This window comes from Terribacillus saccharophilus (genome assembly GCF_002272075.1).
GTDB classification, from domain to species: domain Bacteria; phylum Bacillota; class Bacilli; order Bacillales; family Amphibacillaceae; genus Terribacillus; species Terribacillus saccharophilus_A.
The window spans coordinates 172,354-213,637 of sequence record NZ_NPBJ01000022.1 but is presented as its reverse complement, the minus strand read 5'-3'; the positions used below and the strand labels follow the sequence as shown (position 1 = coordinate 213,637).

39 protein-coding genes (1 of these 39 cut by a window edge) are annotated in these 41,284 nt (G+C 44.1%); 20 read left to right on the top strand and 19 right to left on the bottom strand.

The window, feature by feature from the left end:
- Nucleotides 1–222 precede the first annotated feature (222 nt).
- Nucleotides 223–1,404 (bottom strand): MFS transporter, encoded by a 1,182-nt coding sequence (locus CHH48_RS12205; RefSeq protein ID WP_245840354.1) that lies wholly within the window; start codon nt 1,402–1,404, stop codon nt 223–225.
- A gap of 126 nt (nt 1,405–1,530) precedes the next feature.
- Here CHH48_RS12205 and CHH48_RS12200 point away from each other — a divergent pair, with 126 nt between their 5' ends.
- Entirely contained in the window at nt 1,531–2,454 is a 924-nt protein-coding gene (locus tag CHH48_RS12200) for an alpha/beta hydrolase (protein WP_095219073.1), read from the top strand.
- A gap of 252 nt (nt 2,455–2,706) precedes the next feature.
- On the opposite strand, the gene CHH48_RS12195 is transcribed toward CHH48_RS12200, so the two are convergent.
- Nucleotides 2,707–4,119, bottom strand: coding sequence for a hypothetical protein (locus CHH48_RS12195; RefSeq protein ID WP_245840355.1), 1,413 nt, complete (start codon nt 4,117–4,119; stop codon nt 2,707–2,709).
- A 405-nt stretch (nt 4,120–4,524) separates the two neighbouring features.
- Between CHH48_RS12195 and CHH48_RS12190 the strand changes: the two genes are divergently transcribed.
- Both CHH48_RS12190 and CHH48_RS12185 read left to right on the top strand, forming a co-directional pair.
- Nucleotides 4,525–6,423: a beta-glucoside-specific PTS transporter subunit IIABC gene (locus CHH48_RS12190; protein ID WP_095219074.1), complete on the top strand. Its 1,899-nt coding sequence runs from the start codon at nt 4,525–4,527 to the stop codon at nt 6,421–6,423.
- Nucleotides 6,424–6,445: 22 nt separating this feature from the next.
- Nucleotides 6,446–7,885, top strand: coding sequence for a glycoside hydrolase family 1 protein (locus CHH48_RS12185; RefSeq protein WP_095219075.1), 1,440 nt, complete (start codon nt 6,446–6,448; stop codon nt 7,883–7,885).
- 94 nt (nt 7,886–7,979) lie between these two features.
- Here the strand turns inward: CHH48_RS12185 and CHH48_RS12180 are convergent, their stop codons facing one another.
- The 4 genes from CHH48_RS12180 to CHH48_RS12165 are packed head-to-tail and all read right to left on the bottom strand — an operon-like array spanning nt 7,980 to nt 11,739.
- Nucleotides 7,980–9,047, bottom strand: a complete 1,068-nt coding sequence (locus CHH48_RS12180) for an ABC transporter substrate-binding protein (protein ID WP_095219076.1) — start codon at nt 9,045–9,047, stop codon at nt 7,980–7,982.
- Nucleotides 9,044–9,850, bottom strand: coding sequence for an ABC transporter permease (locus tag CHH48_RS12175; RefSeq protein ID WP_095219077.1), 807 nt, complete (start codon nt 9,848–9,850; stop codon nt 9,044–9,046). The genes CHH48_RS12180 and CHH48_RS12175 overlap by 4 nt, the downstream gene beginning before the upstream one ends.
- Complete coding sequence (locus tag CHH48_RS12170) at nt 9,843–10,652, bottom strand: ABC transporter permease (RefSeq protein WP_095219078.1); 810 nt, start codon at nt 10,650–10,652, stop codon at nt 9,843–9,845. The genes CHH48_RS12175 and CHH48_RS12170 overlap by 8 nt, the downstream gene beginning before the upstream one ends.
- On the bottom strand, nt 10,642–11,739 hold the full coding sequence (locus CHH48_RS12165) for an ABC transporter ATP-binding protein (RefSeq protein WP_095219079.1): 1,098 nt from the start codon (nt 11,737–11,739) through the stop codon (nt 10,642–10,644). The genes CHH48_RS12170 and CHH48_RS12165 overlap by 11 nt, the downstream gene beginning before the upstream one ends.
- Before the next feature lie 165 nt (nt 11,740–11,904).
- Here CHH48_RS12165 and CHH48_RS12160 point away from each other — a divergent pair, with 165 nt between their 5' ends.
- Nucleotides 11,905–12,204 (top strand): hypothetical protein, encoded by a 300-nt coding sequence (locus tag CHH48_RS12160; RefSeq protein ID WP_095219080.1) that lies wholly within the window; start codon nt 11,905–11,907, stop codon nt 12,202–12,204.
- Nucleotides 12,205–12,256: 52 nt separating this feature from the next.
- On the opposite strand, the gene CHH48_RS12155 is transcribed toward CHH48_RS12160, so the two are convergent.
- The 5 genes from CHH48_RS12155 to CHH48_RS12135 all read right to left on the bottom strand — a co-directional run bounded on the left by CHH48_RS12155 (nt 12,257) and on the right by CHH48_RS12135 (nt 15,700).
- Complete coding sequence (locus CHH48_RS12155) at nt 12,257–12,583, bottom strand: four-helix bundle copper-binding protein (protein WP_095219081.1); 327 nt, start codon at nt 12,581–12,583, stop codon at nt 12,257–12,259.
- Nucleotides 12,584–12,782: 199 nt separating this feature from the next.
- A complete protein-coding gene (locus CHH48_RS12150; protein WP_095219082.1) occupies nt 12,783–12,974 on the bottom strand; it encodes a hypothetical protein in 192 nt (63 codons plus the stop codon).
- Nucleotides 12,975–13,071: 97 nt separating this feature from the next.
- The gene (locus CHH48_RS12145) at nt 13,072–13,503 is read right to left on the bottom strand and encodes a hypothetical protein (protein WP_095219083.1); all 432 of its coding nucleotides are present in this window, start codon (nt 13,501–13,503) and stop codon (nt 13,072–13,074) included.
- A gap of 97 nt (nt 13,504–13,600) precedes the next feature.
- Nucleotides 13,601–14,803, bottom strand: a complete 1,203-nt coding sequence (locus tag CHH48_RS12140) for a glycosyltransferase family 4 protein (RefSeq protein ID WP_255212172.1) — start codon at nt 14,801–14,803, stop codon at nt 13,601–13,603.
- 165 nt (nt 14,804–14,968) lie between these two features.
- On the bottom strand, nt 14,969–15,700 hold the full coding sequence (locus CHH48_RS12135) for a glycosyltransferase (protein ID WP_095219085.1): 732 nt from the start codon (nt 15,698–15,700) through the stop codon (nt 14,969–14,971).
- A 90-nt stretch (nt 15,701–15,790) separates the two neighbouring features.
- Here CHH48_RS12135 and CHH48_RS12130 point away from each other — a divergent pair, with 90 nt between their 5' ends.
- Complete coding sequence (locus CHH48_RS12130; protein WP_095219086.1) at nt 15,791–16,879, top strand: glycosyltransferase family 4 protein; 1,089 nt, start codon at nt 15,791–15,793, stop codon at nt 16,877–16,879.
- Here CHH48_RS12130 and CHH48_RS12125 read toward each other — a convergent pair.
- Genes CHH48_RS12125 through wecB form a run of 3 tightly spaced genes read right to left on the bottom strand, consistent with a single transcriptional unit; the run spans nt 16,858 to nt 19,761 of the window.
- Nucleotides 16,858–17,691 (bottom strand): dTDP-4-dehydrorhamnose reductase family protein, encoded by an 834-nt coding sequence (locus CHH48_RS12125; protein WP_095219087.1) that lies wholly within the window; start codon nt 17,689–17,691, stop codon nt 16,858–16,860. The genes CHH48_RS12130 and CHH48_RS12125 overlap by 22 nt on opposite strands.
- The gene (locus CHH48_RS12120; protein ID WP_095219088.1) at nt 17,691–18,677 is read right to left on the bottom strand and encodes a polysaccharide biosynthesis protein; all 987 of its coding nucleotides are present in this window, start codon (nt 18,675–18,677) and stop codon (nt 17,691–17,693) included. The genes CHH48_RS12125 and CHH48_RS12120 overlap by 1 nt, the downstream gene beginning before the upstream one ends.
- Nucleotides 18,670–19,761, bottom strand: coding sequence for a non-hydrolyzing UDP-N-acetylglucosamine 2-epimerase (gene wecB, locus CHH48_RS12115; RefSeq protein ID WP_095219089.1), 1,092 nt, complete (start codon nt 19,759–19,761; stop codon nt 18,670–18,672). Before wecB ends, CHH48_RS12120 begins: the two co-directional genes overlap by 8 nt.
- 170 nt (nt 19,762–19,931) lie before the next feature.
- On the opposite strand from wecB, the gene CHH48_RS12110 reads away from it, so the two are divergent.
- The 6 genes from CHH48_RS12110 to CHH48_RS12085 all read left to right on the top strand — a co-directional run bounded on the left by CHH48_RS12110 (nt 19,932) and on the right by CHH48_RS12085 (nt 24,720).
- Nucleotides 19,932–20,429, top strand: coding sequence for a hypothetical protein (locus tag CHH48_RS12110; protein ID WP_141230068.1), 498 nt, complete (start codon nt 19,932–19,934; stop codon nt 20,427–20,429).
- A gap of 116 nt (nt 20,430–20,545) precedes the next feature.
- The gene (locus CHH48_RS12105; RefSeq protein ID WP_095219091.1) at nt 20,546–21,754 is read left to right on the top strand and encodes a glycosyltransferase family 4 protein; all 1,209 of its coding nucleotides are present in this window, start codon (nt 20,546–20,548) and stop codon (nt 21,752–21,754) included.
- 15 nt (nt 21,755–21,769) lie between these two features.
- Nucleotides 21,770–22,672, top strand: coding sequence for an NAD-dependent epimerase/dehydratase family protein (locus tag CHH48_RS12100; protein WP_095219092.1), 903 nt, complete (start codon nt 21,770–21,772; stop codon nt 22,670–22,672).
- A gap of 88 nt (nt 22,673–22,760) precedes the next feature.
- The gene (locus tag CHH48_RS12095; protein WP_095219093.1) at nt 22,761–23,384 is read left to right on the top strand and encodes a DUF1796 family putative cysteine peptidase; all 624 of its coding nucleotides are present in this window, start codon (nt 22,761–22,763) and stop codon (nt 23,382–23,384) included.
- A gap of 12 nt (nt 23,385–23,396) precedes the next feature.
- A complete protein-coding gene (locus CHH48_RS12090) occupies nt 23,397–24,290 on the top strand; it encodes an NAD-dependent epimerase/dehydratase family protein (protein ID WP_095219094.1) in 894 nt (297 codons plus the stop codon).
- A gap of 91 nt (nt 24,291–24,381) precedes the next feature.
- Nucleotides 24,382–24,720: a hypothetical protein gene (locus tag CHH48_RS12085; protein WP_095219095.1), complete on the top strand. Its 339-nt coding sequence runs from the start codon at nt 24,382–24,384 to the stop codon at nt 24,718–24,720.
- A gap of 30 nt (nt 24,721–24,750) precedes the next feature.
- Here CHH48_RS12085 and hisA read toward each other — a convergent pair whose 3' ends face one another.
- Together hisA and CHH48_RS12075 are read right to left on the bottom strand one after the other, a co-directional pair.
- The gene (gene hisA / locus CHH48_RS12080; protein WP_095219096.1) at nt 24,751–25,506 is read right to left on the bottom strand and encodes a phosphoribosylformimino-5-aminoimidazole carboxamide ribotide isomerase; all 756 of its coding nucleotides are present in this window, start codon (nt 25,504–25,506) and stop codon (nt 24,751–24,753) included.
- A gap of 76 nt (nt 25,507–25,582) precedes the next feature.
- Nucleotides 25,583–27,100 carry a glycosyltransferase family 2 protein gene (locus tag CHH48_RS12075; protein WP_245840356.1) on the bottom strand — a complete coding sequence of 506 codons (1,518 nt, stop codon included), beginning with the start codon at nt 27,098–27,100 and terminating at the stop codon, nt 25,583–25,585.
- Between the two features lie 258 nt (nt 27,101–27,358).
- On the opposite strand from CHH48_RS12075, the gene msrA reads away from it, so the two are divergent.
- The 9 genes from msrA (at nt 27,359) to CHH48_RS12030 (ending at nt 38,215) form a co-directional block, all read left to right on the top strand.
- Nucleotides 27,359–28,027, top strand: a complete 669-nt coding sequence (msrA, locus tag CHH48_RS12070; protein ID WP_245840357.1) for a peptide-methionine (S)-S-oxide reductase MsrA — start codon at nt 27,359–27,361, stop codon at nt 28,025–28,027.
- Nucleotides 28,021–28,752 carry a GNAT family N-acetyltransferase gene (locus tag CHH48_RS12065; protein ID WP_095219097.1) on the top strand — a complete coding sequence of 244 codons (732 nt, stop codon included), beginning with the start codon at nt 28,021–28,023 and terminating at the stop codon, nt 28,750–28,752. Before msrA ends, CHH48_RS12065 begins: the two co-directional genes overlap by 7 nt.
- Nucleotides 28,753–28,818: 66 nt before the next feature.
- The gene (gene yidA, locus CHH48_RS12060; protein WP_095219098.1) at nt 28,819–29,640 is read left to right on the top strand and encodes a sugar-phosphatase; all 822 of its coding nucleotides are present in this window, start codon (nt 28,819–28,821) and stop codon (nt 29,638–29,640) included.
- Nucleotides 29,637–30,515: an aldose 1-epimerase family protein gene (locus CHH48_RS12055; RefSeq protein WP_095219099.1), complete on the top strand. Its 879-nt coding sequence runs from the start codon at nt 29,637–29,639 to the stop codon at nt 30,513–30,515. The genes yidA and CHH48_RS12055 overlap by 4 nt, the downstream gene beginning before the upstream one ends.
- Before the next feature lie 104 nt (nt 30,516–30,619).
- Nucleotides 30,620–32,695: a Na+/H+ antiporter gene (locus CHH48_RS12050; RefSeq protein ID WP_095219100.1), complete on the top strand. Its 2,076-nt coding sequence runs from the start codon at nt 30,620–30,622 to the stop codon at nt 32,693–32,695.
- Between the two features lie 197 nt (nt 32,696–32,892).
- Nucleotides 32,893–34,077: a NupC/NupG family nucleoside CNT transporter gene (locus tag CHH48_RS12045; RefSeq protein ID WP_095219101.1), complete on the top strand. Its 1,185-nt coding sequence runs from the start codon at nt 32,893–32,895 to the stop codon at nt 34,075–34,077.
- A gap of 108 nt (nt 34,078–34,185) precedes the next feature.
- The gene (locus CHH48_RS12040; RefSeq protein WP_095219102.1) at nt 34,186–35,040 is read left to right on the top strand and encodes a VOC family protein; all 855 of its coding nucleotides are present in this window, start codon (nt 34,186–34,188) and stop codon (nt 35,038–35,040) included.
- Nucleotides 35,041–35,127: 87 nt separating this feature from the next.
- Nucleotides 35,128–36,318 (top strand): hypothetical protein, encoded by a 1,191-nt coding sequence (locus CHH48_RS12035; protein ID WP_095219103.1) that lies wholly within the window; start codon nt 35,128–35,130, stop codon nt 36,316–36,318.
- 106 nt (nt 36,319–36,424) lie between these two features.
- Nucleotides 36,425–38,215 (top strand): solute:sodium symporter family transporter, encoded by a 1,791-nt coding sequence (locus tag CHH48_RS12030; protein ID WP_095219104.1) that lies wholly within the window; start codon nt 36,425–36,427, stop codon nt 38,213–38,215.
- Nucleotides 38,216–38,354: 139 nt separating this feature from the next.
- Here CHH48_RS12030 and CHH48_RS12025 read toward each other — a convergent pair whose 3' ends face one another.
- The 3 genes from CHH48_RS12025 to CHH48_RS12015 form a co-directional block, all read right to left on the bottom strand.
- Nucleotides 38,355–39,347 carry a glycosyltransferase family 2 protein gene (locus CHH48_RS12025; protein ID WP_245840358.1) on the bottom strand — a complete coding sequence of 331 codons (993 nt, stop codon included), beginning with the start codon at nt 39,345–39,347 and terminating at the stop codon, nt 38,355–38,357.
- A 13-nt stretch (nt 39,348–39,360) separates the two neighbouring features.
- The gene (locus CHH48_RS12020) at nt 39,361–41,055 is read right to left on the bottom strand and encodes a DUF6044 family protein (RefSeq protein WP_428848883.1); all 1,695 of its coding nucleotides are present in this window, start codon (nt 41,053–41,055) and stop codon (nt 39,361–39,363) included.
- Nucleotides 41,056–41,123: 68 nt separating this feature from the next.
- Nucleotides 41,124–41,284, bottom strand: the 3' portion of a protein-coding gene (locus tag CHH48_RS12015) for a putative bifunctional diguanylate cyclase/phosphodiesterase (protein ID WP_176466416.1). It continues 2,197 nt past the right edge of the window; only the last 161 of its 2,358 coding nucleotides appear in the window; its start codon lies off the right edge, out of view; its stop codon occupies nt 41,124–41,126.

Below are 41,284 nucleotides of genomic sequence, written 5' to 3'. Positions count from 1 at the left end.
GTTCCACAGCCGCTGCTTCTTTTTTATTTTATTCGTTATCGGATTCTTCTTCATTCAATTCAAACAGATGGTCTAAGTATGGCTCTAACTCGAATGTATTTTCCTCGGCATATGTGGTGAAAACGTCTTTTGTTAATGAACTCATGATTGGAATCCTCCTTGTGATTGGGTTTGTAGTAATAAGATACCCAATCTAGCAAACTGCTAATCATCCAATTTTAGTCAGGAGGCTACTTTTTCTTGTTTGAAGTTCCGTTTGACGGAGAGAAACTGCATCACGATCATTAATAGGTTCACAGCTATCAATACAAAGATGGAATAAGAGAAGCTTCCGGTCATATCGTTGACAGTCCCTAGAATAATAGGGCCGAATGATCCGATGATGTAACCGACTGCCTGCACCATGGCCGACCAGGAGGCAGCTTCCTGATGGGTAGTAGTTACATCAATCGGAAGCAGCAGATTCATTGCAAACAAACCGCCAGCACCGAGACCGATGAAGCAAGCTGCCAGCCAAGGAAGGAAGGATAAAGAAATCATCGCAAAGCCGATCAATTCGAATATGGCGGCCGTCACAAGCCAGAACAGACGACTGGGAATTTTCTTTAGCAGATAAGGTATTGCTAAGTTAGCTGGTACTTGCAGAAGCATGAATATGACGAGCAAGTTGGCTGCATAGATTTTGCTGTACCCCATATTTTCTACAATAGGGGGGAGCCAAGCAGTCAACGAATAGAAAATAAACGACATACCGCCGAAGGAAAAGGTAAGCAGCCAGGCATTCCACTGGTTCCAAGGCAGTTTCGCTGCGCCGCCGAATGTTTGAATTGCCCTGTCTTTCTTTTTCTGAGGCAATACGACGAGTATCCATATTATGATTGCTATCAGTGCTAATAATGACCAGGCAGCCAAAGCGATTTGCCAGGAATCAACTAGATGCTGAATTGGCGCTACACCCCCGGAGGCCATGCCAGCACCAACAGCTAAGGCAGCAGTATAGATGCTGATCATGAACGCACTACTATTAGGGAAGTATTTTTTTATGAAACCGGAAAGCAGGGGGCTCGCAGCTGCAATACCGATACCTGCCAAGAAAGCTGTAATCAGAAGAAAGATGGAAGTATGAGTGAACAGGCGAATGATAGTACCGATGCCAATGACGGCTAAGGACCAGCCGATCACATATTCAAGCGAGAAGCGATTGGCCAACTTAGCGGCAACCGGCGAGAAGATCCCCATACATAAAACGGGTATGGAGGTGAGCAGGCTTGCACTGGATGCATTCATATGTAATTCAGATTGTATGATTTCAATAAGCGGAGAAATGGAATTGATTGCAGGACGTAAGTTAAGTGCTGCTACGAATAAAGCGATGCCTAACCAGATATACGTTGATTTCTTCACATGCTGTACCCCCATCAGTATCGAATTATCTTATTGTAAACCTTGTGGTAGGCAGCTGCAATGCACCGATGTTTAAATTGCAGTTATATTGTGGAAAATGAATAGGTATAAAAAGGGGGAAGTACTATGGGATTGAATCCAAAAATACAGGCATTTTTGAAAGAAGTAAATGCCCATCCGATACCGCTTGAATCGGTCTCACCTGAGCAATTTCGCGATCAAGCTAGAATGCAGGAAGATGGACCGAAACAAGAAGTGGCTAAAGTAGAAGACAGCCAAATTGAATTAAATGGTCGGACGCTGCCGATCCGTATCTATCGTTCTGATAATAAGACGCAGCCTGCACTTGTCTTTTATCATGGCGGCGGTTGGGTTGTTGGCAGCATTGAATCGCACGATGCTACTTGCCGCGAGATTGCCAATTTGGCAGATTGCACAGTAATCTCTGTAGAATACAGGCTGGCACCAGAAAATAAATTCCCGACAGCAGTGGAAGATGCTTATGATTCCTTTCAATGGATAGCCGCCAATGCAGATCGATTGGGAATCGAACAAGACAAGATCGCTGTTGGAGGAGATAGTGCAGGGGGGAATCTCGCAACAGTAGTATGTCTGCTGGCAGAAGAAAAAAACGGCCAAAAACCTGTATTTCAATTACTTTTATACCCATCGACAGGTTATATCGGAGACGAACCTGCTTCTTTACAGGAGAATGCAGAAGGATATTTATTGACCAAACGTTTGATGAACTGGTTCCGAAGCCATTATTACAGGTCGGAAGCGGATCGATCTCATCCATATGCATCGCCAATTCGTTCTGAGCTGCTCCATGCATTGCCGCCTGCGGCTATTTTGACAGCTCAATATGACCCGCTGCGAGACGAAGCACAGGCGTATGCTGAACGTTTAAAACAGGTGGGTGTAGATGTTTTTGTGAAGAATTACGAAGGGTTGATTCATGGCTTTGCTGGTTTTACAGCTGAAGTAGAAGAAGCGTATCAAGCTGTGGCAGAAGGAGCTGCTCAGCTGAGACAAGCTTTGTATAAATGACCGTGATGCACCGTTACCCTTCCCGGTAGATGCTGGGAGAAATCTAGAAAAACATTGGTCTTCTGGTTCTGCATTATTTCTTATCGGTCCACCAGCATTTGAATACACTCTAAACGCAGATAGGCCATTCTTAGGTTGTTGGTTAAAAGGTCGGATCTCATAATAGAAAAACTGTACTTAAATCTTCACAAAGAAGATTTAAGTACAGTTTTCGATTTGGCTAAAACACTTATGTCCAAGACTCTGTATCTCTTACAGTAACCAAATTCCGATGGTGGTAGAAAGTAAAAGTCCGATAACGACTGGGATAAAACATTGCCGCACTAATTCCATCACCGGCACTCGTGCAAATCCAGCGATTGCTACAATAGAGGACCAGGCAATCAGTGTGCCGCCGCCAACCCAAACCGCTCCCATTTGCCCAATTGCAGCAAGCGTGGAGGCATCCATGCCGACAGCGGGTGCCAGGGCACCTGAAAGGGCCCCGACGAGAGGGAGTCCGGAAAAGCCTGAACCGTCCAGCCCAGTTACCATGCCGACTATCAGCAAACCGAATCCTGCGAAAATAGGATTCTCTGGAATATAGTGCTGACCAGCCTCCACTAAATCAAAAAGAAAGGAAGGAGCCTGTGCCGCATCTTCCAGACCGAATATCCTGGCAGATATTTCTCCGCTTCCTAAAAAGAAAAAACCTGCAATCGGAATAACCGGTCCCATTGCCCGAAAAGCAAAGGTAAAGCCATCTACCAAGTGGTCACTTACATTATGCAAGGACTGTTTCCAATTGTAAGCGATCGCTGCTGCAATCATGAGCAGGATAGCAGCACCTCCGATTAAAGCAGCCCCAGCTCCGCCCTCAAGAGAAGCGGTATTGCTGAAGGCCGTATAGGCCATGTAGATAACGACAACAAGAAAGGCTGCGGGCACTAAAATCGCAAACAAGATACTGAACCTCGGTTTTTTACTTGAATGAGCTTCACTAGGCGCATCGTTCCCGTTCCATCTTTCCAGGTGCACTATGGAAGGAGAAGAGATTTTTTTTCGAATCCGGAAGTATGCCAGCAGCAAGGCTGTGATACCGGTAATAAGCGATAAAATAAGCGCTTTGTCTGCCACCGCAGCAGTATCTACACCAGCTGCAGATGCACTCAGCATCGGTGCAATTTTAATAATATAGTCGGCAGAAAGCGCCATACCCTGACCGGAAATCGCCATTGCCACACCGGTTGATAGTGGAGGCAGACCAGCCTTGATAGCAACAGGGAGCAGAATTGCACCTACGAGCGGCACTGCAGGTGTAGGCCAAAAAAATAGGGAAATACAGTACGTAATGAATGCCAGTACCCAAAAGGAAGTATGGCCGTTAGTCATAATATAACCAAAAGGACGAATCATCCGCTCATCAGCCCGCAATGCTTTTAAAGACTGCAGCAGAGCAGTCATAATGGTAATAATCAAGAAGATATTAAATAGCTCTGAGGCAGCTGTGAGACTTGCACTGAAGGTTGCCTGCAGGCCCTCTACAAGCGTCCCCGAGTACATCCAACCTACTAAGAAGGTCATCAATAATGATGGAACCAGCACATTCTGCCGAAAAAGCATCGTTAAAATAATCAAAAGTGTTCCTGCCAAATACATCCAGTGGGCCGTCGTCAAGTCTGTCAAGCGGGTTCCTCCTTCATCTCATCATGTGCCATAGCCTATGTATGACAGAAGAAACCGGTGACTATTGCTTAATTGGATCGTTTAATGAATTCTGTTTTCTATATACGCCACCACAAATGATATCCGTAAATAATGAATAAAAAACATAGATTGAAAGCGTTGACAATAATCCGCTTACATGATAAATTGAGTGTGTAATACAAGACAACCGCATACAACTATCCTTTAGGATTGTTACTGATAAGCAGGCAAAACCTAAATTATGTTCCGAAAACAGAGGCGACTCTGTGCACGGGGTGTAGTTTGGGTTTTTTTGTGTACCAAACCTGACCTTATCAAAGAAAAAAGGATAAAGGTGGCACCCTTTATCCTCATCACATAATATCCCCGAATGGAGGGTCTATCATGAACCATCGTAAAACAGCAGAAGAAATTTTGCAATTAGTAGGCGGAGAATCAAACGTACAAAATGTCATCCATTGTATGACACGCCTTCGCTTCAACTTGTACGATAACAGTAAAGCAGATCGCCAAGCACTGGAGCAGGTAGATGGTGTTCTAGGTTCCAATATCAGCGGCAGTCAGTTTCAGCTGATCATCGGCAATGAAGTGCCAAAGGTTTATAAGGAAATTATAGCAAATAGCAATTTAAGTGAGTCAAAGAGTACAGAAGGCGAATCGAAACAAAAGAAAAATGTAATCAGCTCTATCTTCGACGTTATTTCCGGTGTATTCACACCGATTCTGCCAGCTATCGCTGGTGCCGGTATGATCAAGGGTATTGCGGCGTTGCTGGTGACATTTGGCTGGCTGCAAGAAGCCTCCCAAACATATCAAATTCTGACTGTAATCGGAGATGGTGCATTCTACTTCCTGCCGATACTTCTGGCAATCAGTGCAGCACGTAAATTCGGGTCTAATCCCTATGTGGCAGCTGCGATAGGAGCAGCCATCCTGCATCCGACGCTGACAGCCATGTTCGCAGAAGGAGGATCCATCAGCTTTATCGGATTGCCAGTAACAATTGCGACCTATTCATCTACGGTTATACCAATCTTGCTGGCTATCTGGATTGCGTCTTATGTAGAAAAATGGGTTGACCGTATAACACACGCTTCCTTGAAGCTAATCGTTGTCCCATCCGTAACATTATTAGTCGTAGTGCCAGTTACTTTGATTACAGTAGGGCCACTTGGAGCTATCGCAGGTAACTATCTTTCTACGGGAACAAACTTCTTGTTCCAAAACGCTGGAATTATTGCCATGATCCTGCTTGCAGGTACGTTCTCGCTTATCATTATAACTGGTATGCATTACGCGCTTGTTCCGATCATGCTGAATAATATTGCAGTAAATGGCTATGATTACATGATGCCAGCCATGTTCCTTGCCAACTTTGGGCAAGCTGGTGCTGCTTTCGCGGTTGCAATGCGATCCAAAAACAAAAAATTCAAGTCGTTGTCCTTCACGACCGCTTTGACAGCAACAATGGGTGTTACAGAGCCTGCTATGTACGGGGTTAATATGCGATTGAAGAAGCCATTCGTTGCAGCTTTGATCGGTGCTGCTGCTGGTGGAGTACTATATGCACTTACAGATGTAAAAGCTTACATCGTTGCTGGAATGGCAGGACTTCCAGGTCTTCCGACTTTCGTAGGACCAGAGTTCATCTTTGCTGTTCTTGGCCTTGTCCTAGCATTTGTTGCAGCAGCTGTGGTGACATGGATCATCGGCTTTGAAGATGTCCTTGCACCTGCTGAAGAAACAACAACGACAGAAGAAAAAGCAGTAGATACAGCAGAAGAAACAGATTCAGAGAAAGTATCTGAAGTCATCGCTAGTCCACTGACAGGAGAGGTTCGCCCGCTTGCAGAAGTAAGTGATCCGACATTTGCACAGGAAATCATGGGCAAAGGGATAGCAATCTTCCCATCAAAAGGTGAAGTTGTATCTCCGATAGATGGTGAAGTAGTTACATTATTTGCAACAAAGCATGCTATTGGCTTAAGAAGTACAGATGGCGCAGAAGTGCTGATTCATGTCGGTATTGATACGGTGAAATTGAATGGGGAGCATTTCACAGCTCATATCGTATCAGGCGATAAAGTCCAAAAAGGACAGAAGCTGGTATCCTTCGATATAGAAGCCATTCAAGCAGCAGGATATGACGTAATTACACCGGTTATCATCACAAATACAGCTGAATATGAAGATATTACAGCACTTACAGAAGGCACGGTTAACGGTGGTGAAGCAATACTGGATTTAGCAGTTCCGGCAACTACATCAAAAGAAGCATCATAAATCATAAAAGGAGAGATAGACTATGACAAATCAAACAGCATTTCCAAAAGGATTCCTATGGGGCGGCGCAACAGCTGCTAACCAAATGGAAGGAGGCTTCCATGAAGGCAATAAGGGCCTGAATATCGCGGATGTACTTCCAGGCGGAAAAGAGCGTCTGCGCATCTTGGCAGAGCCAGGATTTGATTTCGAAATCGATACGGATAAATACACGTACCCGAACCACGAGGCAATCGACTTCTATCATCGTTATAAAGAAGATATTGCACTATTTGCTGAAATGGGCTTCAAAGTGTTCCGTATGTCCATTGCTTGGACTCGTATCTTCCCGAAAGGCGATGAACTTGAGCCGAATGAGGAAGGACTTGCATTCTATGATCGTGTGTTCGATGAGTTGCTTCAACACGGTATTGAGCCGGTTGTTACAATCTCTCACTATGAGATGCCTGTTAACCTAGTGAAAGAATATGGCGGCTGGAAGAGCCGTGAGGTTATCACTTTCTTCGAGCGCTATGCAAAAGCTGTTCTGGATCGTTATAAAGATAAAGTGAAATATTGGATGACATTCAATGAAATCAATAGCGGACTTATCATGCCGATCATGAGTCTTGGTTTCTCCATCCAACCGGGTGAACATAAGTATCAATCCGTTGTCCAAGGGCTGCACCATCAGTTTATTGCCAGTGCGAAAGCTGTTCAATACTGTCACGAAATAAGTCCAGAAGCGCAAATTGGCTGCATGATCATTTATGCACCGGTATATGCGTACGACAGTAAGCCGGAAAATATCTTCTACGCAGATCAGGAAGCTCGCATGTTCAACAACTATTGCGGCGATGTAATGGTGCGCGGTGCTTATCCAGCTTTCGCTAAACGTTTCTTCAAGGAACAAGGTGTAGAGCTGAAAATAGAAGAAGGTGACTTGGAAACAATTCAAGCGGGAACAGTTGATTACATCGGCTTCAGCTATTACATGTCCCGTACAGAGAAAGCGGAAAAGAGTGAAGAAGAGCTTTCACAGGGCAATATCATGTCTGGTGTGAAGAACCCATTCTTAAAAGCGAGTGACTGGGGCTGGGAAATCGATCCGTTGGGCCTGCGCATTGCATTGAATGATATGTATGATCGCTATCAAGTGCCGTTGTTCATCGTGGAAAACGGACTGGGAGCATATGATAAAGTCGAGGCGGATGGAAGCATCAACGATGATTACCGCATCGAATACCTTCGTGATCATATTGTGGCGATGGGGGAAGCAATTGAGGATGGCGTGGACTTGATGGGCTATACAAGCTGGGGCTGCATCGACTTGGTAAGTGCTTCTACAGGAGAGTACTCTAAGCGTTATGGTTTCATCTATGTCGATAAGCATGATGATGGGAGCGGTACATTGGAACGGAGCCGGAAAAAATCGTTCCATTGGTATAAGAATGTGATTGAAACGAATGGTGCACAACTTTAAGTTGATGAAAACCTTATCTAGATTTTCTGGATAAGGTTTTCTTGTTTAGTATACATAGAAATAAAAAGGCATGCGCCGTAACGCATGCCTTTGCTTATTCCATCTTGAATTTCAGGAATAATTCATTATACTTTGCAAGGTTTTCCTTGCCGAGGTTCTCATATACTTCGAGACGATCTGTCAATTCTGGCGGCGGGTAGAAGCGTTCATCATTGACCATTTCCTCCGGCATATATTGCAATGCTTCCTTATTCGGAGTGGAGTAACTTACATACTCGGTATTTTGGGCAGCAATTTTTGGATCGAGCATGAAGTTGATGAATTCATGCGCAGCGTCGATATTTTTGGCTGTCTTCGGAATGACCATATTATCGAACCATAGATTGGAGCCTTCTTCTGGTACAACATAGTCAAGATCCTCATTTTCTGCCATGATTTCGGAAGCATCCCCAGACCATGTTATACCGATGGACACCTCTCCGGATGCCATCAGCAGCTTGTTTTCGTCCCCAAGCAGTGCTCTGACGTTCGGTTTTAAGCTGACAAGTTTGTCATATGCTTCTTGTAAACGTTCTGGATCTGTATCGTTAAGGGAGTAATGAAGGCTGTTCAACCCCATTCCCACGATTTCACGCGCGCCATCGATCAACACAATTTCATTTTTCAAGGCAGGATTCCAAAGATCTTCCCAGCTGTTGAACTCGATGCCGTCAATTTGCTTCGTGTTATACACAATACCAACGGTTCCCCAGAAATACGGTACAGAATATTCGTTGCCAGGATCAAACGCCAGATCCATGAACCTGGAATCGATATTTTTCAGGTTTGGTACCTTGCTGTGATCAATCGGCAGCAGCAAATCCTCTTCCTTCATTTTTTCAATCGTATACTCGGAAGGAACCGCGACATCATAGCTTGTACCACCCTGCTGAATTTTTGTCATCATTGCTTCATTCGAATCGAATGTTTCATAGACGACGGTAATACCTGTTTGTTTTTCGAATTCGTCGATTACTGCCGGATCAATATAGTCGCCCCAGTTATAAACGGTAAGCGTATTGCCGCCAGAGTAGCCTTGTGACGCATTTAAGCGCGAAATCGTAACGAGCAAAATAGCGCTCACAGCAATAATCACAACAGCTAAACGTATCAGCTGCTTCATTTGAGCACCTCCAGATCAGGCGATTTCTTGCCACGTCGGGTAAGGAAATAATAAATAACGACTATCAGCATCGTAACAATGAAAATTATTGCTGAAAGTGCATTGATAGACAAGGAAATACCTTGTCTCGCTAGGGAATAAATCTCGACGGACAATGTTGTGAAACCATTCCCTGTTACAAAGAACGTAACAGCAAAGTCGTCAAGTGAGTAGGTAAGCGCCATGAAAAAGCCGGCGAAAATACCTGGCGTGATATAAGGAATCACTACTTTTGTGATGACTTCCCAGCGTGATGCTCCAAGATCTCTTGCTGCATCAAGCAGAGAAGGGCTCATCTCGGACAACTTCGGCAATACCATTAAGACAACAATCGGAATACTGAACGCGATATGCGATAGCAGCACCGAATAGAAGCCAAGCTGAATACCTGCAATCGTGAATAGAATCAAGAACGAGGCACCAATGATGACATCCGGGCTGACAATCAAGATATTGTTCAATGACAGCAGGGCATTCTTTGTCCTGCTAGAACGTATTTTATAGATCATCATCGCCCCAAGCACACCGATTACCGTTGAGATCAAAGCGGATAGAAGGGCAATGACGATGGTATTCAAAACGATAATCAAAAGCCGAGTATCTTGGAACAGCTCTTTGTACCAATCAAAAGTAAAGTTCTCAAAGTCATACATATTGCCACCGCTGTTAAACGAATAGAAAATCAAGTAAAAGATAGGCAAGTACAATAGAGCGAACATAACGATCAGAAAAATCCGTGACAGGGGAGAAATTCTCTTATCCACGTGCTCTCCTCCTTTTCGTTCCGGTTGCAAACATGATGATGAACATGAAAATGATCAGGAAGACAGCAATAGTCGATCCCATGCCCCAGTTCTGTGTAACTAGGAATTGCTGCTCTATTGCCGTACCAAGGGTAATAACTTGGCTGCCGGCGATAAGACGAGTAAGCATGAACAATGACAGAGCTGGAATAAACGTAATCTGACAGCCTGCTTTTACACCATCAATCGTTAATGGGAAGACAACCCGGCGGAACGTTGTCCAGCGCGATGCTCCCAGATCATTCGCTGCATCTAGATAAGTTGGATTCAATTTATCCAAAGCATTGAAGATAGGCAGAATCATGAACGGAATGAATATATAGACGGAAACAAATACAAAGCTGAAATCGGTGAACAAAAGCTGCTTCGATCCAATCCCGATTGTTTCCAAGAATTTATTCGCCATTCCATATGTGCCAAAGATGCCGAGGAAAGCATAAGCTTTCAATAGCAAGTTAATCCAGCTGGGCACTATGATTAATAAGAGCCACAGCTGCTTATGCTTCAATTTTGTCAGTAAATAAGCTATCGGGTAAGCAAACAGCAGTGTAATTAGTGTAATCAGGAAAGCATACCAGAAGGAGCTTAATGTCATCTCCAAATAGATAGGTGTAAAGAAGTTACGATAGTTGGTTAAGGAAAAATTACCTTCCAGATCCTGAAAAGAGTAGTACAGCACTAATAATATCGGTGCGATGACAAAGAAAGCGACCCAAATAACATAAGGGATCGTATACAGGTTGCGAGTCGTCTTATTCTCCATCGTCGTACGCCTCAAGTCGTTTATCGAATTCTTCCTCCGTCTCATTCAGACGCATGACATGAATAGCTTCTGGCTCGAAGGCAAGTCCGATTTCCTCTCCTACAACAGCTTTCTTCGTAGAGTGAACCAGCCATTCGTTACCAGCATCATCGTAGCTGGAGATTTCGTAATGGACCCCGCGGAATAGCTGGGAATCCACCTTTACGCGCAGGTTTCCGGCTTCTGCGCTTGTTATATGCAAATCCTCGGGGCGGATGACAATTTCAATGGGCTCATTCGGCTGAAGACCTTGGTCAACACAAGCGAAACGTTTGCCGGTGAACTCCACTTCGTAATCCCGAATCATCCGGCCATCAACAATGTTGGATTCTCCGATAAAGTCAGCCACAAAACGGTTGATTGGCTCATCGTATATATCAGTTGGTGTGCCGCTTTGTTCAATTTTTCCATTATTTAGGACAAATATCTCATCCGAGAGAGCGAGGGCCTCTTCCTGGTCATGCGTTACGAAGATGAATGTGATGCCCAGACGCTGCTGCATCTCACGTAATTCGTATTGCATTTCTGTACGTAATTTCAGGTCTAGAGCGGATAATGGTTCATCCAGTAAAATTACTTCGGGTTCGTTCACGACAGCACGTGCAATGGCAACACGCTGACGCTGTCCGCCGGACATTTCACTGATTTCCCGCTTTTCATAACCAGCCAGGTTAACAAAACGCAAGGATTCCTTCACCTTTTCGTCGATTTGCTTCTGAGGCATCTTTTTGATGCGCAAGCCAAAGGCGACGTTTTCATATACATTTAGATGAGGGAATAGAGCATAATCCTGAAATACTGTGTTCACAGATCTTTTATTGGCAGGGATCTTATTCAAAGGTTTCCCATCGAATAGCATCTCTCCGGAAGTTAATTCTGTGAACCCTGCAATCAGACGCAAAATCGTCGTTTTTCCGCACCCGGAAGGTCCCAGTAGGGTATAGAATTTACCACGCTCGATTTCAAAGCTGACATTGTCCAAAACGGTGGTATCTTTATCGTACTGCTTCATTACATTGTTGAATTGAATGATCGGTTTCTTTGTCATTGTCATCTCCCTTGTTTCTTTTCCGTATTTTGATTCTAAAAATCTTGACGTTCCATTATACGACAAAAAAAGACACGTTGAATAGAACTTTTTTCAGATGAAACATTTTCCGATATGATACGTATATGTAGGAAACCGCGTACGTATAGAAAGGGCGAACATATTATGTCTACAACAAGAACCATGAAGCTGATTACGGGAATCCTAGAAGCTATTTTGGCAATTCCTTTTCTTGGCGCTCTTATTATTTTATCAAACAGCTGGATGCCGTTAATCATCATGCTTGTGCTGCATATCATTACGCTGGCGCTTGCAGTCCGGGTTAAAGGACCTCTTGCCGGAAGCGTTGTCGGAATCGTCGCATCCTGTCTTGGCTGGATACCTTTCGTCGGCTGGATGCTGCATGCAGCCGCAGCAATTGTATTGCTGATTGAGGTTTACTCCAGACGACTGCAGCGCAGATAATAATAGCATGCCCAAAGAACGAAAAAGACTGCCGTATCAAGGCAGTCTTTTCTTATGCAGCCATAGATCGGCATGCGTCAGCGCAGGCAAAGCATGCATCCGCGCAATCCTGACAATGTTTCACTTCATGCTGTCTGCAGATTTCGCCGCAGGCTTGGCATACTTCTGCACATAGTGTACAAATCTGTTCGGCAAATGGACTGTTCCGCTGCATCGCCTGGATAGCAAATGCACACATATCTGCACATTCCCGGTCCATCCGGATGCAATCGGCCATCATCTTTACGTTATCTTCCAAAAGACACGCATCATAGCATGAATTGCATGCTTGCATACATTCTAAACAAGCCTGAATACATTTCTCGTAATCTGGATTCATCCACTTTACCTCCCGTAAAATTATCAATTGTTGTTTACCCTGAATTCAAGTTTTATAACATAACGTGATGGATGAAGGTGCAAAGATGCTTAAAGAAAATGCACCTTTTTGAAGCCGGCTGGCAATTGGCTAAGATATTTGATATTGCTGCAGTAAATTGAAAAAAGCGACATACCGATTGGGTATGTCGCTTTAATACTTATAAATATGGAGGGAATGGAGGATCTTGAGGGGAAAGGAATGATCCTCCCCATCGTGTACCGCCTACACAACAGAGTTGGCAATCATTGTTTTTGTCTTTGTCGGAGTTATTATCATTACTATCATTTTCTCTATTTGATTGAGCTACACCCATATAGCTTCCTTCTTCGTATTTGTATTTTTTCGCCATATGCTCACCACCTTCCTGGAATATTGTATGAACGAGGTATTGGTACAGGCACGGCGAATGTAGGAGGATGAGGAATATTTAGTGATTCTCCTTTTGTTTAGCCGGTGAAGGCGATGCCGTAAAAACTTTCGGGTCCTACTCGAACAGTTCCGAGCAAGTTAGACGAAATGAACGCAGTGTACGTCAGCTGACCGCCGGCTGGAGGTGGTACGTTGAAATCGGCGGCAATAAAGGTGAAGGCCTGCGGACCGAGAATTTCAAGATCCAAGTTGGATGAAGCAGAAAAGACGACTGGATCTGTCGGTGCCGTTCCCCGTACAACTGTGATTGTTACAGATGTAAGCGCTGGAAGAAGCGGAAGCTGTAAGGATATGATTCCGCTCATCTGAACACGAATAGGTGTCGTTGCGCCCGTAGTGATGAGCCCGATTTGACCAAACAGCTGCGGGGTGCCGGCTGTGACTGGGATGGAAATGGAACCTGAAGTGCTTGCATTCTGTGATGTTCTTGCATCAAGTACGGTTACCATGAATGTGTCCTCCTTTCAAAAAAGAAGATACTATAAGATATGAATGGTAATTTTTATTGTAAAGGACAGCCACCCTGATGCAAATTCATCGATTCTGTCAGTTTGAGACGGGAATTGCCTTCTTATATAAATCTTCCGTGTTTTTGCCCATGTTCACGAGCGACCATTGCTGATTCGCCCATGCTTGCGCCTGACTAGCTATTTGCTTGCTCAGGTTGGCATCCTCGAGGAGACGTGCCAGCTGATTAGCAAGACTTGCAGGGTTGCCTGCTTCAGATACAAGTCCTGTTACGCCTTCTTGGACCATCTCGGGTAACCCTCCAGCATTGCTTACGACGACAGGGATCCCGGAAAGCTGAGCTTCCATGACGGAATGGGGTTGGGTATCCTGCAGGCTTGGAAGAACGAAAATATCCGCTGTTTCCAGGAAATCTTTCACATTGGTTACCGATCCAAGCAAGCGAATGTCTGACAGCAATCCTCTGTCTTCCATCAAATCGGTGAATCGTTTAATTGCTTCTTCGTATCCGTCACCAAGAACCCAGCATTCCCAGTCTGTTGTATGGCTTTTTAACTGGTATAAGGCTTCAATCAGGGTGTGGACTCCTTTTAGCTGGACGAGCCTGCCTACAAATAAGATGATAGGCTTGGTTTTAACAGGTATATTGTCTAGTTGAGGCTGCGTACTGCGAAAAGATGTTATATCCATCCCATAAGGAAACTGGACAAAACGGTTTTCCGGAATTCGGTGCTGTTCGATTAAGCTGATTTTCGTTATATCAGCTTGTGTATGGATGAATTCACTGACGTGGCAGCCTATATGTTCAATGTGCTCATGATATTGATATTCAAAGCTGCTATATAGTTCCTCGGCTGATTTATTTGGATAAATACCTTGAAGGGCTAAGAAGATCTCCTTTGTCAAATAACCATGGACGCTTGTGACTAGAGGGATGTGTGTCGGTTTTACACGTTCTATAGAGCTAGCGGCTATTACATCCTGCGCGTGAATGACGTCGTATTGATCTAGTCCAGTAGCGAGTGCTGTCAGTTCAAGGCTGTAACGGAGGACTTCTGTTGTATGAATCCAAGAACCAGATTCGAGATTAGGGTAAGCTGCTGCGATTTCTCCTTCGATATAGGGACGGACATCGGCTATTTTGAAGGGTGCTTCCTGACCGAGAATACGGTATTCCGTCAGTGATTCTGTCTGTGCTAGAACATCGACTTCATGGCCGAGCCTCGTCAGTTCATTCTGAAGGTTATTCACTACTGTCCACAACCCACCTACATGGGGCATGGGATAATAAGAAACGAGCAGGATTCTCAAGTTCACCATTCCCTTTATAGTGATTTACGATGTTGTTTCATAAGTTCTACCAAACGGGGATCCGGGATGCTATAGCCGTCAGGTGCCCGTTTTATAAACGAGATTATCTGTTTTTTCTGCATGGCTGAGCCTCCTTTAATGGAAGGATGCATACTTCTCCAGGTATTCGTCAAGGATCGGTCGATAATATTCTTCAATCGTCTTAATTTCATGACGGATTCGAGGCTGAAATCTGGATGTTCCTGATTCTTCATGTGAACGGAAATGAATGAGCACTTGGTCTATATAATGCATATGGACGCCATTAAGCAGCATCCGGAACCAAAGGTCATAATCATGGGTATATAGAAAGCCAGGATTAAAGGTTCCGGCAGTCTCAAATACATCCTTTCGGGCGACAATCGTACAACCGTTGACAGGGTTTTCTGTACGGAATGATTCATAAACTTCTTTCGCATTGTTGACAGGGGAGAATCGCTTTCCGCACCATTCAATGAAAACTTGATTATCTTTATCTATCAAATGGTAGTTTGCAAAGCTTACAGAAGCATTGTTTGCCAGCATATAATCCATCTGGACTTGGATTTTGTGCGGAAGGAACATGTCATCGGAACTGAGCCAAGCAATGTATTCACCTGTGCATATTTCAATTCCATAATTCAGAGCAGTGGCTGTGCCGCCGTTCTCTTTACGTACATATGTGATGTGATCCAAATAAGGCTGTATTTTTTCGATTTCTGATGTGGAACCATCGTCGACTACTAAAACTTCGATATTCGGATATGTTTGATCCAAGGCACTTTGAATGGCAATAGGTACATACTTGTCATTATAAAAAGGGATGATGATCGTAACTTTCGGCAGCATTGCTGCTTCCTCCTAATTATCATAATTTTTCTGTCTCCAACATAGGCATAGTAAGGATGAATATTGCACGTCTAGTGAAGGAGGCAGAACATGAAGGTGTTATTCGTATTTTACGTACCAAGCGGGGGCGTAGAGACGCTTAATCGGCAGCGGAGAGCAGCCCTGGAGCTGGAGGGCATCTCTTCGCACTTTTTGTATTACGGAAAACGTCGTGAATTGGTCAATGATCATGGTGCTCCTTTGTATATAACCAATGAGGATGCAGAAATAAAAGAGATATTTGATGCAAACAACTTTGATGCTGCAGTCGTGACTTCAGACTTCTTGAGTTTCCCCAGATTCAGACGTCTCGGATTCAAGGGGAAACTAATATTGGAAGTACAAGGGTTTGGACCAAAGGAACTCGCATACTCCCAGCTGCAGATGGCTGTACCGATTGTAAATAATTATGCAAATGCGTTGCTGCATCCGAAGACGGAACACATAGCTGAAATATATGAGCAATTTTACCCACATACGCCTACATTCGCATTTGACAACTGCTTTGATTCAGATGGATTTTCCTACATTGACGGGACCTCTGCTGAAAAGCCGATCATTGCATGGATTGGGAGAATTGAAGATAACAAAAACTGGCGTGAGTTTCTTCAAATTGGCCGCAAGCTGCTGTCAGAACTTCGCCCGGACTTGCGGCTATATATGTTCCATGACCCTTCTTTAGCAGATCCAAATGAAAACATTGCTTTTGAACAGATGCTGGATGACTTACAATTACGAAACCATGTTTCCATTCTTCCTGATGTACCTCATACAGATATGCCATATTATTTTTCTATGGTCGGTGATTCAGGTGGTTTTCTTTTGGCAACATCGAAAGTTGAAGGAGCAGGGTATGCGGTTTTGGAAGCTATCAGCTGCGGCTGCCCGGTGTTGACAACGGATTCTGACGGTGTACGACGGGCAGTGATCCACAACCAAACAGGGAAATATTATCAAATAGGTGATCCTGAATCTGCGCTGAAAGAAGCAAAGGAACTCATGACGAATACGGAGCAGCGTGCTTATATCCGTGAGAATGCCCGCATTCATGTAAAAGAGAGATTTGGTTATGCAGCATATGCAGGTTCTTTTAAGCAAATGCTGCTGACTCTAGGTCTTCAGGATACTAATAAAGGATAAATTTGTTTTTGTTCTTCCAGCATGTCACGAAATGTTGGTACAGCATATGCAGGTGAATTTCTTGTGTTCAAAATTGTCCGATCTAACTCTTGTACGGCATCCGGAATGATCTGGATGTCGTCTTTTTGATATATTTCCTTGAATAACTGGAGCAAATCGTACTTGCTGATTTTATTTGGCGGACAGAGATGAAACAGTCCGCTCGTCTCCTGCTGGATAAAGAAATCAGTTGCTTTAGCCAATTCGAGTGTTGTGACGCCATTCCAATAGACCCTTTCGAATCCTTTGATTGTGCCACTTTGGTTCATGAACCAATGGAAGAGTCCGATTCCATCTTTTTTCAGTTCTGGGCCTATGATAGAGGTGCGAATTGTAAGGTGTGGATTTGCCGTTATTTCTCCAAGCTGCTTGGTTTGAGCATAAACGGAATTCCCGTCACGAAAGTCTGACTCTGTATATCCGCCTTTCTTACCGGAAAACACACAATCGGTGCTGATTTGGATCAAGCGACCCTTTTTTCGACTCATAAAGGCGGCAAGCTGATGTGGAAGCAGGCTGTTGATACGGAAGGCTAAAAGCGGATTTTGCTCTGCAGCTTCATTCAGAATACCGGTACAGTTGATAACGATATCTGGTTCAAGAGAATTAATCAGCTGCTCTAAGGCAGATGTGTCGACAACATCAAGATATATGCTGTCCTTATCCGTTCGATCGCGGGAAGTATAGAACACATCATAATCAGCCTGTTTGCGTAAGTAGCTGTACATTACATGCCCTGCCATACCCTTTCCGCCGAGGATAAGTATTTTCATTAAATAAAACCACCTTTGGCAAGCATGGTTTTTATCTCGTCCAGAGATAAAAGGTTCTGACTAGAGTTGTAATTTGTTATTTCCACTTTTTTATAGTCTTTGTAATATTTTTTAATATCCTCTGACTTGATGTCGGGGAGAATGACGAAATAACGATCATCGTAGAGGATGGCAGAATGACTTTCATTCACTGTCAGCAGCAGCTCGTGGATTTTCTCACCAGGACGAATACCTAGTATTTCAAAATCTACATTTTTCGCTCCGGATGACTCCATTAAAACTTTGGCCAGATCTGTGATTTTGATAGCTGGCATCTTCATGATGAAGATTTCTCCACCAACGGCTTCGAATGTCGCTTTGAAAACGAGCTTGATAGCATCCTCTACAGTTAGAAAGAAGCGGGTCATTTCAGGGTCGGTTATCCCGATTTTTCCGTTCTGTCGAATAGCCTTCTTAAATACATGAATGACACTGCCATTTGTCCCGAGTACATTCCCCCCGCGGATACAAACGAACGTTGTATTGGCGTGAAGTGTATTAGCGTGTGTAATCAGTCGTTCACCCATGGCTTTTGATAGTCCATAGAAGTTAGCTGGATCAGATGCCTTGTCTGTAGATATATAGATGACTTTATCGATCTTATGATGAATGGCTGCATCAATGACATGCTGGGTCCCGATTACATTGGTCTTTAATGCCTCCAGCGGCTGATCTTCACAAACAGGTACATGTTTGAGTGCAGCCAGATGAAATAGATAGTCCACGCCGTCTGTTGCTTCGATCAAGGCTTCGCGATCGCGAATATCTCCGATCTTGAAGTGAAGCTTGGGGTTATTATCGAATTCCTGTTTCATCGTAAACTGGTGGGATTCGTTACGGGAAAATATGCGGATCTCCTTGGGATGGTGCTGCAGAAGCTGCCTTACAAGCTCGTATCCCCACGAACCTGTACCCCCTGTAATGAAAATCGTCTTATCCTTAAACAATTTCCAAACCTCCTAAAAGAATTTTAATCACTTTATCCGAGACATGCAGGTCTGCATATCCTGAAGGAAACTCCCAATTTTTTGAGGCCGATGCCATTATCGTTGCACAGCGTTGGATAGCTTCAGCGCTAATGCCAGACACCATATTGCTTCCGCACGCTACGGTCTCAGGACGTTCGGTCGTTTTTCGAACCGTTACGGTCGGTGTGTGAAATAGACAACATTCTTCTTGTACAGTGCCGCTGTCAGTCAGAGCCAGATAAGCGTGCTTTTCAAGTGTGACAAAATCGAAAAAACCGAAAGGTTCATGAAATTCGACGAGTGGACTAAGTGTCAATTCGTCGGTTTTGGTTATCTTAGATTTTGTACGCGGGTGGATGCTGCAAATCAAACGTTTTTGAAGCTTCTCAGCTGTTTCACTAAGGCCTAGCAGAATTTCTTGAAGTCTATCAATGTGATCGACATTTTCTGCTCTATGGATGGTTGAAAGCAGATAATCATTTTTTCTCAGCTTGAGTTCTTTCAGAATCCGGCTGCTTCGGATGTCAGACTCATAATGTTTCAATACTTCGTAGATTGGATTGCCGGATATAATTACACGTTGTGTAGGGAGTCCTTCTCGGAGCAGGTTTTCTCTGCTGCCCGGTGTATAAGGAAGATTGAGAGTCGAAATAGCATCGATGACACGACGGTTTTTCTCTTCTGGAACTTCCAAATCAAAGCAGCGATTCCCAGCTTCCATATGAACGACAGGTATTCGCATTCGCTCTGCAAGCAGTGCACTTAAGGCGCTATTTGTATCTCCAAGAACTAATACTTTATCAGGAAGTTCCTGATTCAGGATGATTTCCAGTTCCTTATACATAGTGGCCAGCTGTTCTCCTAATGTTTGCTGGCTCTGGGACAGAATATAGTCCGGTTTGCGGATTTGCATTTCGTCAAAAAACACATCACTTAAGGTTGAGGTGTAGTTCTGGCCGGTGTGAACGAGGATATGCGAATCTGCGAATTTATCGAGCTTCTTAATTATTAGTGATAATCTAATAATTTCCGGACGTGTTCCTAACACAGTTAAGACCTTCACAATTAACCTCCTTCAAAATCAAAGTTTTCTTTCAAAATCGTAGTTTCGTAGATTAGTATATGGAAGCTTAGCCAAATGGATTGGATGGAAACACAGAGTAAGGTGTTTTTTTACGTTTGGTGGCAAAGGTGAATCATGCTCATATACTGGCTGTGGAAAGGATGATAATTGTGTCAAATCAAATTCTTACACGTATATATCGCAGGAGGCAGGAAGGTGCATGGTCAGGCGGTACCATCTGGGGAGGGGCTTTATCTCCTGGCAGAGGATTCCCGGCTTCGTTTCTGACTCCTGCAGTACCCCCGGTTGAAATAGTAGAGGAAGCACAGCCAGTAATGCTGACAGAGATTGGGCCGATTTCTTCAGTAGAAGAAACGCCTATACCTATAGTGGATATGGCGCCGACTCCAGTAGCGGAGCTTCCTGTAACAGAAGTAAATGATATTGTTGAACCGGCTGTAACAGCAGCTGCACCACCTGCACCTGCGGAAGGTGCTCAGGTACCGACCCCACCGAAGCTCATTCCTGCGACGCCTGTTCCGTTCCATCCTGATCACATACATGGTTTCCAAACAGAACTGAATGCTGATGGGACTAGAACGATCTTAATCAATAACAGTCGTATAACCATACCGGATTCAGACATACTTGCGGTCATCCCTGATTGATTGGAGCTTCCTGCTGATGCAGGAGGCTTTTTCATATGCCAGGCACATGCTTTGCTGTGAACCATATACTGGTAGAGCTTATAAACGGGTGTTTTTAACGTAATGGAGGTATAAGAGTGAAGATTTTACTGGCAACTTATTGGTCCATTCCGCATCTTGGCGGAGTATGGAAATATTTATCTCAATTGAAAAGCCGATTGGAAGAGTTAGGGCATACAGCGGATATTATGGGGTACGGCGGAGAGAACACATATGTACAGCTTTCCGGTGGTAAGACAATAGCTCGGGATCGTTGGTCTCCCTATGTGTACAGTATTCTTCAGAAAGAGAAATTTCCTAAGGTCTATCAAAACCATCTGGTGGAATATACCGAAGTTCAGCGCTACACGTATGAACTTGCAGCGGCAGAGTTTGGGCTGGGTGAATATGACATCATCCACACACACGACGTCATTTCTACCGTAGCAATCGATCGGGTGCGACCGGAGGGGGTGCCACTTGTAGCTACCTTGCATGGATTGGTATCACACGAAATTCGGCATCAGCTGCAGACAATCCATAAATCCCCTACATCTGATCTGGCAAGACCCTACTTTGACGAGATTGAAAGATTGGGAGCTTCCAGTGCAGACGTAACAATAACGGCAAATGACTGGTTGCAGGAAGTAATGATAGAGGAATTCGGTGTACCTAAAGAACAATTCGAAAAGCTCCATTATGGGTTCACTGTTGATACTTTCCTAGAAGAGCAAGCTAAACCTACTACAATACAGGCTCCTCCTGATAAGAAAGTAATCGTTTATGCTGGAAGACTGATAGAACTAAAAGGCTTAGACTATCTGATTGATTCGCTGGCTTCGTTGAAGGACCGCGACGATTGGGTTTGCTGGATCATTGGAGAAGGCGAATGGAAGCAGCATCTCGAATCGCGTGTGAAAGAACTTGGTATGCAAAAGCAAGTACTATTCCTTGGAAAGAGGGAGGATGTGCCAGTCCTATTGAAGCTTGCGGATATTTGCGTACTCCCTAGCCTGATGGATAACCAACCATTGAGTGTTATCGAGGCACAGATCAGCGGGAAAGCAGTTATCGTCACAGATGCAGGAGGACTCACTGAGATGGTGAATCACGGGGTGACTGGCTTGATAGTGCCAAAAGCTAATACAGCTGCGCTGCTGAGTGCAGTCCAGACACTTCTGGATGATGATGCTTATCGCCAAGTTCTAGGGGAGCAGGCACGTGAATGGGGAGTAAACCACTGGTCGATGGAAGCGGGCGTGGATCGTCTTCTGGAAATCTATAAGCGGTTTGTGCCAAGCAGCTGATTAGGGAGGATGAAGATGAAAGCAATCGTGACTGGAGGAGCAGGGTTCATTGGTTCCCATCTTGTGGAAGCATTACGGAATGAAGGGGTCGAAGTAGTTATCCTAGATGATCTTTCTGCAGGTGATGAGGCGAACATACCGCAGGATGTGAAGCTATATCAGTTCGATGTCAAAAGTGCAGGTGCGTACCGAGCAGTTATCGAGGAACAGCCGGATGTCATGTTTCATCTTGCAGCGCAAGCAGATGTGACGAAAAGTATCCTTGCTCCGGTTCACGACGCGGATGTCAATATCGGCGGAACGATCAATATGCTGGAAGCGAGCCGGACGGCCGGGGTGAAGCGATTTATTTTTGCATCCACATCCGCTGTTTACGGTAATATTCAAAAGCAATTGATTAAAGAAGATGATATCCCGGATCCGATTTCTTTCTATGGCACTTCAAAACTGTCAGCAGAGAAATATATTCAGCTATTCCATAAATTCTATCAGTTACCGTATGTGATTCTGCGCTACGGAAATGTGTATGGATCCAGACAAAAACCAAAGGGAGAAGGTGGTGTTGTAGCTGTCTTTTCCGAAAAGCTGAAACGGAAGGAACCGATTACGATTAATGGAGATGGTTCCCAATCTCGGGATTTTATTTTTGTGAAGGATATCGTGACTGCCAATCTTGCGGCCATGCGTCAGCAGCAAAATGGAATTTTTCATGCCAGTACTGGCAAAAGTACGAGCATTTTGGATTTGGTGGAATGTTTTAGACAGTTGTATCCTGCTTTGGACGTTCAATTCACATCAGAAAGGGCCGGTGACATTTCCCATAGCTGCCTTTGCAACGAAAAGACCCAGAAACAACTAAACTGGAAGCCCCATACGGATGTGGCGGAAGGCATAAAAAGGACCTGGCATCAAACTTAATTCTCCTCAGATTGGACAGTTTGCTCTTCCGTAAGATACGGGACGCGAATTATATAAGGTAGGGGAGGTTAGGAAGGAGTGATGCCAGTTGGGAAATGAGCTGATAAAAGGCGGATATGATGCGGTGTTCAGTTTGGGCGATTTATGTCTTGGAGCAATACAGATGAAAAAGAATAATCTTCGCCCATTCTCTGGTCCGCTTGACTGGATGGGAACACCACTGTTGCCTAAAGTAACGCAGTTGTTCGAGAAACGGTTTGCCGATTTCATGCTTCAGGAAAACCTGCGAATTGTAGGTAAGGCGACAGAGCAAATGCTGCTTGTGTCGGATGACAGGAATTTTGTTATGTCCAGTCACGATTTTGATACAGCGCATAACAGCTTGACGCATTTGGCTATGTATCCGCAGGTTAAAGAGAAGCTGGATCGTCGGGTCAATCGTCTTTTGGAGAAGTTGATAACGGCCCAGCGCATTTTGTTTGTCAGGACAAATGCCTCTTTGGAAGAAACAGCAGAGCTTGAGCGAGTACTCCGCACTATCATTGCCAATGATTTCCGGATCTTGGTTGTGAACCATGGTCCTGTCTCAGGTATTGTCGAAAAGCATTGGCCAATCAATCACGTCTACAGTGTGGAGCTGCCGAACCTTGAAATTTGGGAAGGAAACAATGCGCTTTGGTCGCAACTGTTTCAGGATGTCCACCTTATCTGATAGGAGGTACGTATGAGTAAGCGGATCTTGATTACAGGAGCAAGTGGATTTACCGGTCGACATGCAGTACAGTATTTTCTGGACAAAGGCTATATCGTTGACGCAGTTATTCGGAATACCAAATTGAACATGAATCAAGAGGCGTTGCATATCCATTCCCTTGACCTAAGTGATAAGACTGCTGTTCATAAGTTGATGGAGGATGCTAAACCGGACTATGTCCTCCATCTTGCAGGGGAGAACAGTGTACCTGCATCATGGAAAACGCCTTTCAAAAGCTGGCAGGCAAATGTGGATTCAACGCTTCATCTCGTTGAATCTGTACGGGCCCTTGGACTATCGGCGCGTGTGGTAATCGCTGGAAGTGTATTGCAGGATGAACTAAGCAGTGCAGCATCTCCGACTCATCCATACAGTCTTACGAAAACAATGCAGACGACGGTTGGGCTGGCGTGGCATAATCTTTTTCAAGTCGATGTGATGATCGCCAAACCTTCCAATATTATTGGACCTGGAGTTTCGAATGGTGTTTGTACCTTATTTGCGAAACAGTTAAGACAACTGCAGGTATCAGGGAAATCACAATTTCAGGTCGGTAATGCAGCGGTGACACGAGATTTTATCGATGTCAGAGATTTGGTCAATGCTTACGAGACACTATTTATCGAAGGAACTGCTGGAGAAGCGTATGAAATTACTTCTGGCCGCTGGGTTTCATTAGGTGAGATTCTGTCACAGTTCCGACGAGTAAGTAGCTTTGACTTTTCCATACAGTCTGAAACAGAAGAAGCGATGGAAATGAAGCTGCCGATGAAGTCGGAAAAAATCAGGGCGTTAGGATGGGAGCCAACTCGCTCCTTGGAAACGTCTTTGGCGGATGTATGGGATTATACAGCGCAGCTATAGAATGTTCACAGATTCTTTACATGAAAATTGCTGTGTGAAAGTTGTATATAGAACACTGATGCCATATAGTGAACCCATAGGAGGTGTATGTATGGGTCTTTTTGATTCCTTTAAAGAGCTTATCGGCAACAAGATAAGTGATATAGCACCAGAAGAGCTTGTGAATAAAGCAGGGGAACTGCTGAATGGTGAGCAAGTAACCGAGCAAGCACAGCAAGCTGTCGACCAAGTGACAGAAGCAGCAGGCGTCGATAATTTAGCAGATCAGGCTGCTGAGCTGACAGAACAAGGGACAGCATTAGGGCAGGAAGCAGTTGATCAAGGTACAGAAGCTGCACAAGGCTTAACGGACCAAGCTAATGATGTCGTCGGAAATCTGACTGAGAAAGCACAAGGTTTCCTATCGAATTTTACAGATAAACTGAAATAAAAAAAGGCCCTTCCGACTTTCGGTAGGGTCTTAGCTTTTTTCCTTGTTTTCTACAGCTTCCAAAGGAATATCACCACCGAATAAATCGAGCGCGCTACCGATGGTATAGCACATACGATCATCTGTCAGCTGGCGGAAAAGGTCGATATCGTCAAGGGAACGTATTCCTCCAGCGTATGTTGCGGGAATGGGCATATGTGCGGCCAAATGAGAGACTAGCTCTTCTTGAATTCCATTCCGTTTTCCTTCCACATCTACTGCATGGATGAGAAATTCATCGCAGAATGCTGCTAGCATCTCTAAATTCTCCGCATTGACTTCAAAGCTGCTTCGCTTCGTCCAGCGGTCCGTTGCTACAAACCATTTGCCGTCATGGTATGTGCAGCTTAAATCAATGACGAGTCGTTCTTTGCCGACAGCTTCATTAATTTTACGCAGCCGATCCTCATCAAGCTTGCCGTCATGGAAAATATAAGAGGTGACGATAACATGGCTGGCTCCGGCTTCAAGAAAGTCTGCTGCGTTCTCCGGTCGAATGCCTCCGCCAACCTGCAGGCCTCCAGGATAAGCTTTTAAGGCTTCCATTGCAGCCAACTCATTACCAGGACCAAGCATGATGACATGCCCTCCGGTAATTTGTTTTTCCTTGAAAAGATTAGCATAGTAGGCTGAATCATGAGCGGATACGAAATTTTCAACAACATGATCACTTTCAGCTGTAATTGACGAGCCGACGATCTGTTTCACTTGTCCATTATGTAAATCGATGCATGGCCGGAACAACAAAGGAATCCCTTCTTTCTATCTATTGCTCCAATTATAAAGCAAACAGACTGCCAAAGGAAAGGGCAGTCTGTCAAATTCACGCGCGGTGTCTGCCGCGCAAAGTCCAGATCTGATAGATCATAATGAAGGACATGAAGATGGTCAATCCAGTGAGTCCGATCCAGCCGGCCATCAAGTATGGATTCGTCGCTTGCTGGACAGCCTCACTTGTCAGGTAATCTCGGAAATAGTAGCAAGCGAAAACGGCAATGCTAATGAACAACAGCAAGGCAAGGACACCTTGCAGAAGTTTGCTTCTCGTTTTACCTGCCTCTGCTTGATACTGATTAGCCCAGCCATCTTTTTTATCGTTTGACAGTTTTTCAGCCCAGACCTGTGCAAAGGTCATTAAATTGACCCATAAGTAAAGCTCTGGGCTTATCAGCAGGAAGGCAAGGATAATATCTATGGGTCGATGCATCGGTGTCTTCAATGCCAGGATTGTGTTGAGAACCGAAGCAAGTGCAATTGGTATCAACCATACCCATGACCACAGGAATTGATCTGTTGCAATGGCAGCTCCCAAGAGAAGAACGAAGAGTACGCGTACAAGCAAATCCATCATCGTCTTTAGCTGTGAACGCCATAAGTAACCAGTATGTCTCGTTTTCAACATCAAATCACGATCAGTTAGCAAATTTACAGTGCCGGAACTCCATTTTACCCGCTGATTCCGGAAGGTGTGATAAGAGCGCATGGCATCAACAAAGCAGCGAGCATTCGGACTGATGAGTGTTTTCCATCCGTTTTTCTGAAGCTGCCAAGTGAGCAGCATATCCTCAACATCTGTGTCATTCTGCCAAGGTCCATCCAGCTTGTTGCTCTGCATTACCTCATACAAAGCTTCTGGTCGGAAAAGGGTAGCCTGGCCGCCAAGCACATACGTGCTTCCGCCGCGGTATTGCAGACTGAGAAGCCAGCTTGCCATATCTTGCTTTTGCTGATGTGTCCACCATCTGGACATAGCACCGCCATACTCGCCGCTAGCAAGCTTTTCCTCGTAATAAGGATCATCTTTGGATAGCAGGCTTTTCTTTTTTGGCATTCGCATTGTATATTTTGCCATCACACCGCCGATATTCCGGGAACTCATCATTCCATCCCATAAGTGCTGCAAGGCACGAGGTGCTAATCGGCTGTCAGCATCCATTCCGAGGATGCCCTTGACAGAACGCTGATAGGCAATTTGGTAATCAGTCCGTTCCATTTCGTAAATGTCCATGTTGTCTCCATAGATAGCTTTCCAAACGGCGTTAAGCGCTCCGACTTTTCTCTGTTTATTGTTTTCTGTTACGATTATTTCAATAGATAATCCAAGCTCTTCGCCGGTTTCTTTCGCTACTTCTTCAGTCCGGTCGGTGCAATTGTCTGCTACAACAAAAACGTCAAGCTCGACTCCGCTTGGCAGTACCTGCTCTTTCAGACCAGTCAGGCAGTCATAAATCGCTTTTTCTTCATTATGGGCGGGAATGAACGCTACGATCCGCGGACGCATATACGTGCGCTTGATACGTGGCAATGCACGTGTTTCCATGCTGCCAGGAATTGTCATCATCTTACTTTCTTCCTCCTTTTTCTATAACGAGCAGTCTTACAGGAAGTTAACACGTGTTGTCGCATTCTTTAAAAATTAGTATTGCTATTGCTTCTAACCTGGTTCATAAGTCACATGATAGCATAGTAAAACCTTGTTGGAATGATGATTCGTTAGTCAAATAAAGGGAATATTCGCATGAGAAGGTCAACTCATGACGAACTGTGTGGGATTTATTTACAGTTCTTATTCTCTATTATAGAAGGAGCGGATAGGTAAATGGACATAAACATAGCAGCTATTGAACAGTACATGTTAGAAGAAAGACGAATAGATACACTTGTATTTGGCATGGGATGCTTCTGGAGTCCAGAGGCAAATTTCGGGCAGTTGCCAGGTGTCCTCCGCACAAGAGTCGGATTTGCAGGCGGAACGAAATCGGATCCTACATATCGGCAGATGGGAGATCACACCGAAACGGTTGAGGTTACCTACGATCCGGATGCAATTTCACTTGAACAGCTGCTACGCAAATTTTGGAATGATCATAATCCGAACCGGCCAGCGTATAAAGAAAGACAGTATATCAGCCTTCTGCTGTATCAGAATGCAGAACAGAAAACAATAATGGAAGCTGTAAAACAGCAGCTGGAAGTTGAACGAAAGAATACGGTTTATACAGAAATAGCTCCCTTGCACGATTTTACTGAAGCAGAACCGCATCATCAGAAGTACTACTTGAAACGCTTTAAAAAGGCGACGGAGCAGCTGATGACTCATTTTCCAAGTGAAGCAGCATTTCATACATCCACAATCACATCGCGTTTAAATGGATTTGTCAGAGAATATGGCACATTAGCATCCATCAAGGAAGAAATAGCGCAATGGAATATCTCTGAAGATGAAGCAATCAGAATTCAGGAAATGCTGGATGGGTTGAGATGGTAGAGACCACAGCTCATTTTCAGCTAGCGCATTTTTCGAACCAAGTCGATATCGAGCAAATAGAAGCAGCTTCCGTAGACGAATTGCGCAAGCTGCTTGAACATGCGGAAAGTGTCATGGGTAAAAATTCCTCTATCCATACTCGAGTAACTGTATGTACAGAAGATAAAAATTATGACACCCTTCATTCGCTTTTGTCCGATTATAGATATGATTTATTTGCAAGGAAGCACCTGTATCGTAAACAGCTGGCAGAGAAACAGCCGCTTTCTTCTAATTATCATTGGGAAGCTATCGGAATGGGTGAAACGGATGAAAAAAGATTTCTGGAGATTTGGAAGTCCTGTATGGAACAATCCGCTAATCGTGCCTCTGCACGTTCTATAGAGAATCAGCTGGATGATGTGAAGGCCCTTCTTGGCGAGAAATGGCAAACTAGCTGTCGAATCATCTTTCAGGACAATATTCCAATCGCCATGACGATACCGCATCTGGAGCCGGGGAGAGATAAAGAAGGTCGTATTTATTATATCGGCACCGTGCCTGCAGCTCTCGGGAAGGGTTTAGGAAAAATCGTCCATACGGCCAGCCTTATGATGCTAAAAGAGATGGGTGCTGTCGTATATGAAGGCAGTACCCATGCAGATAATTTGCCGATGCAGCGCGTATTCGAAAAGAATGGCTGTAAAGTTATCAGGGAAATTGCAACATACTATAAAGGTTTATAGCACCGAAGCACGTCCACTTTCGATATACTAGTAAAGAGATACATAGCAAACAAAGGGGGATGAAGTATGTATAAGCTTGTAGCAATAGATATGGATGGAACGTTATTGAATGATCAGCATGAAGTGACAATGGAAGTGCATGAGACACTCCAGGAAGCGAAAAAGCTCGGGGTTAAAATTGTTCTGTGTACAGGCAGACCAATTCACGGAGTTTACCGTTATTTAGAAGAATTAATTCTGAACGAGGACGGAGATTTTGTTATTGCCTTCAACGGAGCTCTTGTGCAAAATGCGCATACAAATGAAGTAGTATCGCAATTATCCTTATCTTACGATGACTTCATCGACTTACATCAGCTTAGTTTGAAACTTGATACGCCAATGCATTACTTTGACTCTAAATTCTTATATACATCGAACCGAAATATCAGCAATTATACAGTCCTAGAGTCCTTTATGACGAAGATGCCGCTGCATTATCGAACTGTCGATGAAATTCCCCGGAATGTGCTTGTTCCGAAAGTGATGTTCATAGATGAGCCGGAGCGGTTGAGCGAGACAATAGCTAATGTGCCTGATGAATGGAAGGCTCGTTTCACGATGGTGCAAAGCGCTCCATACTTCTATGAAATACTCCATCCGGAAGCTAGCAAAGGCAACGCAGTGAAACAGCTGGCCGAGCAGCTTGGAATCAAGCGGGAAGAGGTAATGGCAATTGGAGATAATGGAAATGATTTATCCATGATCCAGTACGCCGGCTGCGGAGTGGCGATGGACAATGCCATTCCAGCTATAAAAGAAGCTGCTGATTTTATAACAACCTCCAATAATGCTCATGGTGTTGCAGAAGCAATCCGAAAGAAAATTTTACAGGTGGGACAAGCATGATTCGAATCGAAAATGAATCTCTTAGTGTCGAAATAGCAGAATTAGGAGCAGAAGTGAGAAATGTGCTGCATAAAGATACGCAGCTTTCCTATATGTGGAGCGGCGATGCTGCCTATTGGGGGCGCGTATCTCCTGTTTTGTTCCCGATTGTCGGGCGGTTGAAGGATGGGCGGTATACAGCGGAGGGTAACACATACGAGCTTCCCCAGCATGGTTTCCTGCGGGATGCTGCTTTTCAAGTGTCAGACGCACAAGGCGATTCCGTTACATTTGCAAAAGAATCCAACGGGGAATACCAAGATGTGTATCCTTACGAATTTCGAGTGGAAATTCGTTACCGGCTGGAAGCGGATCAGCTGCATGTTGACTGGAAAGTGAACAGTTTGGAAAAGGAAGATGCGATGTACTTTTCTATAGGTGCTCATCCAGCTTTTCGTATCCCGCTTCAATCAGGTGAACATGCCGCTGATTATAAGCTCCACTTGAAGCCAGTACAAGACAAACAAGTGACAACTTATGAGTTGATTGATGGATTAATCCAAGAGAAAGAACAGCCGGCTGTATTGCCGGCCATGTCGATTCAGGCAGCACTTTTCGAGAATGATGCTCTTGTTTACGATCATATCGAAGAAGTACGTCTCCAATCCAGTGAAGGAAATGGTGTGGCTGTCTCACTGTCAGGCTTTCCCTATGTGGGAATTTGGTCCAAATATGATACGGCAACAGGTACGATGGCGCCTTTCGTATGTATCGAGCCGTGGTTCGGAATTGCAGATACAACGGATTCAACAGGAGTTTTATCACAAAAGGCAGGCATACAAAAGCTTGCTCCGGACGCAGAGTTCAACAGTTCTTATCGAATGACTTTCTTCTAATTTAAAGATCGCTCCCTTCAGGTAGCGGTCTTTTCTGACTGAGTGAAAAAGATGAATTAACGTAAACTAGCTAATATTATTTGAAAGTAGGTTTGGCACACAGCATGAGTTTCTTTACAGCATTGTTCGTATTATTATTAGCGGTTCTCCTTTCGACTGCAGTCAGTAAAATACTGCCTCTGCCGCTTGCGCTAATCCAGATTATCCTTGGTTTGGCCGCATCTATACTTCCCCTACATTTATCACTTGAATTCGAGCCTGAATTATTCATGATCTGTGTCATTGCTCCGCTCCTATTCAGTGAGGGGCAAAAAGCATCTCGAAAAGAGTTATGGCAGCTGAGAACGCCAATTATACTGTTAGCTTTTGGACTTGTATTTCTTACAGTCGGACTAGGCGGCTATTTGATCCACTGGCTTATTCCATCGATGCCTCTGGCCGTTGCATTCGCATTGGCTGCTACGATATCGCCGACGGATAATGTGGCAGTAAAGTCCATTACGCGTGGATTGAAGCTACCATCAAATGTAATGCCTATATTAGAAGGCGAATCCTTGCTAAATGATGCAGCTGGTATCGTATCTTTCAAAGTGGCGCTTGCTGCTGCGCTGACTGGTGTCTTTTCGTTCGGGGGAGCATCAGTTGAATTTTTGTTCGTCTCAATCGGTGGCTTGGTCATCGGTGTAGTAGCTGGATATGTGATTGTCACCATCCGGCTGCAGCTGATGAAACATGGCTTCCAGGATGATTCCATGCTCATTGTCCTGCAGGTGATGACGCCATTCTTCCTATATGTACTGGCAGAAGAGGTGCATGTTTCCGGGATTCTGGCTGTGGTAGCCGCTAGTATCATTCATGGTATTGAACGAGATCGTCTGCAGCAGACGACAACCAAGCTGCAAATCCTATCCAATAATACGTGGACAATTGTAGAGTATGTATTGAATGGGCTTGTTTTCGTCCTATTAGGGTTCCTATTACCTGAAGTGTATCAGGGAATTCAGGATACGGATGAAATCGGTATGGGCAGGTTGTTTGGAGTTATTATCATCGTCTTTATCGCTTTGTTCGTTATCCGTTTCCTATGGGTGTACAGCTTGTACAAACCTTTTACAACACTTCCCAAAAGCCGGATGGAGCGTTTTATGTCCAGGAATTATCCGAACAAAGCAATTGCAGAGGATACAGAAACCGTCGGGCGCGCTTATTATGCCCTCATTATGGCTACGAGCGGAATTCATGGAACAATTACACTGGCAACTGCTTTATCCATTCCTTTTTATTTAGATAATGGCTCACTGTTCCCAATGCGAAATACTGTATTATTTGTCGCAACAGGAGTAATACTGCTCAGCCTGATTTTTGCCGCTGTTGGTTTGCCGATCATGATTCGGAAGCCGGAAAAAAGAGATGATGGGCTGCTTCCCTTCAAAGAGGTGTATCGCCTTATCCTTAAGCAGACGATTAATCAGCTCCAGGCAGACGCTGTCCGAGAAACACAGCTGGCTGTAAACGTGGTAGTGCGCGACTTGGAGGAGCAGCTTGTCGACCTGGAAAAAGGTATATTGCAGGATCCGAACAAGCAGACAATTGAATCCTTGATTAAAGTCGGCAGAGAAGCAGAATATAGACGTATTGAAGATATAGGAGCAGGAAATGTCGTTTCTGAGGAAGCTTATCAATTATACCAGGTACTTAGCACCCAGCCAGAGCAATACCTCGTCAATACTACCTTCAGCAGGTTTAAACGAGCATTCCAGATTGCGAGGATCCGACACAAATTCCGTAAGCAATGGAAAGAAAACTGGAAGCTGCATGCAGAACAGATCCTAAGCAAAAATCCGGGGGTTGGCAATGAGCTGAAACAGTTGCGAGCTGCCGGTGCTCAAGCAGCTATTGATGCGATAAGGGAGCAGACTAATTCTTCAAATCGTCATGAATCCTTGATTGTGACACAGTTATACAATAAGAAACTAGCCGGACGCTATCGTTCCTTCGAAAGCGATGAAGCATTTCAAGAGCAGCTTCATAAGTTCCGGATGCGTGCAATCCGAATGGAAAGAGATGCGATTCATGACTATATACAAGAAGAACGTATATCTGTGGCGACAGCAGCTAAACTAAGAGAAGCTGTTACTTATGATGAAATGGTCGTTTTAAGCGTAGATACAACCCATTAATGTACAGCCTTGTCTTTCATAAGACAAGGCTGTACACATAAGGGAGTAGTTAGAATATTGTTAATAGAATTACTTTTAATTTAGTTCTACGTAATGTGTAATTAATATGGCATAATAGGACTCGTTGTGAAAAATATGTTTTACTTTGATGATTAACATCGTCGCAGTTTTGGCTATATACGCGAAAGGGGAACAACATGAGTTATATTATCGGCATCATCGGTTTATTCGTGTTTCTAGGATTAGCTTGGATTGCTAGTTCGAATAAAAAAATGATTAAGATTCGCCCGATCATTATCATGATCATCCTACAGCTTGTACTTGGATTCATTCTATTGAATACAGAAGTAGGTAACTACTTGGTCAAAGGTATTTCAGATGGGTTCAATCTATTGCTTGGCTACGCAGCTGAAGGAATTAACTTCGTCTTCGGTGGATTAGTGAATGTAGAAGAATCCGCATTCTTTATGAATGTGTTGCTGCCGATCGTATTCATCTCGGCATTGATCGGTATCCTTCAATATTGGCGGATTCTTCCTTTCATCATCAGATATATCGGTCTTGCGCTTAGCAAAGTAAATGGACTGGGAAAACTGGAATCCTATAATGCTGTTGCATCAGCGATTCTAGGTCAGTCAGAAGTATTCATTTCTTTGAAAAAACAGCTTGGCTTGCTGCCGCGTCATCGTCTGTATACGCTTTGTGCATCTGCAATGTCCACTGTTTCTATGTCTATTGTTGGATCGTATATGACAATGCTAGATCCGCGTTATGTCGTAACAGCGCTAGTATTGAATCTGTTTGGCGGATTCATCATCGCCTCTATCATCAATCCTTATGAAGTGGATCCTAAGGAAGATATGATTGAGGAAGAAAAAGGCGAGAAGCAATCCTTCTTCGAAATGCTCGGGGAATATATCATGGACGGTTTCAAAGTAGCTATTGTTGTTGCTGCAATGCTGATCGGTTTCGTTGCGCTGATTGCTATGATTAACAGTATCTTCTCAGGAATTTTCGGCATCAGCTTCCAAGACTTGCTTGGTTATGTATTTTCTCCATTCGCATTCCTTATGGGTGTGCCTTGGTCAGAAGCTGTTGATGCAGGAAGCATCATGGCTACGAAGATGGTATCCAATGAATTCGTAGCGATGCAGATTCTATCTGGCGGAGAGTTTGTTTTGAGTGATCGCGTTATCGCCATCGTATCTGTATTCCTTGTTTCCTTTGCGAACTTCTCCTCTATCGGTATTATTGCCGGAGCAGTAAAAGGTTTGAATGAAAAACAAGGAAATGTTGTAGCGAAATTCGGTTTGAAACTGCTTTATGGTGCTACACTTGTTAGCTTCCTATCTGCAACGATTGTTGGTCTATTAATGCCATAAATAAGAAGAACACCACGTAAACGTGGTGTTCTTTTTTTTGTTACTTGACGTAAATAGATATCTAAAATATACTTACTTACATAAAGTAAGTATAGAGGGGGAGCGTGTATGCACTACCAACAACCACCACAGACATACATTGGGCAAGTAAAATTACGTGTGGCAGATTTGGCGCAATCTGTTGCCTATTATACAAAAGTGATCGGCTTACACATTATAGAGGAAGAACAAGGAAAGGTATCGCTTGGAACTGGAAACAAAATTCTGCTTTATCTGGAGGAAGGTCAAAACCTTCAAAGAATGCCGGATCGGCATGCAGGATTGTATCATTTTGCCTTGCTTCTTCCTACCAGAGCTGATTTGGCTGATGTTGTGAAATTTTATGTGCTGAATCGAGTGCCATTTGGAGCATCAGATCATGGGGTTAGTGAAGCTATTTATCTAAATGATCCCGATGGTAATGGCATTGAGATTTATGCGGACAAACCAGACAAAGGCTGGAAATGGATCGATGGAGAAATCCAGATGACAACAGATCCACTTGATGGGGATAGTTTATTAAAGGAAGCATCTGAAGAAGAATGGACTGGCCTTCCGGATGGAACTGTTATGGGTCATATTCACTTATATATGCGTCATCTAGGTGAAGCTGCTGCTTTTTATAACAATGTACTTGGCTTCCAGGCAGTCGTTTCTAGCTATCCAGGAGCTTTATTCGTATCGACGGGAAGTTATCATCACCATATTGGCCTTAATACATGGCACGGTGCCAATGCACCATCTGTTAGTCCAGATGAAGCAGGCATGGAATGGTTCACAATTGTCTTCCCGGATGAAGAGAATCTTCAAGCAGCGATTAAAAGAGCAGAGTCAGTCGGATTACCGATAAAACTGGAAATGAACAGTTATACACTTATAGATCCGGTAGGGTCAAAAGTTAGATTAACCGCACACGGGCATTAAATAACTACACACAACAGCAGCTGCTGTTGTGTGTCTTTTTATTTCTGTGCCATAATAATGGGAGCGAAAGATAAAAGGAGTTTACGGATGAAACAATTAATACAGAAGCTTAAGCAATTTCTTCCTGCAGAAGTGCAGGTCGCAACAGAAGGAAGTTTGCTGCGTCTTTTGACAGCAGAAGGAGAGCCATGCGGTATAGTAGATCTAGATGAAGATGAAAATCTTATTGGGTTTGACTTGCAGATGAAGCTGCCAGATGAAGAAGGCAGGGATGCTCGTGTAATTGCACAGCAGTTTGCTGCAGTTTTTTATCCGGAAGCAGCGGAAGTAATTCAGGAGGATTATGCTGTACAGATCCAGAGCACGTTAATCCGTCTGGCTGAAAAAGATGCAGTTCATCATTTACCAATACCTGGTGCAGGATTAGCTGTAGAGGTCCATGATTCGGGTTTTGTTACGGCAGCGCAGCTATATCGAAATACATATACATTGATTGATAGTGATGAGTTGATAGATGCGGCGGAGGCAAAACAAAAACTGCTTTCCGAAACACCTGTTGCGATTGCAGTGGAAGGTGGAAGTACAGTATATAAGCTTTCAGATCAGGTTATTGGCGTGCATGCAGATGGTACAGTATTATTCACCGAACTCCCACCGGTTCTCAAAGATATAGAGGCTGCAGCCGACCATAAGGATTGGGCAAGCTTAATGGGGATGACGGAAGATTTTGTAAACTATTATAACGAAGATGGTGTGCAGCTTTGGGCAGAAAGCGCCCTTGTAGATAATCACCCTATTGATGAAATCCCTGATCAAGTTGCGGTCCGAAAGAATGCGGAAGTACTGTTTTATTCAGGAGCTACGCCATGGAATAAAGACAGGAGATATACAGAGGAGGAGCTTAAGCAGCAAGCAGTACATTTTCTTTCAGCTGTAACCGATCATCCACTTGGAGAATGGAAGCATGCAGAAGAGCAGCTAGCCCCAGATGCTGCTATTGAGGACGAGCTTGAACCAACATATATTTTTCTTTTTGCTTACACCAAATTAGGTATCCCTGTAGAAGGAATAGAGGCCAGTATACACGTTGGAATACATTCTGGCCTTATTAGAGAGTGTATAGTAGACCGCGTACCCGATGCAGTTAGATTTGAAAAACAATGGATGTCTGGAGAGAAAGCAAAGCAGCAGCTTGGGGATTTGCTGCAGCTTGAATTAGCATGGGTTGCACTCCACGAGGAAAATCGATATGAACTCGTATATGTGAGGGCAGAATAAGAATAAAATTTCTTAAAAAGAGGTTTCCCGAGGCATGATAACGGTTACTTAAAAGAAGCCTGACAAATTGACAAATTACAGGCTATTTTACATAAAGGGTGATCGCATGTTCAGTATTGGAGAAATTATTTTTATCTTGGTTTCTTGTGCCTTTTTTATGGCGTTGGTCGCAGTGGTATCCTACTATATGACAAAAGGGAATGTCAGTACGGCAGATGAATATTTCCTTGCCGGCCGCGGATTGACCGGTCTGTTCATAGCTGGTTCCTTACTGCTAACGAATCTATCTGCAGAGCAGCTGATTGGCTTGAATGGGCAGAGCTTTACCAATAATATGTCTGGCATGGCCTGGGAAGTGACAGCTGGTCTTGCTGCAATCATTATGGCAATCTTCCTGTTGCCAAAGTTCCTTGGAATTGGTATTTCCACCATACCGGAATTTCTGAGCAAACGGTATGATGAAACTGTTCGGCGATTGACCGTCATTTTGTTCTTGCTCGGGTACATGTGTGTGACGATTCCTTCCATGCTGTATTCTGGCGGTGTATCCGTCCTTCAATTATTCGATTTACCGGAACTTCTCGATATTACATATACGCAGGCGTTATGGCTGACAGTCTGGTTCGTCGGTATCATTGGTGCAGTTTATGCGATTTTCGGCGGCTTGAGGGCTGTGGCAGTATCTGATACGTTGAATGGCATCGGTTTGGTCATCATCGGTTTCCTAGTTCCGATACTCGGCTTCGTTCTGCTGGGTAACGGAAATATGGTAGATGGAATGAAGCACATCGTCCAGAATAGTCCCGAAAAGCTGAATGCTATTGGCAGCAGCACAGATAATGTTCCATTCTTCTCTATTTTTACAGGAATCCTCTTTGCCAACTTATTCTATTGGGCATTAAATCAATATGTCATTCAACGTGTTTTAGGTGCGAAAAACCTGGCAGAGGGGCAAAAAGGAGTCCTGTTTACAGGGTATTTGAAGCTGTTAGTACCGATCTTTATGCTGATACCTGGTATTATCGCGTTTCATTTATATGGTGATTCTATTCAAAATGGAGACTTAAGCTACCCGACACTTGTCAGTGATGTTCTGCCAGTATGGATGCTCGGCTTTTTCCTTGCCGTATTATTTGGGGCTGTGCTAAGCAGCTTTAACTCTATCTTAAATAGTGTCGCTACTTTGCTGGTGCTTGATATCTACCAGCCTGTATTCGAACCGGGTGCTACTGATGAGAAATTAATTAAGGTCAGCAAGATCCTAGGCATTATCATAGCCCTCGTATCCTTCTTTGTTGCACCATTTCTTATGTACGCACCAGATGGCTTGTGGAATCTGATCCGACAGTTTACTGGATTCTTTAATATACCTATCCTTGTTATCGTATTGATGGGAATGATCTTTAAACGTGTACCAGCTTCAGCTGCTAAAGTGGTCATCCTATTCCACGTTATTGCTTACTATATGATGGTGTGGGGCTTCCGTCAGATATTCGATTGGGATCCTGGTATCAACTATATCCACGTATACGGAATCTTGTTAGCTATCGAGGTCGGGTTCATGCTTATCATGGCAAAAATAAAGCCGTTGAAAGTGATCAAACCAGTCTTTTATGAGGAAAATGGGAAAGATCATCTTGTCCCTTGGAAGCATGCCATTGGTGTATCCATTACATTAATTTTCTCGATTGTCATTTTCTATGTCATCTTCTCGCCAATTGGATTGGCTTACGAGGAAGCGGCGGTTTCGAACTGGTTCTGGCCGGTTATCGCCATACTCATTGCGGCAAACGTGGTTCTCTATATCGTATCTATTAAAATTTGGTATCAGAAGTATCATAATTATGTTGAAAAGCAAACAGAGACTGCTCGTAAAGCACGACTAAGCGGGGATTGATAAAAGCAAAAAAGCCACTCAGATGAGTGGCTTTTTTATTGCTGCTGAGCACACAGCAGCAAATAAAACAGAAATATTTTGGGGGTATCCTGTTTGTAAGATATTCTAACAGAAAACCTGCACCAATGCAAAATATTTGTTAAGTTTTCGTAAAGTTCGTGCTATCTTGCGGATGCAATTGCTTCAAGATGCTATCGATTGTATATAAGGGGCGTTTTTTTACTTCTGCAAAAATTGTACCAATATACTCACCAATAATACCAATGGCCATGAGTTGCAGACCTCCGAGCAGCCAGATAGAAATAATCAAGGAAGTCCAGCCGGCATCGGGCTCCCCGAATATTTTCTGCATAGCAGCATAACATGCAGCGAGCAGGCTAATAAGAAACAGGGCGAAGCCAACTGCTGCAATAATACGGATAGGAGCGATGCTGAAAGAAGTGATACCTTCGAATGCAAAACTGAGCATTTTTTTCAGAGGGTATTTTGTTTCTCCAGCTAGTCGCGGTTTTCGTTCATAAGTTACGATATCAGATCGAAATCCTATTTGTGGAATGATGCCCCTAAGGAATAGTTTGGATTCGTTGTAGCGACTTAGTTCTGTTAAGGCTCGGTTATTCAGCAGTCGATAGTCGGCATGATTGGAAATGAGCCGGATTCCGAGCATCTCCATTGTCCGATAGAAAAGCGATGCAGTATTACGCTTGAAACCAGTATCCGATGTGCGGTCATTTCGTACGCCGTACACAATTTCGTAGCCTTCCAGATAACGCAGTACAAAAGTCCGGATAACAGAGATGTCGTCCTGCAAATCTGCATCCAATGTGATGACGCAATCGGAATAATCCTTCGCATGGAGCATTCCGGCAAGAAGTGCCCGCTGATGTCCTGCATTAGCTGCGAGCTTTATTCCCGTGACGAAACGATTGGCCAAATGCTCTATTTTGATCAGCTGCCAAGTATGATCCTTGCTGCCATCATCTACGAACAAGATACTGCTTGAAGGTGATATAAGCTGCTCCTGCATTAAGGCGGCTAGAGTCGATGTGAGCTTGGAGCAAGTATCAGTCAGGATCTCTTCTTCGTTATAACAAGGAATCACTAATGTAAGAACAGGCAAAGATGTAGTCAATGGATTCCCTCCTTTATGGTTGTACCCGGTATAGATGGACTTTCCAAGCAGAGTCGGGATGATGGAAGCTTCGTTCATAGTGCAAATCATTGTCGGCCACATTCTCGATCCAAATGGAAGATAGAATATAGGCTCCGCCCAGCTCCCGTAAAGCCTCTGCATTCAAATCAAGATTCTGAATGCTGCGGCCGGTGTCTTTCCGAAAGTCATAGTGCTTTCCAAGCTCTGCTGAAAAAATATACAGCCGGCTGCCCCATTCATCAAAGTAACGTGTCAGATTTTTACTTTTGGCCAGTTCTCCAGCAATGACTTCACGGAACTGATGTTTATAGCTTAAAGGAATAATATTGTTGTATGTATCGACAGTATAGAAACCATTGTATTGTGCAATAGCAGGATGCAAGCCGATGCTTGCCACTTTATATGTGTCTTGAGGCTTGCCGATATAATCACGGATTTCCTTGAATTGATCAACAGCATAGAAGGCTTCCACAGAAGGCGTATGCTGATAAAGGCCATAAATAATTTCTTCGTTGGATAGAGCTAATATGACAAGCTGGAGACAGAGGCAAGCATACACAAAAACTCGTATGCTGCGTTTTCCAAGCTGCCATAGCAGATAACAAGCCAGTCCGAAACTAACATAAATAACGAGTGGACGAAGGAAATGGAAGCGGGCAAAATTAAAGGCTGAAAGCAGGTCGATATGCTCTTTCGGTAATCTCCAAATCTTATTGAACCAAAGGGCATACCAAAACGATAACAGCAGATTCAATCCAGTCAGGCCGAGATAAATGTTCATTGGTCTTGTACGGCCTCGGTTGAAGAGGACCACAATTAAAGCTATCACCAGCACTGGCAGAATCACGAAGGTGTGGAGGGTCATAACGTGATTATGTCCCAACGTGAAGTTCTTCCAGAACAAGCGGAGCGTTTGGGCAAAATCCTGTCTGGAGGACACGAATTCAACACGATGCATCGTTTCAGAACCAGCTATCATTGTATAGACAAGCCGGTAATCCGTTGCTAGGAAAACAGCTGTCATCCAGATGATGCTTGCCAAGAACAGCAGATTCAGTCTGCGATATCGAAGCAGGTCGACCAGCCATATAATTCCCATAAGTGCGAGGAAGAAGAAAAATCCAAGAACAAAACTAGCGTATAACGGTAATAAAGTAATAGCAGTCCAATGCTTCCAATTCGCTTTTTGGGATCGGATAGATAGGAAAGCCCAAAGTGCTAAAGGATGCCCCATGGTGCTAAGCATGCCAGACGGCCAGAATGGTGTCAGAGCAAATGCAAGTGAAACGAGAGCAGCAATCCAATGTGCTTTCATATTCCGGATGATATGAGTACGAAGTAGTAAATACATCCCAAGAAACGCAATCAGCCGGGTAAGCAGCTGGCTGATTGCGTAAGCAGTCATTGTCGGAAACCAAGCATGCAGCCAAACGATAAGTGTCCATTCTGTGCCGAGTGCATCCCGAGGCAGTCCGCCAATAATTTGAGGGATGACCGCATGGACACCGCCAAACATCTGCCCGCTTGCAGCAAGTACTTTATACCAAGCAAGATTGGAGTCAAGATTGTCATGGACTCGGATATGGGCGTGATCTCCCAGCAGGAATAGGGGAGAGACGAAGATAAGTATCGCTGCCACGCATAGCAGGATGGCTTTTCTGTCTGCATAGTTCCGCAATATTCCCACATCCTCCCAAAGTAATGCTGTTAGTATGCGGCAGCAGATAAAGATCTATACAAAAAATACCCGGAATGCTAGGCATCCACGGGTATATGCATTATGTAAGCTGACTCGAAATCAGGTTGAGGCAGCGGCTTGGAAAATAGATAACCTTGTACCTCTGTGCAACCGAGCTCTTGAAGTGCTTGCAGCTGAGCTTCCGTTTCGACGCCCTCAGCTATAGTATGAAGCTTCA

Bases quoted from the DNA above. Each gene is read 5' to 3' on its own strand.
- CHH48_RS12200 (WP_095219073.1), top strand. From the start codon at position 1,531: ATGGGATTGAATCCAAAAATACAGGCATTTTTGAAAGAAGTAAATGCC.
- CHH48_RS12190 (WP_095219074.1), top strand. From the start codon at position 4,525: ATGAACCATCGTAAAACAGCAGAAGAAATTTTGCAATTAGTAGGCGGA.
- CHH48_RS12185 (WP_095219075.1), top strand. From the start codon at position 6,446: ATGACAAATCAAACAGCATTTCCAAAAGGATTCCTATGGGGCGGCGCA.
- CHH48_RS12180 (WP_095219076.1), bottom strand. From the start codon at position 9,047: ATGAAGCAGCTGATACGTTTAGCTGTTGTGATTATTGCTGTGAGCGCT.
- CHH48_RS12170 (WP_095219078.1), bottom strand. From the start codon at position 10,652: ATGGAGAATAAGACGACTCGCAACCTGTATACGATCCCTTATGTTATT.
- CHH48_RS12165 (WP_095219079.1), bottom strand. From the start codon at position 11,739: ATGACAAAGAAACCGATCATTCAATTCAACAATGTAATGAAGCAGTAC.
- CHH48_RS12160 (WP_095219080.1), top strand. From the start codon at position 11,905: ATGTCTACAACAAGAACCATGAAGCTGATTACGGGAATCCTAGAAGCT.
- CHH48_RS12155 (WP_095219081.1), bottom strand. From the start codon at position 12,583: ATGAATCCAGATTACGAGAAATGTATTCAGGCTTGTTTAGAATGTATG.
- CHH48_RS12150 (WP_095219082.1), bottom strand. From the start codon at position 12,974: ATGGCGAAAAAATACAAATACGAAGAAGGAAGCTATATGGGTGTAGCT.
- CHH48_RS12145 (WP_095219083.1), bottom strand. From the start codon at position 13,503: ATGGTAACCGTACTTGATGCAAGAACATCACAGAATGCAAGCACTTCA.
- CHH48_RS12140 (WP_255212172.1), bottom strand. From the start codon at position 14,803: ATGCCCCATGTAGGTGGGTTGTGGACAGTAGTGAATAACCTTCAGAAT.
- CHH48_RS12135 (WP_095219085.1), bottom strand. From the start codon at position 15,700: ATGCTGCCGAAAGTTACGATCATCATCCCTTTTTATAATGACAAGTAT.
- CHH48_RS12130 (WP_095219086.1), top strand. From the start codon at position 15,791: ATGAAGGTGTTATTCGTATTTTACGTACCAAGCGGGGGCGTAGAGACG.
- CHH48_RS12125 (WP_095219087.1), bottom strand. From the start codon at position 17,691: ATGAAAATACTTATCCTCGGCGGAAAGGGTATGGCAGGGCATGTAATG.
- CHH48_RS12100 (WP_095219092.1), top strand. From the start codon at position 21,770: ATGAAAGCAATCGTGACTGGAGGAGCAGGGTTCATTGGTTCCCATCTT.
- CHH48_RS12090 (WP_095219094.1), top strand. From the start codon at position 23,397: ATGAGTAAGCGGATCTTGATTACAGGAGCAAGTGGATTTACCGGTCGA.
- CHH48_RS12085 (WP_095219095.1), top strand. From the start codon at position 24,382: ATGGGTCTTTTTGATTCCTTTAAAGAGCTTATCGGCAACAAGATAAGT.
- CHH48_RS12075 (WP_245840356.1), bottom strand. From the start codon at position 27,100: ATGATGACAATTCCTGGCAGCATGGAAACACGTGCATTGCCACGTATC.
- msrA (WP_245840357.1), top strand. From the start codon at position 27,359: ATGGACATAAACATAGCAGCTATTGAACAGTACATGTTAGAAGAAAGA.
- CHH48_RS12065 (WP_095219097.1), top strand. From the start codon at position 28,021: ATGGTAGAGACCACAGCTCATTTTCAGCTAGCGCATTTTTCGAACCAA.
- yidA (WP_095219098.1), top strand. From the start codon at position 28,819: ATGTATAAGCTTGTAGCAATAGATATGGATGGAACGTTATTGAATGAT.
- CHH48_RS12055 (WP_095219099.1), top strand. From the start codon at position 29,637: ATGATTCGAATCGAAAATGAATCTCTTAGTGTCGAAATAGCAGAATTA.
- CHH48_RS12050 (WP_095219100.1), top strand. From the start codon at position 30,620: ATGAGTTTCTTTACAGCATTGTTCGTATTATTATTAGCGGTTCTCCTT.
- CHH48_RS12045 (WP_095219101.1), top strand. From the start codon at position 32,893: ATGAGTTATATTATCGGCATCATCGGTTTATTCGTGTTTCTAGGATTA.
- CHH48_RS12040 (WP_095219102.1), top strand. From the start codon at position 34,186: ATGCACTACCAACAACCACCACAGACATACATTGGGCAAGTAAAATTA.
- CHH48_RS12035 (WP_095219103.1), top strand. From the start codon at position 35,128: ATGAAACAATTAATACAGAAGCTTAAGCAATTTCTTCCTGCAGAAGTG.
- CHH48_RS12030 (WP_095219104.1), top strand. From the start codon at position 36,425: ATGTTCAGTATTGGAGAAATTATTTTTATCTTGGTTTCTTGTGCCTTT.